Annotated in this window: 50 protein-coding genes and 1 tRNA gene (1 of these 51 running past the window's edge); 19 read left to right on the top strand and 32 right to left on the bottom strand. The window is 45.0% G+C overall.

Going from position 1 to position 57,671, the window contains the following annotated elements; translation table 11 throughout:
• The 9 genes from HY960_07230 to HY960_07190 form a co-directional block, all read right to left on the bottom strand.
• Positions 1-200, bottom strand: partial view of a DUF2283 domain-containing protein gene (locus tag HY960_07230; GenBank protein MBI5215530.1) — the 5' portion only. The gene continues 10 nt to the left of window position 1, outside the view; 200 of the gene's 210 nt are visible here — the first part of the coding sequence; it begins with the start codon at positions 198-200; its stop codon lies off the left edge, out of view.
• Between the two features lie 3 nt (positions 201-203).
• A complete protein-coding gene (locus HY960_07225; GenBank protein MBI5215529.1) occupies positions 204-467 on the bottom strand; it encodes a DUF4258 domain-containing protein in 264 nt (87 codons plus the stop codon).
• 1 nt (position 468) lies between these two features.
• Positions 469-1,824 carry an NAD(P)-dependent oxidoreductase gene (locus HY960_07220; protein ID MBI5215528.1) on the bottom strand — a complete coding sequence of 452 codons (1,356 nt, stop codon included), beginning with the start codon at positions 1,822-1,824 and terminating at the stop codon, positions 469-471.
• Positions 1,825-1,830: 6 nt separating this feature from the next.
• Complete coding sequence (locus HY960_07215; GenBank protein MBI5215527.1) at positions 1,831-2,316, bottom strand: four helix bundle protein; 486 nt, start codon at positions 2,314-2,316, stop codon at positions 1,831-1,833.
• Between the two features lie 52 nt (positions 2,317-2,368).
• Positions 2,369-3,847, bottom strand: a complete 1,479-nt coding sequence (locus HY960_07210; protein ID MBI5215526.1) for an aldehyde dehydrogenase family protein — start codon at positions 3,845-3,847, stop codon at positions 2,369-2,371.
• Positions 3,848-3,935: 88 nt separating this feature from the next.
• The gene (locus HY960_07205; protein ID MBI5215525.1) at positions 3,936-5,486 is read right to left on the bottom strand and encodes a T9SS type A sorting domain-containing protein; all 1,551 of its coding nucleotides are present in this window, start codon (positions 5,484-5,486) and stop codon (positions 3,936-3,938) included.
• 133 nt (positions 5,487-5,619) lie between these two features.
• Entirely contained in the window at positions 5,620-6,963 is a 1,344-nt protein-coding gene (locus tag HY960_07200; protein ID MBI5215524.1) for an aspartate aminotransferase family protein, read from the bottom strand.
• Positions 6,964-6,998: 35 nt separating this feature from the next.
• The gene (locus HY960_07195; GenBank protein MBI5215523.1) at positions 6,999-7,394 is read right to left on the bottom strand and encodes a four helix bundle protein; all 396 of its coding nucleotides are present in this window, start codon (positions 7,392-7,394) and stop codon (positions 6,999-7,001) included.
• Positions 7,395-7,453: 59 nt separating this feature from the next.
• Positions 7,454-8,329, bottom strand: coding sequence for an acyltransferase (locus HY960_07190; GenBank protein ID MBI5215522.1), 876 nt, complete (start codon positions 8,327-8,329; stop codon positions 7,454-7,456).
• A gap of 158 nt (positions 8,330-8,487) precedes the next feature.
• Between HY960_07190 and HY960_07185 the strand changes: the two genes are divergently transcribed.
• The 8 genes from HY960_07185 (at position 8,488) to HY960_07150 (ending at position 15,756) form a co-directional block, all read left to right on the top strand.
• Positions 8,488-8,793, top strand: coding sequence for a hypothetical protein (locus tag HY960_07185; GenBank protein ID MBI5215521.1), 306 nt, complete (start codon positions 8,488-8,490; stop codon positions 8,791-8,793).
• Between the two features lie 26 nt (positions 8,794-8,819).
• Positions 8,820-9,035: a DUF2283 domain-containing protein gene (locus HY960_07180; protein MBI5215520.1), complete on the top strand. Its 216-nt coding sequence runs from the start codon at positions 8,820-8,822 to the stop codon at positions 9,033-9,035.
• A 50-nt stretch (positions 9,036-9,085) separates the two neighbouring features.
• Entirely contained in the window at positions 9,086-10,348 is a 1,263-nt protein-coding gene (gene murA / locus HY960_07175) for a UDP-N-acetylglucosamine 1-carboxyvinyltransferase (GenBank protein MBI5215519.1), read from the top strand.
• Between the two features lie 76 nt (positions 10,349-10,424).
• Positions 10,425-12,713: a hypothetical protein gene (locus HY960_07170; GenBank protein ID MBI5215518.1), complete on the top strand. Its 2,289-nt coding sequence runs from the start codon at positions 10,425-10,427 to the stop codon at positions 12,711-12,713.
• A gap of 65 nt (positions 12,714-12,778) precedes the next feature.
• The gene (locus HY960_07165) at positions 12,779-13,090 is read left to right on the top strand and encodes a DUF433 domain-containing protein (GenBank protein ID MBI5215517.1); all 312 of its coding nucleotides are present in this window, start codon (positions 12,779-12,781) and stop codon (positions 13,088-13,090) included.
• The gene (locus HY960_07160; protein MBI5215516.1) at positions 13,074-13,406 is read left to right on the top strand and encodes a DUF5615 family PIN-like protein; all 333 of its coding nucleotides are present in this window, start codon (positions 13,074-13,076) and stop codon (positions 13,404-13,406) included. The genes HY960_07165 and HY960_07160 overlap by 17 nt, the downstream gene beginning before the upstream one ends.
• A gap of 490 nt (positions 13,407-13,896) precedes the next feature.
• The gene (locus tag HY960_07155; protein ID MBI5215515.1) at positions 13,897-14,955 is read left to right on the top strand and encodes a VOC family protein; all 1,059 of its coding nucleotides are present in this window, start codon (positions 13,897-13,899) and stop codon (positions 14,953-14,955) included.
• 132 nt (positions 14,956-15,087) lie between these two features.
• Positions 15,088-15,756, top strand: a complete 669-nt coding sequence (locus HY960_07150) for a dienelactone hydrolase family protein (GenBank protein ID MBI5215514.1) — start codon at positions 15,088-15,090, stop codon at positions 15,754-15,756.
• A gap of 82 nt (positions 15,757-15,838) precedes the next feature.
• On the opposite strand, the gene HY960_07145 is transcribed toward HY960_07150, so the two are convergent.
• Genes HY960_07145 through HY960_07135 form a run of 3 tightly spaced genes read right to left on the bottom strand, consistent with a single transcriptional unit; the run spans position 15,839 to position 20,189 of the window.
• The gene (locus HY960_07145) at positions 15,839-19,252 is read right to left on the bottom strand and encodes a DUF4175 family protein (GenBank protein MBI5215513.1); all 3,414 of its coding nucleotides are present in this window, start codon (positions 19,250-19,252) and stop codon (positions 15,839-15,841) included.
• A gap of 8 nt (positions 19,253-19,260) precedes the next feature.
• A complete protein-coding gene (locus tag HY960_07140; GenBank protein MBI5215512.1) occupies positions 19,261-19,473 on the bottom strand; it encodes a YgiT-type zinc finger protein in 213 nt (70 codons plus the stop codon).
• 44 nt (positions 19,474-19,517) lie between these two features.
• Entirely contained in the window at positions 19,518-20,189 is a 672-nt protein-coding gene (locus HY960_07135; protein MBI5215511.1) for a DUF4159 domain-containing protein, read from the bottom strand.
• Between the two features lie 152 nt (positions 20,190-20,341).
• On the opposite strand from HY960_07135, the gene arfB reads away from it, so the two are divergent.
• Positions 20,342-20,773: an aminoacyl-tRNA hydrolase gene (gene arfB, locus HY960_07130; protein ID MBI5215510.1), complete on the top strand. Its 432-nt coding sequence runs from the start codon at positions 20,342-20,344 to the stop codon at positions 20,771-20,773.
• A 23-nt stretch (positions 20,774-20,796) separates the two neighbouring features.
• Here arfB and HY960_07125 read toward each other — a convergent pair whose 3' ends face one another.
• The gene (locus tag HY960_07125) at positions 20,797-21,111 is read right to left on the bottom strand and encodes a type II toxin-antitoxin system RelE/ParE family toxin (GenBank protein MBI5215509.1); all 315 of its coding nucleotides are present in this window, start codon (positions 21,109-21,111) and stop codon (positions 20,797-20,799) included.
• Positions 21,078-21,260 carry a hypothetical protein gene (locus HY960_07120; protein MBI5215508.1) on the bottom strand — a complete coding sequence of 61 codons (183 nt, stop codon included), beginning with the start codon at positions 21,258-21,260 and terminating at the stop codon, positions 21,078-21,080. Before HY960_07120 ends, HY960_07125 begins: the two co-directional genes overlap by 34 nt.
• A 222-nt stretch (positions 21,261-21,482) precedes the next feature.
• On the opposite strand from HY960_07120, the gene mfd reads away from it, so the two are divergent.
• The 8 genes from mfd (at position 21,483) to HY960_07080 (ending at position 30,775) form a co-directional block, all read left to right on the top strand.
• Entirely contained in the window at positions 21,483-25,031 is a 3,549-nt protein-coding gene (gene mfd, locus HY960_07115) for a transcription-repair coupling factor (protein ID MBI5215507.1), read from the top strand.
• 46 nt (positions 25,032-25,077) lie between these two features.
• A complete protein-coding gene (locus HY960_07110) occupies positions 25,078-25,611 on the top strand; it encodes a hypothetical protein (GenBank protein MBI5215506.1) in 534 nt (177 codons plus the stop codon).
• A gap of 6 nt (positions 25,612-25,617) precedes the next feature.
• Entirely contained in the window at positions 25,618-26,508 is an 891-nt protein-coding gene (locus HY960_07105) for an EamA family transporter (GenBank protein MBI5215505.1), read from the top strand.
• Positions 26,501-27,079, top strand: a complete 579-nt coding sequence (locus HY960_07100) for an RNA methyltransferase (protein ID MBI5215504.1) — start codon at positions 26,501-26,503, stop codon at positions 27,077-27,079. The genes HY960_07105 and HY960_07100 overlap by 8 nt, the downstream gene beginning before the upstream one ends.
• Positions 27,064-27,891, top strand: a complete 828-nt coding sequence (locus HY960_07095) for an alpha/beta hydrolase (GenBank protein MBI5215503.1) — start codon at positions 27,064-27,066, stop codon at positions 27,889-27,891. The genes HY960_07100 and HY960_07095 overlap by 16 nt, the downstream gene beginning before the upstream one ends.
• Positions 27,892-28,023: 132 nt before the next feature.
• Positions 28,024-28,704 carry a uracil-DNA glycosylase gene (locus HY960_07090; protein ID MBI5215502.1) on the top strand — a complete coding sequence of 227 codons (681 nt, stop codon included), beginning with the start codon at positions 28,024-28,026 and terminating at the stop codon, positions 28,702-28,704.
• A gap of 53 nt (positions 28,705-28,757) precedes the next feature.
• The gene (locus HY960_07085) at positions 28,758-29,528 is read left to right on the top strand and encodes a glucose 1-dehydrogenase (GenBank protein MBI5215501.1); all 771 of its coding nucleotides are present in this window, start codon (positions 28,758-28,760) and stop codon (positions 29,526-29,528) included.
• Positions 29,529-29,575: 47 nt separating this feature from the next.
• Positions 29,576-30,775, top strand: a complete 1,200-nt coding sequence (locus HY960_07080) for an aminotransferase class I/II-fold pyridoxal phosphate-dependent enzyme (GenBank protein MBI5215500.1) — start codon at positions 29,576-29,578, stop codon at positions 30,773-30,775.
• Between the two features lie 48 nt (positions 30,776-30,823).
• Here the strand turns inward: HY960_07080 and ilvA are convergent, their stop codons facing one another.
• Positions 30,824-31,774, bottom strand: coding sequence for a threonine ammonia-lyase (ilvA, locus tag HY960_07075; protein ID MBI5215499.1), 951 nt, complete (start codon positions 31,772-31,774; stop codon positions 30,824-30,826).
• A 273-nt stretch (positions 31,775-32,047) separates the two neighbouring features.
• Between ilvA and HY960_07070 the strand changes: the two genes are divergently transcribed.
• Positions 32,048-32,121 (top strand) — tRNA-Arg (locus HY960_07070).
• A gap of 206 nt (positions 32,122-32,327) precedes the next feature.
• On the opposite strand, the gene HY960_07065 is transcribed toward HY960_07070, so the two are convergent.
• The 13 genes from HY960_07065 to HY960_07005 form a co-directional block, all read right to left on the bottom strand.
• On the bottom strand, positions 32,328-32,870 hold the full coding sequence (locus tag HY960_07065; GenBank protein ID MBI5215498.1) for an archaemetzincin family Zn-dependent metalloprotease: 543 nt from the start codon (positions 32,868-32,870) through the stop codon (positions 32,328-32,330).
• Positions 32,870-34,213, bottom strand: a complete 1,344-nt coding sequence (locus HY960_07060) for a sigma-54-dependent Fis family transcriptional regulator (GenBank protein MBI5215497.1) — start codon at positions 34,211-34,213, stop codon at positions 32,870-32,872. Before HY960_07060 ends, HY960_07065 begins: the two co-directional genes overlap by 1 nt.
• Positions 34,214-34,291: 78 nt before the next feature.
• Positions 34,292-35,878 carry a HAMP domain-containing protein gene (locus HY960_07055; GenBank protein MBI5215496.1) on the bottom strand — a complete coding sequence of 529 codons (1,587 nt, stop codon included), beginning with the start codon at positions 35,876-35,878 and terminating at the stop codon, positions 34,292-34,294.
• Positions 35,879-36,036: 158 nt separating this feature from the next.
• The gene (locus HY960_07050) at positions 36,037-36,771 is read right to left on the bottom strand and encodes a hypothetical protein (protein MBI5215495.1); all 735 of its coding nucleotides are present in this window, start codon (positions 36,769-36,771) and stop codon (positions 36,037-36,039) included.
• Positions 36,772-36,785: 14 nt separating this feature from the next.
• Positions 36,786-37,973 (bottom strand): Ni/Fe-hydrogenase cytochrome b subunit, encoded by a 1,188-nt coding sequence (gene hybB / locus HY960_07045; GenBank protein MBI5215494.1) that lies wholly within the window; start codon positions 37,971-37,973, stop codon positions 36,786-36,788.
• Between the two features lie 9 nt (positions 37,974-37,982).
• Positions 37,983-38,759 (bottom strand): 4Fe-4S dicluster domain-containing protein, encoded by a 777-nt coding sequence (locus HY960_07040; protein ID MBI5215493.1) that lies wholly within the window; start codon positions 38,757-38,759, stop codon positions 37,983-37,985.
• Positions 38,759-39,436, bottom strand: coding sequence for a hypothetical protein (locus HY960_07035; GenBank protein ID MBI5215492.1), 678 nt, complete (start codon positions 39,434-39,436; stop codon positions 38,759-38,761). The genes HY960_07040 and HY960_07035 overlap by 1 nt, the downstream gene beginning before the upstream one ends.
• Positions 39,437-39,842: 406 nt before the next feature.
• The gene (locus HY960_07030; protein ID MBI5215491.1) at positions 39,843-41,285 is read right to left on the bottom strand and encodes a hypothetical protein; all 1,443 of its coding nucleotides are present in this window, start codon (positions 41,283-41,285) and stop codon (positions 39,843-39,845) included.
• A 135-nt stretch (positions 41,286-41,420) separates the two neighbouring features.
• On the bottom strand, positions 41,421-43,274 hold the full coding sequence (locus tag HY960_07025; protein ID MBI5215490.1) for an ABC transporter ATP-binding protein: 1,854 nt from the start codon (positions 43,272-43,274) through the stop codon (positions 41,421-41,423).
• Positions 43,275-43,407: 133 nt separating this feature from the next.
• Positions 43,408-45,168, bottom strand: a complete 1,761-nt coding sequence (locus tag HY960_07020) for an ABC transporter ATP-binding protein (protein ID MBI5215489.1) — start codon at positions 45,166-45,168, stop codon at positions 43,408-43,410.
• A gap of 118 nt (positions 45,169-45,286) precedes the next feature.
• Positions 45,287-48,364, bottom strand: a complete 3,078-nt coding sequence (locus HY960_07015) for an efflux RND transporter permease subunit (GenBank protein MBI5215488.1) — start codon at positions 48,362-48,364, stop codon at positions 45,287-45,289.
• An 18-nt stretch (positions 48,365-48,382) separates the two neighbouring features.
• Positions 48,383-49,921: an efflux RND transporter periplasmic adaptor subunit gene (locus HY960_07010; protein ID MBI5215487.1), complete on the bottom strand. Its 1,539-nt coding sequence runs from the start codon at positions 49,919-49,921 to the stop codon at positions 48,383-48,385.
• Positions 49,922-50,024: 103 nt separating this feature from the next.
• On the bottom strand, positions 50,025-50,456 hold the full coding sequence (locus HY960_07005) for a hypothetical protein (protein ID MBI5215486.1): 432 nt from the start codon (positions 50,454-50,456) through the stop codon (positions 50,025-50,027).
• 174 nt (positions 50,457-50,630) lie between these two features.
• On the opposite strand from HY960_07005, the gene HY960_07000 reads away from it, so the two are divergent.
• Entirely contained in the window at positions 50,631-52,550 is a 1,920-nt protein-coding gene (locus HY960_07000; protein ID MBI5215485.1) for a redoxin domain-containing protein, read from the top strand.
• Positions 52,551-52,594: 44 nt separating this feature from the next.
• Here the strand turns inward: HY960_07000 and HY960_06995 are convergent, their stop codons facing one another.
• The 4 genes from HY960_06995 to HY960_06980 all read right to left on the bottom strand — a co-directional run bounded on the left by HY960_06995 (position 52,595) and on the right by HY960_06980 (position 57,575).
• Positions 52,595-53,209 carry a PEGA domain-containing protein gene (locus HY960_06995; GenBank protein MBI5215484.1) on the bottom strand — a complete coding sequence of 205 codons (615 nt, stop codon included), beginning with the start codon at positions 53,207-53,209 and terminating at the stop codon, positions 52,595-52,597.
• Positions 53,206-54,438 (bottom strand): PQQ-binding-like beta-propeller repeat protein, encoded by a 1,233-nt coding sequence (locus tag HY960_06990; protein ID MBI5215483.1) that lies wholly within the window; start codon positions 54,436-54,438, stop codon positions 53,206-53,208. The genes HY960_06995 and HY960_06990 overlap by 4 nt, the downstream gene beginning before the upstream one ends.
• 96 nt (positions 54,439-54,534) lie before the next feature.
• Positions 54,535-57,375, bottom strand: a complete 2,841-nt coding sequence (locus HY960_06985) for a PD40 domain-containing protein (GenBank protein ID MBI5215482.1) — start codon at positions 57,373-57,375, stop codon at positions 54,535-54,537.
• Entirely contained in the window at positions 57,372-57,575 is a 204-nt protein-coding gene (locus HY960_06980; GenBank protein MBI5215481.1) for a hypothetical protein, read from the bottom strand. Before HY960_06980 ends, HY960_06985 begins: the two co-directional genes overlap by 4 nt.
• Positions 57,576-57,671 lie beyond the last annotated feature (96 nt).

Below are 57,671 nucleotides of genomic sequence, written 5' to 3'. Positions count from 1 at the left end.
TGTTTTTCCCGAAGTTCATAACTAAACATTTTGGGTTGAGATATATGGCGTTTCGCATCAAGAATTTCAAAACCGACGATTGTACCATCGAATCCATAATCAATGATAACTCCCTCTTTTACTTCGTCACTCTCTTTGATTTTATCATCTTTGAAGATAACATTCATAATATCTGTATCGGGGTCATAAATTATTTTCATTGTTTAGTTCCTTGATAAATATTTTTTCATTTGAGACGTCTTATAGACGGTTACAATGTAAGGTATTCCAGCCTTATCTTCAATCACGACTCTACAAAGCATTGGTTTATCGAACAAAGGATCGTGATATACCTTTTGATAAATTTCCCGGCTTCCCTTTCCCTTTACTTTGGAATCCGGGTTTTCGTATGTTTCTAAAACAACTTTTCTATCAATATCTCGTGCGCCTAATTCGTACTCTGCATGAGGAGAGAATTTCGGGCTCATGCTACTTTGCAGATTTTTTCAAGAGCATTGTATCAATTCCATGTGCCGCCTTCTTTCCATCAGCGGCCGCATTCACAACTTCTTTCCCGCCATTGATGCAATCGCCGCCAGCAAAATATTTCGGATTCGATGTCTGCATGTTCTTCGGGTTGACCCAGACATTTCCATCTTGCGTCTTCAAATCGGCTATTTTAAATAGGTGACTGATATTCACACTCTGTCCGACGGCTTTAATCACCATGTCCGCTTTCAACTGAAACTCAGAACCGCCGATTTGTTGAACTTTTCTCTTTCCGCCTTTTTCGCGTTTGCCGAGTTTCATTCTCAAACATTCTACTGACTCAACGGAAGCGTTGCCAAGTATTCGTTTCGGCGCCGCCAAAAAATGAAAGATAACATCATCAAGTTTTGCAAGTTCCTGCTCGAATTTGTACGCAGGCATATCTTCGACTCCGCGACGATAGAGAATTGTTACCCGTTTCGCGCCGAGACGCTTTGCTTCCGTCGCCGCATCAATTGCTGTGTTCCCGCCGCCGATGACAACCACTTTTTTCCCGACATCAACTGCATGCCATTCCCGGCGAGTTACTTTTTCGATAAACTCATTCGCATCAACAACGCCGTTCAAGTCTTCTCCCGGAATATTTAGTTTGGTTGCCAGCCCAAGTCCCATTCCAAGGAACAACGCGTCATGTTTCTGCTCAAGTTCACCAAACGTCATATCTTTTCCTATCCAAACTCCTGTTTGAATTTTCACGCCGAAACTTTCAATCAGTTTGATTTCATTCAGGCTGTCCTGAAACTTCATCTTGTACGGAGCGATTCCAAAATTACTCAGTCCGCCTGCCTGCTCTTTTCCTTCATAGATAGTTACATCGTAACCAAGCAATGCAAGTTCTGCCGCACATGCAAGTCCGGCAGGTCCCGCGCCAATCACGCCGACAGATTTTCCATTCTTCTGCTTGGGTCTGAACAACGATGGCATTCCCATTTCAAAATATTTATCCATTGCATAGCGTTGCAAACGACCGATTTCAATCGGCTTCTCTCCACGTTCGTTATAAACGCACGCACCTTCACACAACTCCGAAACAGGACACGCTTTCGCGCAGGTCAAGGCAAGCCAGTTCGATTCAAGAATTGTCTTTGCCGAACCTTTGACATTTCCTGTTGCAATCTTTTTGATGAATGTTGAAATGTCAATGTGTGTGGGACATGCTTTCATGCACGGCGAGTCATAGCAATACAAACATCGGTTCGCTTCCGCCACTGCCTGATTCTGCGTGAACGCGGGATGAAGTTCTGAGAAATTCTCTTCGTATTGTTTCGGAGATAGTTTAGGTACTGTGTTATTCATCGTTGATCAAGAATTGAAAGTATGTGATGAAGTGTTTTGGGTTTCGTGTTTTGAGTTTTGTTCTACATGATTTTCAGACGCGCTAACGTAATATTCAACCAACGGCTCTTTCAAAAATTGTGGTGTGTCAAATTCTTTTTCAACTATTTGAATAAATCTAAGAATCTTTCCACAAAGATTATTGTACTCAAGATGAAGTCCCTTAAATACTTGTTCGTCTTTCAACGACTTGGTATCAAAAAGAAGTTCAAGATGTTCTATCGTTTCTTCGCACGAACCATACGCTCGAAAAAGATAATGAAGAAATTCGTTCTTATACTTTCTCAGGGCATGTCCCTCTACAATATTTGATGAAACAGATTTGGAGGAGCGACGCACTTGACTTCCTTCCTCATATCGTTCAAAAGAAGGTAGCGATAGACTCATAGTGTGAACCCTCACAGCAAGTTGATGAGCCATTTGATAAATCTGCAATTTCTTATATCCCTGCATTTCCATAGTATATTTCACAAAACTCAAAACCCAAAACTCGAAACTCCATTCATCAGTAAATATTCGACTCTCTCTTCTTCCCCGTAAAATCATTATACACGGTTTTCACTTCTGTGTAGAAGTTGAAGACTTCCGTTCCGCACTCGCGGGGACCGATGCCGGTGGCTTTCGTTCCGCCGAACGGCGCTTGCGCTTCGCCGCCGATGGTTGAGGAATTGATGTGTACTTTTCCGACTTCAGAGTGTTCGACAAAACGCATGATTTTGGAATTATCATTTGAATAGAGAGAGGCGGAAAGTCCGAACTTCACGTTGTTAGCAATGTGAAGCGCTTCATCAAAATCTTTTGCTTTGATGATGGAAAGTACGGGACCGAAAATTTCTTCTTGTGCGATTCTCATATCGGGAGTAACATTACTAAAAATTGTCGGCTCAACAAAAAATCCCTTGCCGAACGCTCCGTCGGTTAATCGCTTACCTCCTTTGAGCATTTTCGCGCCTTCCGATTTACCGATTTCGATGTAACTGAGAACCGTATTCATTTGTCCTTCATCAACCGATGGACCCATATCAACTGTCGAATCCATTCCATCTCCGACTTTGAATTTTTCTAACCGTGCCAGCAGCATTTCCGTAAACTTTTCAACAATTGATTCTTCCACAATCACGCGGCTTGCCGCTGTACATCGTTGTCCCGTTGAACCAAACGCGCCAAGTACAGCGCCTTCTACAGCGAGCGGCAAATCTGCATCGCTCATAATGACAAGCGGATTCTTTCCACCCATTTCACATTGCACACGAACGCCGCGACGAGATGCCTGTGAGTATAAAGCACAACCGACATCATTCGAGCCGGTGAACGAAATTCCATGCACATCGGGATGATTGACAATTTCATCTCCGACCGTTCCGCCGCCGCCGATGACCATGTTGAGAACTCCAGGAGGAAATCCGGTTTTTTCAAATATCTCACAAATCTTCACGGCAGTAAGTGGGGTGAGTGTTGCAGGTTTGAAAACGACGGTGTTTCCTGCAACTAACGCAGGCGCGATTTTCCAGATCGGAATGGCGACAGGAAAATTCCACGGCGTGACAAGTCCAACGACACCAATCGGCTGACGAATTGTATAGATAAACGTGTTGGGTAACTCTGATGGAATCGTCTCTCCATTCAATCGTCTTCCATGTCCGGCTGTAAACTCCATAATATTGAGCGCGCGTTGAATTTCTCCTTTTGCTTCGCGGAGAATTTTTCCTTCTTCTTTCGTCAATGCTGTAGCAACATCATCGAGTTGTTCCTGCATTAGATTCATTGCTTTGAACATTAACTTTCCTCGCACCGGCGCGGGAGTCGCTTTCCATTTCGGGAATGCTTCCTTCGCCGCCGCTATAGCCGCCTTCGCTTCTTCGCGAGTAGAAAGAGGAGTATTACAAAGTATTTCGTTCGTGTTTGCCGGATTGACATTCGGAACGGTTTTACCGCTTGTTGATTCAATCCATTTGCCGTTAATGTAGTTTTTTACAGTTTGCATTTCGTTTTCTTCTTTTCGTTTTAAAAAATAAAAGGTTCGGGATTCGCCTTTATTCTACGATTCCCGAACCTAATATTGGAAATTAAATTTATCTTATCAAAATCAATTTCTTGATGTTTGAAAATTGTCCTGCCTGAAGTTTGTAAAAATACATCCCGCTTGCAAGCGATGACGCATCAACGGTTGCTCTATATTTTCCAGCAGATTGTTCCTGATTGACAACGTTCAACACCTCTTCTCCTAACACATTATAGAGAGATAATTGAACGTGACTTGCGTACTTCAGGTCGTAATCAATTACTGTTGTAGGATTGAACGGATTGGGATAATTCTGTCCAAGAGAATATGAAGATGGTATTCCGGATTCACGCTCTGATACTCCGTTAACAGTAATATTAATTATCACTCCTGTTTCGCCGGGGTGAGCAGTTACACCGCTAACAAAATAATTGTTCGGTAAATTATTTGCATAAAGATTATAATTGTACAGTTTATTAGAAACTTCAAGCGAGAAGTTTCCCGTCGTTGAATCTGCCCATGTTGAAGTCCATGCTGAATCTTGAATACTACCGGAAATTTCAATCGGGAACCCCGGAGGATTTCCGTTAACAAGAACCTGTCCCTGAATGGAAGAATTAACTTTATAAACAATAAGAGTATAGTAAAGACTATCGTTGCTTTGAATTCCATTGATTGTTACACTTGCGGCTAAGTGCGTATGTGTAGGTTCGTTACTATTGAAGTTTGTTCCAAGTGTAAAATCATCGTTGGACAGATCACCTGAAGATAATCCAAATTCGAAATACCCTGATCCGTCGGTATTTACATTGGCATTAAAACTAGAATTATTTCTGTTCATCCATACATTATAATTTGTCAAAAAATTACCGTCATCATCCTTGACATATCCCACAATTTTTGCTGCGGCAGAACTAAATGAAAACGTATAGCCGTTAGGATTTCCAATCATATCGAATGAATATTCACTCGGAGAAATAACTGACCCGGGAAATGGATTATAGTTATCGGCTAATCTTAGCCGCCATGGATTTCCTGCAGTATCACCCTCCATTTCGATGGAAAAATTTCCGCTTGCATCTGAAATAGCTTCCCAGAATGGTTTATCATCGCCTTCGGTGCTTGGTTGGATTTGCATAAAGATATTCGCTGCGCTTTTGCCGGAAGGTGGAGTAACAGTTCCCGAGACTGTATGGGCAGGAGAGGACAAATGTGTTATTGTACCTTTAACACTTAATGAAGATCCACCTTGTGTTACTTGAAAGACATACTTTCCGGGAGCAATTCCGATACCGCTCGCTTGAGAAAAAGCAATAACGCCTTGTGTCGTATCGTTGTCGCCAGGACCATTATTTCCATTACTCACCCCGTCGGTTTGTGTAAAAGTAAAGCGATTTTTATCAATAGCGGTATCAATGCTATTGTTATCATTAACATCTAACCACAATTCAACTGTAGCAGTGGCGCCGTTTGGTGAAACATTATAGTGCCAACCTATTTCACTGCCAGTTACAAATGTAAAATTTGTGTCGGAGCCGCTGACAAAGAGATTTGTGACTTGTGCCTGCAGTGTGAATGCAAAGCAAAAACATAAGAACAATACCAGTAAGTATTTTTTCATACTACCGAACCTTTTAATAATGATTGATGAGTTATTTAGCTTATCACTTCCGGTTTTCGCTTGGAGTGATGATGTTACTACGTCAGTATCATAAATTTGACGTTTGATTACAAATATTATTTTTTTCCATACTTCAACAGAGAGCGTCAGCGAGACTTAACGCATCATCCAACGCCTTTACCCCCAAATCAATTTCTTCTTTACTGACAATCAAAGGCGGCGCAATCACGAAGTGACTCACCCATGCTTGTATAAACACACCGTTCTTCATCATCTCAGCAGCGACTTTATCAACAAGCAACGGAGTTCCGCTTACTTTATCTTTGTAAGTATTGAATGGCTCTTTCGTTGTTTGATTTTTGACAAGTTCTACCGCCCAGAACAGACCAATCCCGCGAACATCACCAACGGATTTATGTTTGGCTTTAAGTTCTTCCAATTTCATTTTCATGTACGCGCCCATTTCGTTCGCACGCTCAATGAGATTGAGTCGTTTGTATTCATGGATGGCGGCTACAGCGGGCGCTAATGTAAGTGGATGCGCTTCGTACGTATGACCGTGTGAAAAGTAATGGTCGTCGAAAAAGTCGGCAATCTTTTTTGTCGTTGCACAAAGTCCGAGTGGAATGTACGCGGCGGTGATTCCTTTTGCTGTCGTGAGAATATCCGGCTTCACGTTCCAATGGTCGAGAGCGAACCACGCTCCGGTTCTTCCCCACCCGGTCATCACTTCATCGGCGATGAGCAGTACATTATGTTTGTCGCAAATCTGTCGAAGCCGAGGCATGTACTCTTTCGGCGGAATGAGAATTCCGTTCGTCCCGACAATCGGTTCAATAAGAACTGCCGCAACGTCGCTTTCGTTTTCAATCATGTGTTCAATGTATTCAACACAAGCAATTTCACATTCGGGATAATGATGTTTGAGCGGACAACGGTAGCAATTCACCTCGGGGGCAAAAATCACCCCGGGAATTTTCCCTGCCGGTTCCATCGCCCAACGGCGCGGGTCGCTTGTTGCCGCAATCGAACCCATCGTCGAACCGTGATACGAACGGTAGCGGGCAATGATTTTTGTTTTGCCTGTGTACATTCTCGCAATCTTAAATGCCGCTTCGTTCGCCTCGGTTCCCGATGTTGCGAAGAAAAATTTCTCCAATCCTTCAGGAAGAACTTCCAGCAAGAGTTTCGTCAACTCAACGCGAACATCTGTTGCAAACCCGGGACCGATGAACGAAAGTTTCCTTGCTTGTTCTTCAATCGAGCGAATCATTGCCTGATTTTTGTAACCGAGATGCAAACACATTAACTGTCCGGAAAAATCGAGATAGCGTTTTCCGTTCGCATCAATAAAATAGCATCCTTCACCATCAACAACATGAAGCGGCTTCCATCCTTTCTGGAAACGCCATGTGCCGTAGGTGTATTTTGCAGTGAGTTCGGAAATTGAAAGATTTTGAAATTTATCGTTATCCATAAATCTGTGATGTTTTTAGTTCGTAGTTTGTGGTTTCAGTCTTTGGTTGTTGGAGTCTGACGTTTGCCGATATTATTTAGCTCAAGAAAACGGATGTACGAAGTAGTTCCTTTCATTAAGACAGTGTACTGTTCAACTAATTCCAAGGCAAGTTTATCGGATAGGAATTTCTTGCGAGCAGATTTTATTATCCCTCTTCGAGTCTCTTCCATCTCACCTTTGGCAATATTCAGAAATCGTACCTTTTCTTTCACTGTAGTTTTGTGATAATGTTCAGCAAGATTATCCGATACCGATGAGGACGAACGCCTGAGTTGGTCAACCGAGCGATAGAATTCATCTCTTGGAAATACTTTGGTTACTTCATAGACTTTCACTTCGAGGTCTTCCGCAAGTTTATAAATCCAAAGATTTTCTAACCCTGTTGCCATCTGAACATAACTATCAACAAGTAACTACAACTAATAACCAAAAACTAAAAACTTCGTCATTATCTTTCAACTGCGCTTATCGCCCCATATTCTTCCGGTCTTCTGTCGCGGAAGAATTGCCACGTCTCTCTCACTTCCTGAATCTCGTCAAGATTCAAATCGGCGACGACGAGAAAATCTTTATCACGCGGCGCTTCGGCGATGATTTTTCCTCGCGGCGTACAGAAATAACTTTGCCCGTAAAACTCGCCGATGTTCCACGGCGCTTCAAATCCGACGCGGTTAATTGCACCGACAAAATATCCGTTGGCGACTGCGTGCGCGGGTTGTTCAAGTTTCCATAAATATTCTGAGAGTCCGGCAACGGTTGCAGAAGGATTGAACACAATCTCCGCTCCGTTCAAACCGAGGATGCGTGCGCCTTCGGGAAAATGCCGGTCATAGCAAATATACACACCGATATCAGCGTACGCAGTCTTGAACACGGGGAATCCTAAATTGCCCGGCTTGAAATAAAACTTCTCCCAAAATCCCGGCTCAACTTGCGGGATGTGATGCTTTCGGTATTTTCCCAGATACTTTCCATCAGCATCAATCACCGCAGCGGTATTATAATAGACACCGGGGATTTCTTCCTCGTACATCGGGACGACAATTACCATGGAATATTTTTTTGCAACGTCTTGAAATAGTTTCACCGTTGGACCATCCGGCACTTTCTCGACGAGTGCGTACCATTTCTTTTTCTGCTCGGCGCAAAAGTAGGGACCGTAAAACAATTCCTGCATACACAACATTTGCACACCTTGTTTTGCCGCATCATCAATCATCTTGAGATGCTTCTCTATCATTGCTTGTTTGATGGTTTCAATCGGCTGCTCGGATGAGCCGGCTAACGTTACTTGAATCAATCCGCCGCGAACGGTTCTGGGCATAAATATTTCCTTTTATATTTTCTTTTTGAAATTTAATTGCAGGGTGAAATTACTGTATTTCCAGACAAGAATCAAATAAAATAATTTTTCCATTAAAGGTTTTTGACTATCTTTTGACGTAAATTCAATGCAAGCGATAAAATCGAAAAACTATGGACATTGTCAACTCGAAGAATAAAATACCAATTCGACTCACTGAAGAAAGATGGTTCCATATAATTGAGAACCATGATGACATCGCGGGCTACTATGATACCGTTCTAGAAACAATCGAAGACCCCGATTTTATTATCGAGGGATATCGCGATGCACTTATCGCACTAAAGACTATCAACAAAAAGAAAATGTTAGCTGCAGTTTATAAAGAATTATCATCGAAAGATGGTTTTGTTATCACTGCATATTTTACCAACAAACTACAACTGAACAAGGTAAATATATTATGGGCAAAGAAACAAAATTAATGAATGGAAATTTTTTCCATAAAAGAATGTTGCAAGAAGTTTTTGAGGTTACTCCACATCTGCTTCGATTACCACACGGAAGAATGTCGTTTGATTATGATAAAGAAGCCGATGTCTTGTACATCAGTTTCAAGCGACCACAGAAAGCAACAACTTCGGAGATGCTCAAAGAGGGTATCCTCATTCGTTACCGCGGAAAAGAAGTTGTAGGACTTACAGTTTTGGATGCATCAAAGAGGTAATATTAATAATATGATTCTCAAATAACTCGCATTACTATTGAAAACAAGGCATGGACAAATTCATAATTCACGGCGGAAACAAACTTCAAGGAACTGTCACTATCGGCGGGGCGAAGAATGCCGCGCTTGCGCTTATTCCCGCAACACTTCTTGCAAGCGGGAAATATTCGTTTACCAACGTGCCGGAACTTCGTGATATTTCCACGATGGCGAGACTTCTTCAAACAATGGGAGTGGAACTGAAAAAGAAAGGAACGACACTCAGCATCAACACATTTCGTGTGAATACCTTCGAAGCGCCGTATGAACATGTGAAGAAGATGCGTGCATCCATCTATGTTCTCGGGCCGCTCCTTGCACGATACGGATACGCAAAAGTTTCTCTTCCCGGCGGTTGCGCGTGGGGACCTCGTCCGGTCAATCTCCACATTGAAGGAATGAAAAAACTTGGTGCCGATGTTCAGCTCGACCAAGGATATATCATCGCAAAAGCAAAACGATTGAAAGCCACGAAGATTGTGTTCGATGTATCGAGTGTCGGCGCAACCGGCAATGTGATGATGGCGGCGGTGCTTGCAAAAGGAACAACCATCATTGAAAACGCGGCAATGGAACCGGAGATAATCGCGCTTGCAGACTTTCTTGTAAAAACCGGAGCGAAGATTCATGGCATCGGGACAACACGATTAGAAATCGAAGGTGTTGACGCTCTGCATCCGTGTGATGAAGCGATGATTCCCGACCGCATCGAAGCGGGAACGTTTCTCGTCGCGTGCGCGCTCACCGGCGGCAACATTAAACTTGAGCAATGCAGTCCGTTGCATCTCGAATCGGTCGTTGCAAAACTTCAGGAGGCGGGTTCACAAATTCAAACCGGAACCGACTGGATAAAAATCAAATCACCGAAAATAATCAAAGCAATTGATGTAACAACGGCTGTTTATCCCGGCTTCCCGACCGATATGCAGGCACAATGGATCTCGCTCATGGCTCTCGCGAAGGGTACTTCAGTCATCACCGATACAATTTATTTCGACCGGTTCAAGCACGTTCCTGAATTAATCCGTCTCGGTGCGAACATTGAAATCAGCAAAAACGCTGCAATAGTAAAAGGTGTGAAGCAACTGACCGGAGCGAAAGTCATGTCCACTGATTTGCGCGCTTCTGCAAGTTTGGTGCTGGCAGGATTAGCCGCACAAGGAACAACTGAAGTTCTCCGCGTTTATCATCTCGACCGCGGCTACGAATCGCTCGAAAAGAAACTCCGTGTTTTGGGCGCAAACATCAAACGCGCAACCGGTTCTGAATACTGATTCATTGAACTCTTCGCGAACTTTGCGCCTCCTCCGCGAACTCTGCGGTTAAAAAAATCCGACCAATAGTATGCTAATGAAATTCAAACAAAACCTCTCTCTCATCTTCATGGTTTTGTTTTCTGTCGGGTTGATTCAACTCCCACTCTTCAACTATCTCGGCTACGAATTCTCCGCCGCAGTTGCGTTCGTCATCCCTTTTCTTGCCGGACCGATGACGATAAACATATTCCGTCAATACAATGCCGGTCAAGAATTTTCAGCAACCGACATTTTCCGTAACACACTCAAAGAATCACTAAATAAAACTTCCGTTCTACTTGCAATTCCATTCGTCGTTGCAACGCTGAACATAGTTCTTGTAAAAAACTGTTCGTACTCAGAAGGCATCATCTTCTATCTGTTGATTCCGGTCATTACAGCGTTCTGGTCAATTTCACTTGCATTATTGTGCGCCGTTCTCTTCCATCGGGCAATTCTTTTTTACTTTTGCATTGTGACTTTTGCATTGTTGCATCCCCTGTATCTCGGTTACTTCACTCCCGCAATTTATTCTTACAATTTCATTTACGGCTACTTCCCCGGCTTCTCGTACGATGAAGTGCTGACGATAACGCCAACGCTTGTTCTTTTTCGTCTCGTCACAGTTTTTAGTTTGTTGGTTTTCGGTTTTGGTTCGTGGTTGATAGTTTCGTCATCAACGCTCGGTTCAACATTCAAAGAAAAAATACAAAATGCAGCCCGTGCTTTTCGATGGGATTTCAAGTACATCCCATTCCTCCTTTTGTTACTCGTTCTTTTCATCGCTTGGATTTTCCGCTTCGCAATAGGATTTGAGTCAAGCGTATTTTCCATCCAACGAACATTGACAGAAACATATCAAACAGAACACTTCATCATTCACTACGCGCCGGGAATGTTTACTCGGCAGGAACGGGAATTTGTCGGACTTGAGCACGAATTCCGATTGTATCAGGATAAAGAAGCATTGAACATGAAGTTTAACGGAATCATTACTTCATACATTTATCCCGATGCAGAAACAAAACGTAAGTTTATCGGAACAGGAACAACAAACATCTCCAAACCATGGCGGAAGGAAATTCATCTCAACAAAGATTCATGGCAAGAAGTGTTGAAGCACGAACTCGTTCACGTCCTCGCTGGAGAGTTCGGATTGCCAATCATCAAAGCACACTATAATATTGGATTGACGGAAGGACTTGCCACCGCGATTGACGACGATTGGGGAAACAGAACATTGCACGAGTACGCGGCGGCAATCAAGAAGTTTGAAATTGCTTCTCACCCGGAAAAATTAATTTCGCCTGAAGGTTTCATGTCTCAGGCATCGAGTCTCAGTTACGTGCTGATGGGTTCGTTCTGCAAATTTGTAATTGATGAATACGGGATTGAAAATTTCAAACAACTCTATGGCGGCAGTTCGGTTCAATCGGTGTACAAGAAGGAATACGCTGAGTTAATTCAGGAATGGCAATTAACGATTGACCGCGTCGCCGTTCCCGATGCGTGGAAAAATCATGTCGAATATTTCTTTCGCCGACAATCAATCTTCGCAAAAGAGTGTGCAAGAGTAATTGCTCGAATCAATGAAGAAGGCTTCCGTTCTCTCATCAACAGACAACATGTTCAAGCAAAGGAGTTTTTTCAATTATCGCTCGAGCAGAGTTGGAATACGCAGGCATTCATGGGACTTATCTCCACTGAATACGCCACATCGAACCATGCCAAAGTAATTCAATTGATGAAAGAACTAATTCAAGATTCATCACGCAAATCTCCTGTGGCGGGAGTTCTTTCGACGTACGGAAATTCTCTCTGGCAAACAGGCGATACTGCGACTGCAAGAATCGTCTTCACCAAGATTCTCGAATACGATTTGTCTGACCGGACGAACGAGTCGGCACTTCTCCGGATTGAAGCATTGAACGATACCTCCTTAGCAAACTACCTTCGACCATATTTTACAAGTCCCGCTTCTGGGGAATTGTCAATGGTGTTTATTGATTCTGCGCTTTTAAAATTTTCAAGTCCTTTGTTGAAATACCTGAAAGCAAAAATTTCTTTCCGCTTACAAAAGTACGATGAAGTTATTCAACTACTAATTCATCCGCTTACGGCGGACATGCCTATCACCTACAACCTATCACCTGATTTAGCATCACCGAGACTTCGGTTACTCGGCGAATCATATTTCCGGTTAAAAGATTATCAACAAGCAAAAAAATATTTTGCCGATGAATTGTTGCTTGTTCAAAACGAAGCGGGAAGAAAACGAGTTGAAGATTGGATGAAACGGTGCGAGTGGTTTAGTCATCACTTAGAGTCATTGTTGTTTAGATAGACAATTGCATCTTTCTTTCCTATTCATTACTTTATTCACAGTAAAACATTCTCAAGGAAAATTGTATGGATAACGTAACCGTCAACAATCATATCGAAACAACTCCTGGAATTTGTGGTGGAAAACCGCGTATTGCCGGACATCGCATTACAGTTGAAAACATTGTTATTTGGCATGACCGGCTTAGGATGACAGCCGATGAAATCGCTGACGACTATAACATTTCTCTTTCAGATATTTATGCGGCGATGGCGTACTATTATGACCATAAGCCTGAAATTGATGCAAGTATGGCGCGGGGTGAGGCATTGTTGCGAGAGATGAAAAGAACAAATCCATCAAAACTTGCTCAGATTGTTCATGAGCTTGAAGATTAAATTTTATCTGGATGAAAATCTCGCTACCGCAATTGCAAAAGGTTTGCGGAGAAGGAACATTGAAGTTCTTACTGCAGGTGATGCCGGAATGTTGCAACGAACCGATGATGAACAATTAGCGTACGCTACGCAAATTGGAAGTACGCTTGTAACCCAAGACCAAGATTTTATGGTTCTCCATAAAAGTGCTCCACGCCATGAAGGCATTGTTTATATCACACGCCCTCACACTATCGGAGAAATAATAGAAGGACTCCATTTAATTGCTGAGGCGTTAAGTCCGGACGATATGAAAAACCACATTGAGTTTTTGTAATTTTACTCTTGTTCCCACGTTTACTAACTCTACGAGTTATAAACAGATGTCATGACACCGACATCATTCTTAAACTATCCTTTGCTATCATTTATTCTGTTTATCTCATTGATTGTCAGTTACTCAAGGTATTACAAACGCTGTGCGTCGGACTGTACATTTCCATGCTTGATAATTTTTCAGAGATTGGGAACAAGATGATAGTTGCTCGGTGAATCATATTTCCGGTTGAAGGATTATCAGCACTCTGACAATATTTTTCTGATACACTTGCATTGACTACTAATGAAGTGGGAAGGCTGTGGGTTAGGAATTGGATAAAACGGAGTGTTTGGTTTGGCATTCACAATGAGTGAAGTATCACCCTTGAAACAGGAATCTTTATGACGGTTGTTCTTAATTCTACAAATGTTGAAACGTTGAATCTGGTTAGAGAATATATTTTTATTAGATTAGAGCGAATATCATTACAAACAACATTCACTATTCAATGTCCATCTTAGGTATCCATCATATCACCGCCATCTGCTCGAATGCGCAAAGAACTGTAAATTTTTACACGAACGTTCTTGGTCTGCGGTTCGTGAAGCGGACTGTTAATTTCGATGACCCGGGTTCGTATCATTTGTATTTCGGCGATGATGACGCTTTGCCCGGAACATTGCTCACATTTTTCGAGTGGTCGCATCTGCCGAAAGGGAATTGGGGAATCGGGACGACACATCATCTCGCGTTATGTGTCGGGTCGCGAGAAGCACAATTGAAATGGAAACGATGGTTGATTGAACATGGAGTTGCGGTCTCGGGTCCGTACGACCGAACATATTTTCAATCTATTTACTTCAACGACCCGGACGGATTAATTTTGGAAATTGCAACTCGCTCTCCGGGGTTTACGGTTGATGAATCTGCCGGTGAATTGGGAACGCATCAAATCACTCCGCCTGTGGAGCGAACGAGAGCCGGACGAAATGAAGAGAAGATTTTCCAGACGACATGGGACGAACCCGTCCATGAACTCACGAACGATATGAAACTTGCAGGCATTCACCACATTACCGCCATCGCATCGAACATTGAAACAACGACACAATTTTATACCGAAACACTCGGAATGCGTTTGGTGAAACGAACGGTAAACTACGACGACACGACCGCGCCTCATTTTTATTACGGAGTAGGTGACGGGGCGCCGGGAACAATCATCACGTATTTCGGATATGCGCCGGAGAAAATGCGTTATGGAAAACTTGGAACGGGAATGACGCATCACTTCGCGTTCGCCGTCGAGAATGAAGAAGAACAACTTCTCTGGCGAATCAGATTACTGAAAGCAGGGCTACATGTTTCGCCCGTTATGAATCGTGTCTATTTCAAATCTATTTATTTTTCCGACCCGGACGGGCATATTCTTGAAATCGCAACACTGAAACCGGGATTCCTGGTTGATGAAAGCAAAGAAGAACTCGGTAAAAATCTAAAACTTCCTCCGTGGTTTGAACCGCGCCGGAAGGAGATTGAAGAAAATATCACTCCTCTTGTTGTATGAACCGTAATCCGCTCTTTATTACTTGTTATTCAAAAGTCATTTTTTTGACTCAAGACCAATTTTGAATCCCTGCGCACCGTCCCGTAAGCGTGACTTCGGCAGGCGGGCGAAATCACAAAAACGAAATCCGAAATGAAAGCACTTCAATCATCACTTGTTCACATCATTCAAGAACCGCGCAAACCGGTCGATACTAAATTTCCAACACTTATCATGCTTCATGGCAGAGGAGCGGATGAATATGATTTGTTCGGACTCGCAGACTATCTTGATGAACGGTTTTTGGTCATCAGCGCACGAGCGCCGTATCCGTTTCAATACGGAGGAGGATTTACGTGGTACGATATTCTCGAAGTAGGACGACCGGAACCGAAGATGTTTGTAGAAAGTTACAAGCGGCTCACTCAATTCGTTGCTGATTGTAAAAAGCATTATCCTGTTGATGAATCAAACTTGTTCCTTCTCGGTTTCAGCATGGGAACGATGATGTCCTACTCGCTTGCGTTGACTCGTCCGCACGAAATTGCCGGAGTGATTGCCAACAGCGGTTACATCCCGGAAGAAACCGAACTGACTTTTCAGTGGAACAACCTGAGCGGAACTTCTTTCTTCGTTGCACATGGAACACACGACCCGATTATTCCCGTTTCGATGGGACAACGTGCAAGATTATTATTCGAACAAGCAAACGCGGATTTGACATACAAAGAATATCCAATGATGCATCAAATCAGCGAGGAGAGTTTAAACGACATGGCGCGCTGGCTTACTTCAAAGGTAAAGAGTCCAACACATGGTTGAACACCCTTATCATTTCAGTGGAAGTACATACTACCTCTTGTCTGAGAAACTGACATCGGGATATTGTACCCCGACAACACTCTTAGTGTATCTCTTCCTTTTCTAATTCTTCAAAATACTTCCGAATCAAATTCTCGTAGTCCTTCGAGTATTTTCCTTCCAGCACTTTCAGAAGTTCTTCGCGCAGTTTATTTTTTCCTTCCTGCGTGGTGAAGTCAATGTCAGTCGGGCTTTGCCGTTGTTGATTTTTTCCCGCTTCCGAGCGGCGACGTTTCTCAAAATCTTTTTCCCGCATTGAACGTTGTGAATCAAGCAAACGGGAGAGAATGCGTTCTTGCTTTTGCAGTGTTGCCGGATTGACATCCCCCTGTTCAAGGTCGGTTTGCACTTCCTGCATCTCCTGTGCAACGCGGTCTAAATCACCAAGCAGTTTGCTGAACTCACCCGCGTTCTTCGCTTCCTGTGCAAGTTGTTCCAGCGATTTTCTCAGCGCGGCTTGTTGTCCGCCGAGTCGCTGATACTCTGCCGCCTGTTCGCCCGATATTCCACCCTGTCCCTGCGAACCGGCTGCCTGCTGTGTCTCCTGATTGAGTCCGCTTTGTCCTCCCGCCATTTGTCCGAGTTGACTCATCAATCCCGCCATTCCCATGCCGCCTCCGCCCTTACCCCCCTTCATCATTCCGTTAAGTGTATTTTGCATCATCATTGCGGCGCGGTTGAGTGCGCCCATTCCTTCGCCCTGCTTTTGTCCTGCGCCTCCGGGATTTCGGTTTTCCATTTGCCCCATCGCATCATTCATTTGTTTCATTGCGTTGCCAAGTTCTTTTCCCATCTCCGGGCTGACTGCGAATGTTTTCTTCCCCAACTCACCCATAGCGTTGGCAACGTTGTTAAGGTCTTGCATGATGTCGCTTTGCTGTTGCGTGTTCTCGCGGAACCGTTGTGAATTCGGGTCGAGTCCCTGCGTCTGATTCTTTAATTCCTCCTGACGCTTCGAAAGTTCGACGACATTATCCAACTGCTTTTTCAACTCGTTCACGATTTGTTGTTGTTGTTTACTCTGAAGCGAGTTCTGCACCTGCTTCATCTGCTCATGAAATTCCTTCATGTCCTCCTCTGCCTGTTCCTGACTTTCCTGTGAGCCCTCCATATCGCCCGACTGCATTTGTTGAGAAGACTTCTGCATTTTCGAGGGTGTGTTCTTCTGTTGCATGTTCTGCTCTGCTTTTTTCATTTCGTTGAGCGGCATCTCTTTCGGAAACTCTTCCATCTTCTTCGTCAGGTCGGAGGCTTCTTTCTGCAAATCCTCCGCTTGCTTTTTCATGTCCTGCTGTTTCTGTGCAAGTTCGTTTTGCTTTTGCTTGTCACCCTGTTTTGTTTGTGATGTTTGCTGTTGCAGTTGTTCCTGTTGTTTCAGCATTTCCTGAGTGCGCTTCACAAGTTCATCAATCTTTTGTTCGATGTGGACTCGCTTCAGCAGTTCAATCATTCGCTCCAATGCTTTCCGGAACGCGTCTTCATTTGCTTTGAGTTGGTCCATTGCCTGCTTCTGTTGCTCCTCGTTCAACTGCTGACCCTTCATCTTCTCCTGAAGTTTCTTCAACGCTTCCATCAGTTCGGGTGAGCGAAGTTGGTCTAACAATTTCTGCATCTCGGAATATTTTTCAAGCGTCTTCTCCGAAAGCAATTTGTTCTCTTCCATCTTGTTCACCATCTCATTCATTTTTTGAGATGTCTCTTCCATCTTCTGCTTCATCGCCTCATACCGCTTCACCATCTCGTCTGCTTTTTTCTGCATCTGCCAATCGTTCTTGTTCGGCTTTTTCATTTCGCGTTGCAGTTGTTCGATATCTTTCGATAACTGCTCGGTTTCCTTCGCGACGCTCTGCATGGATTCAAACGACTGCTGATGACTTTCTGAAACATCGCTGAAGACTTCTTCGAGTGACGGGAAGCGAATCAAATACAATTCACTCCTTCCCGATTTCGGTCCGCTGATGTTATCATTATCAAACACTTCGACATAGTACGCGACGACATCTTCCGGCACGAGATTGAGTTGCGAGAGATTCCATTGATACGGAACTTCCGATGCGGTTTGATGCGGGCGCGTCAACGGCAAATCAATAAAAGAAAATTCTTCCGGCGGTTGTTCGTATTTCGAGTGCGCCAATTTGTGTGCAAGCCGGAGCCGTGAAAATCCGAAATCATCTTTGATGTTGATGAAAAGATTGAGCGACATACTTTCGTTCAGGTCAGTATTTTTTCCCGGTTGAATGATTTCGACTGTCGGATATTCATCGGGGATGGTCCGAATCGTGTATTCAATCGGGTCACTGTTGTGCAAGCCGCTGTTATCGGTCAGCAGAATATGGTACGAGCGATTTTGCTTGACGATGAAATGCCCGGTTGCTTCTTTTTCCTGAACCGAAAGTGCAAGCGTTGTCGAATCATGAAACATGAGTGTTGCCGATTCAACTTCTTTGCTTGTGAGAAGTTTGAGGTCAACATTTGTTCCGGGATAGACGCTGAGGTCGCCCGTGTTTTCATCAAGCACGTTGGGTGGAATGCGCGTGTAGGCAGGCGGCGTTACGGTGAACTGAAACGTGCGAATGAGCGGACGGTCAAGCACGGAAATTTTAAATTTCTCACTTGCCACTTCATCCGCACTTGCAAAATACTCGGTCGAGGTTTTGATGCTCTTCAATTCTGTTTGAAATGTTCCATCACTTCCGATGTTCAGCGTTTGCTTATCGAAGTCGGTTTGCCCTTCCCCTTTTGTGAGGAGTTCGATTGATTTCACCGGTTTTCCGCTCGTGCGAATCGTAACGGGAACATTCTCGCCCCGCACGACTTCAAGATTTCCCGGCTCAATAATAAATTGAATCGGGAGCGACGCGGCGAATGAAGTATTGAAATGCGAAAGCCGGTAGAACGAATCAAGAAACCCCGAAGGCGAAACAACGAACACGAGCATGAAAAGCGCAACGCCATAGATGGCAACCTTCCTGATTTTCCGGACGCGTGCATCGCTCACCGCCTCGCGAAAATCGAGCGATTGAATTGCCGTGTATAAATCGTTGAACGAAGCATCAATCAAACTGAGAGAATAATACTGCTCAAGACCGCTTCTGCGTTCATACATTTGAAGCGCATCAATCAACCGGTCGTGGATGTGCGGAAAATGTTTTCCAACTTTAATTGCCGTCGCATGATTCTCTTCCGATTTCAACACGCCAAGCAGCCGGAGAATGGAAGGCGCGACAAACAACCCGACTGCGCCGAGAACAAGCAACGAGAAAATAGAAACAAGAATAGTTCTGCCTGTTGTCTCGAATGAAAACAGTTGTTCAAGAACAACGACGGAGAGAAATGACGACAGAAATATCAACAGTGTAACAAGCGTTCCGTAAAACAACGCGAGCCGATGTTCCTTCATCCGCACGCCGGAAAGACGTTGAAGTATTTCGTTGTAGAAATTTGATTGATGGTTCATATGATTTCTTATGCAGACTTTGCAAACTTTGACAAACGACTATCTAATGTTCGTACTGCTTCCTGAATTGAGTCCACTTCTTTTTCTTCAAAAAAATGTTCGCCGCATTGACTACACACCCATGCAGGAAGAGTATCCAAAATCAGGTGATACCCGTTTCGGTCAACATGATAAGGCGCCGTTTTCTTTTTCAATGTTCCATTGCAGTGAATACATTTCATAAATAATTAATCCGAAATTGGCAATTCGCAATCCGAAATCAAAGTCAATGTGTCAACGCCCAAACGACAATATTTGTTCCGAACCGAAGCGCTTCTTCCCGTTTCTCCGGAGTTGTACCGTGAACTTCCGGTGGATTCCAGCCGTCGCTTGGATTTGATTCATACGTATAATAGAGGACGAGCCGTTCGTTATGGAACAGCCCGAATCCCTGTGGCGGTTTGCCATCATGCTCGTGTGTCTTCGGCGGACCGTTGGGGAAATCGAACTGCGCATGATACAACCCGAAGGAAAACGGTAACTCGGTTAACTCTTGTTCGGGAAAGACTTTTTTGATTTCCCGGCGGAACGCTTTGTCTAATTCATAGTCATCGTCCACGTACATGAAGCCGCCCCGCTCGAGATATGTTCGCACGCGTTGCGCTTCAATATCGGAGAACGTGATGTTTCCATGCCCGGTAACGAAGATAAACGGGTACGTAAAAAACTTATCGCTCATAATTTCGACGAACTCATATTTCGGGTCAACATCAATGTTTGTGTGTGTGCGGACGTAGTTGAGGAGTTCCACTTCCTCCTGCGGGTCGTTGTACCAATCGCCGCCGCCATTGAACTTGAGTCGTGCGATTTTGAACGAACTGTTGACCACACCCTGTGCAAGCGCATCAACCGAGCATATTAGGGAAATCAGAAGAATGAGAAGCGTTTTGTGTTTCATAACTCTCCTAAAGTATGAAATGGAGGACGAAGAAACAAACGAGATAATCTCGGTTTTCAGTTCGCTTTTGATTGACTGTTCTTTTCGAGTTTTTGTGTGTTTCGGGATTGGTCATCGTTCATTTGTTCAAAATTTTGTATGTTTGAATCGTCATGACTGAACCACTTACCATCACACACACCGTTTCCATTCCGTCTTCGGAGTTGACGTTTCGTTTTGCACGAAGTGGCGGACGAGGCGGGCAGAACGTCAACAAAGTCGAAACGAAAGTGGAGTTGCTGTTTGATGTTCTCCAATCGCCAAATCTCTCTGATGAAGAACGGCAGAGAGTTCTTCATCGTCTCGAATCCCGAATTGATTCTGAAGGAGTGCTTCACGTCGTCTCACAGGAACATCGAACGCAAAACAAAAACAGGGAAGAAGCGACGAAGAAGTTTGTTCAACTGATGAAACACGCACTCGCGAAAAGAAAGAAGCGTATCAAAACAAAACCCTCGGCAGAAGCGAAAGAGAAACGGCTTGAGGAAAAAAAGAAGAGAAGTACTATTAAAAAACTAAGAAAGGGGAAGCGTGAAGATGATTAATTACGACAATTATTTTTACAGAACTATTGTAATACCCAATCATCGGGATTAACATGGAGTAGTAAGTTCCTGCTTCCGTGAATAACTGCAACAATACAACATACATCTTCTCTAGTCTGATAGATGATTCGGTATGCGCCGTAAATAATTTCTCTGATATTGTTGTCAGAAAATTCAGGGACAATGCGACCGGATAATGGAAATTGTTTTAGTCTCCGTGGTGCCTGTACTATTCGAGTCCCGACCCGTTCTGCATAGAATTGAGAATCATTGGAAATGTACTCAATAATCTGTTGAACATCGGCTAACGCCGGGGTTGTCCAAACGACCCGAGCCATTCACTGACTTTTTTCTCTGCTTCTTCCTGTGTGAAGAGAGGTTCATTATCAATTGCCTTGATACCTGCTTCAACTTTTTCCCGGACATAGAGATGATATTGAATATCTTCCATCGAACAATCATCAGGAAGCGAGCGAATAATATTCATCGCTTGATTTTTAGGTGTTGTTTGAGTATCCATATCAGTTTTTCTAAACCATTATATCTAATCCTGTAAAAAAATCAAAATTGTTTTTCTGAAAATCGGATTCATTGTGCAAAATCCGTATTTTCAACCCGACCTTTGCTGCCCTGAAATTTCTTGGCGGCAAGGGATTACTGTTTTTATTTACGATTGAATCATTGACGATTTGAACTTGTAGATGATTCAATGTTTCAATCGTACATCGTCAATCCGATTATTATGAAAGATTTGAAAACCATTAGACAGCAGGTTCTTTCCTCCGAGCCGTTTGTCAAACTGAAGCACGAGTTGCAATCGTTTTCCGCGGGGACACAATTACAATTGAGAAATGTTTCCGGCTCTCTCCTTGCGTTTGTGGCGGCGACGGTTTTCGAACAATGCAAAGCGCAAGTAGTTCTCATCGCATCGGACGAGGAGAAAGCAGAGAAGTTGCGCGATGATTGTGCGACGTTGCTTGGTGAAACACAAGTCAGTCTCTTCGGATTTCATCCTGCCCACGCGGCGACTCTTCTCGATATGAGTTCGCCCATCGCACAAATTGAAACGCTCAAAAAACTTTCCGCCGGAAACACACTCATCGTTGTTGCCTCGCCGCACTCGATTGTTCAGCCTGTTCCGCCGCCGGAAAAATTCCAACAACAAACTATCGAACTAAGTGTCGGGCAGGAATACAATTTTCAACAACTCATCGAACAACTGTTGCAACTTGGTTTCGAGAAAAAAGATTTTGTCGAACACTATGGCGACATTGCCGTGCGTGGCGGAATCCTCGATGTCTTCTCGTTCGTCGGTGAAAATCCTGTTCGCTTCGAGTTTTGGGGAAACACGATTGAATCTATCCGCGAGTTTGATGTTCTTTCTCAACGCTCCATCCGCAAGTTAGATTCGGCAAGCGTTGTTCCATCGTTCATCTCGCAAAACAGCGATTCTGATGAACAATCTCAACAAATTTCCTCCGCTTCCCTGTTCGATTATCTTGAAGAAAACGCTGTCATCATTCTCGACGAACCGGCGTTCATCGAAAAAGAAATCGAAGAACTGTTCAAAGAAGGCGCAGTAAATCTTTTTTCATATACAGATGTTCTTTCATTCGCACAACAATTCTCAAAAATTGAAAGTACCACTTTTCAATCATCAATCCTGAATCCGAAATCCGAAATCGAATTTCATTCGACATCTCAGCCCTCTCTCAACGGCAGCATCAATCTCCTCGTTGATTCCATCAACCGACTAACAAACGATGGCTACAACGTCTATCTTACATGCGACACAAAGAACGAAGCAGAACGACTCAGTGAACTTTTAGAGGAAGAGATTACAAAACCTGAAGAGGTTACGGGTCACGGGTTACAGGTACCACGCGCACGGCTTGAAACAGAAAACAGGAAACAGGAAACTGTAAACAGTAAACCCGAAACCCCAAACCCCAAACCCGTAACCTATCACATAGTAGCAGAGACTCTTCACTCCGGCTTCATCTTCCCTCCGGCGAAGATTGCGGTGTTCACAGAGCATGAAATTTTCGGACGATTGAAACGTCGCGGAGCGGGTAAACGAAAACGCTTCAAAGGATTTTCTCAGAAAGAATTACAGCAACTGCGGCGCGGCGACTATGTTACTCATGTTGACCGCGGCATCGGGCAATTTATCGGCTTGAACAAAATCAAAGTTGCGGGAGTTGAGCAGGAAGTGATGAAATTGATGTACGATGAAGGCGGAGTCATGTACGTCAATCTTGCTTCGCTGATGCGTGTTCAGAAGTATGCATCGAAGGAAGGATTCGTTCCGAAACTTAACAAACTCGGTTCGGGCGATTGGGAACGCGTGACCGGCAGAGCGAAGAAACGCATCAAGGATATTGCGCGTGATTTAATCAAACTCTACGCAAAGAGAAAACTCGAACAGGGATATTCGTTCGCTTCCGACTCGCATTGGCAGAAGGAACTCGAAGCATCGTTCATGTATGAAGACACACCCGACCAAGCGCGCACAACACTCGAAGTGAAACGCGACATGGAAGACACTGCGCCGATGGACCGGCTTGTTTGCGGCGATGTCGGCTTCGGGAAAACGGAAGTTGCTGTGCGTGCCGCATTCAAAGCTGTGAGCGACGGGAAGCAAGTTGCCGTTCTTGTTCCCACAACCATTCTCGCCATGCAACATTACAACACATTCATGGACCGGCTTTCAAAATACACCGTGCGTGTCGAGCATCTGAACAGATTCCGAACGACGAGAGAACAAAAGGCAATCGTTGAAGGAATGAAAAGCGGAACGGTTGATGTCATCATCGGAACGCATCGGTTGCTCTCGAAAGATATCGGCTTCAAAGATTTGGGCTTGCTTATTATTGATGAAGAGCATCGCTTCGGTGTTTCGGCGAAGGAACGGTTGCGGCAATTTCGCGCCGCGGTGGATACGCTTTCAATGACTGCAACGCCGATTCCCCGCACGTTGCAGTTTTCCCTTCTCGGTGCGCGTGACCTTTCAATCATTGCAACGCCGCCGCGTAATCGTCTTCCGATTCAAACGGAAATGGTCCCGTTCGGAGCGGATGGAAAACAAACGCATTGGAATGTTGCGCGTGAAGCAATCATACATGAATTGTATCGCGGCGGGCAGGTTTATTTTGTTCACGACCGCGTAGAAAATATTGATGCGATTGCCGACCAACTCCGGTCGAAAATTCCTGAGGCGAAAGTTCATGTCGCGCACGGACAGATGGAAGGACATGAACTCGAGAAAACAATGCTCGATTTTCTTGAGAAAAAATATGACGTGCTGGTCTGTACAAAAATCATCGAGTCGGGATTGGATATTCCGAGCGTGAACACGATTATCATCAATCGTGCAGATAGATTTGGCATGGCGGAGTTGCATCAATTGCGCGGGCGTGTTGGTCGCTCGAATGTGCAGGCGTACGCGTATCTCTTCACGCCGCCGTTGAGCGTTGTACCGAAATCCACCTTGCGGAGATTACAGGCAATTGAGGAATTTAATGAACTCGGTTCCGGCTTCAATCTTTCGATGCGTGATTTGGAAATCCGCGGCGCGGGCAATCTGCTCGGCGCGGAACAATCCGGTTTTGTCGCCGATATGGGTTTCGAGATGTACGAACAAATTCTCCGCGAAGCGGTTGAAGAACTCAAGCAGGAAGAATTCAAAGAATTATTCAAAGACCAAACACCCACATCTCAAATCACATATCCCACATCTATCGAATCAGTTGTGGACATTGACGTTGACGCCTTCATCCCCGATTTCTACATTGAATCCGACACTGAGCGGCTTGATATCTATCGCCGTCTCTCCAAGATGTTGAATGAACAGGAGTTAAACGAAATGCGAAATGAACTTCAGGACAGATTCGGAGAATATCCCGAAGAGGTCGAACATTTGCTTCTCACCGTACTCTTACGATTGCTTGCAACGCAGGCACGATTTCAAAAACTCGAAGTGAAAGGAAATATTCTTTCGCTCACACTTCCTCCTGAAACTGACACAGAGTTTTATGGAAACCTGAACGAGACCGTTTCTCCGTTTCAAAAATTGATTGCATACATTTCACAGCAGCCGAAAGGGGCGGCAACATTGGAACAACAAGCGAAAGAACTGAAAGTCGTTGTACGATTGAAAGAACAGGCAACGCAACAGGCGCGGGTTGAGGCGGCGGTGGAGAAGACAAGGGAAATCGTTGTAAACCTATCTCTTGCTACAGATGTGCTTGGCAAGTAAACCAATTTTTTGACTTTCATCAAATGCTTTGCTATTTTGACTCCGCATGGCAAAGTTCTCAGTAGAAGAAATTCAGCATCAGTTCGAGTTTGCAAGCGAGTTCAACGACATCTTTGATGCGTTTGAACAAGCATTGGAATTGCGGCTCGACGACCTCGAACTATACAAAAAACTGTTCTGGAACAAATCGCTCTCGGCAGATGAAGTGGCGTTGTTCGGTGAACAGTTGGTGAAGCAATTTCCCGCACTCGGATTCGATGCGTTCATGTGGCTTGCGGAAATGTGTGCGCTCACTCGTGCATCGGAAGATAATTTTGAAAGCGCAATGAACTATTTTCAAAAAGCCGCAACGGTTCGTCCGGATGCGCTTGAGCCATACGTCAAAGCCGTGCTCTGCTACGACCCCGATGTAAAAATCCCTCCGGCAAAAAATCTTATCGAGTTTGTCAAAACCGGAATTCCGCACGTCTCTGACCCGCGAATGTTATATCAACGTCTTGCATATTTGTATGACCAACTCGGCAACGACGAGATGACGCAATATTACCGGCGGCTTGGCGGGGAAAGTTCCGGGCAGTAACTCTGCATGAAATCATATAAAGGCTATGTGTATGTTCTGAGCGCGACGCTCTTCTGGGGAGTCTCCGCGACTGTTGCGAAGTTTTTGTTCAACCAACAAACAAGCGCGCTCGTGCTGGTGCAACTCCGCATGACGATATCCTGTCTTCTTCTCGTTTCGTTTTTCGTGATGTTCAAGCGGGAGTATCTTCGTCTCAAACGTGCGGACGTTTGGAAGTTTATTATGCTCGGAGTGTTCGGAAGCGCGGCATGTAACTTCACTTACTATTATACTATCAAAGAAACCAATGTGGCGACTGCAATTCTCTTGCAATATCTCGCGCCGTTGCTTGTGCTTGCGTACGCGGCATTTTCAAAAGAGGAAAAACTGAGTGTCGGGAAGGTTATTGCCGGAATTATCTCTCTTGCAGGATGCTTTCTCGCTGTCGGCGGAGAAAACTTTTCACTTTCCTCCATTAGTAACATCGGTTTATTCACCGGATTTCTTTCCGCCGGAACGTGGGCATTTTCCAATCTTGCGATGCGACGGTTAATGCATTCGTACAACGCGTGGACAGTTCTTATTTACTCGTTTGTGTTTGCTTCGCTCTTCTGGTTCTTCGTCAATTCTCCGCTCGAACTCATCGAAGCAAATTACTCTGCCGACACATGGTTGATGTTTTCCGGCTTTGCCATCATTTCGATTCTGATTCCGCATTCGTTTTATTATAACGGCATCAAGCACCTGACAGCGGCGAGAGCAATCATTACGGCATCGTTCGAACCGATTGTTGCCATCGGTTCCGCCTTTATTTTCTTGCAGGAGCAGTTGACCCTTGTGCAAGTTATCGGAGCGATCCTTGTCATCATTGCCATTATCATTTTGCAATGGAAGAGAGATGAGTTAATTCATGACTGAGAAACGAAAAGAAAAGATGCTCTCGGTGATTCGCCGACGACAGCCGGGATTGACAGTTGTGATGGAAGATATTCATGACCCGCATAACGTGAGCGCGATGCTTCGTTCTTCCGATGCAGTGGGAATTACGGAAGTGCAACTTCTTTACGTCGGTGAAAAATTTCCGAAGTTGGGAAGGAAAAGTTCTGCAAGCGCAAACAAATGGATTTCCCGCCGTCAATTTAAAACCGTCGAAGAATGTTTTGCAAAATTGCATGATGAGGGCTTCGTTATTTACGCAACACATCTCGGAAAGAAATCAAAAATGCTGTACGAACTTGATTTGACGAAGAAGGTTGCGTTCGTCTTCGGGAACGAACACCGCGGCGTTTCGGATGAAGCGGCAAAACTCTCTGATGAAAATTTTCTTATTCCTCAGGTTGGAATGATTGAAAGTCTCAATGTTTCTGTTGCTTGCGCGGTAACATTGTATGAAGCATTTCGTCAGAGATTGAAGGCGGAAATGTATGACTCGTCGCAATTCAGTGAAGAAGAACTTCAGCACATGTTTGATGCGTGGTCAAGAAAGTGAACGGTCGGCATTATTACATTTCAATTGATAACTGTAAGATTCATGTAGAAGAAGCCGGTGAAGGGAAACCGTTGGTTCTCGTTCACGGCTTGGGCGGCTCGCTGATGTGGCAGAGGGTTGTCGAACCGCTATCAGAACATTTCCGTCTGTTTGTTCTTGATTTACCCGGTTTTGGAGAATCGGAATCATCAAACAAAACCTATTCTACGAAAGAACACGCGGAACTCCTTGTTAAAATCTTACAACATTTTACTCTTGAAAACATTTCTCTCGCCGGTGTTTCATACGGCGGGCAAGTTGCCGCGACCTTTGCGGCAATGTATCCTGAACGAGTTGAAAAATTAGTGCTCACCTGCAGTACGGGATTGGCGCCAACTCCGTTCATCATTTCAAATACGGTTCTCCGGGAACTGTTTTCTTTTGTTGTGAAAGTAGTTATCCTCACAAACCAAGCATTGCTTTGTTTGATGGGACGCCGTTCGTTTTATGATGTTGCTTCCCGACCCGAAGATTTATGCCGGAAGTTCTTCGAGCAACTTTCCAAACCGGGACATCAAGATGCGTGGCTGAATTGTCTTTATAATGTGTTCACCGGAGGAAGGGAATTCAAACAGAAATTAACAGAGATACAAACACCAACACTAATTCTTTGGGGTGAGAATGATGTAACTGTTGTACCTAAGCACGGGAGAGAATTTCAGAACCTCATTCCAAATTCCACACTTCAGTTGTTTTCGGAATGTGCACACTCGGTACCTTTAGAAATACCAAAAGAGTTAACCGGTGCGTTACGAAGTTTTTGTATGGGCTGATGGCTAACATTCATCATGGCACTGCCTCAGAACCATTCTGAAGAGTAACGGTACATTTTCTTATCATCTGATACAATTCGTTTTTCTTTTTGGCTCTCATATTTTTTCCGTACTTTCGTCCGGTAATTTCGAATGAAACATCTCCAACAATTACAACGCTCCATTGTTCAATGCCACAAGTGTCCGCGACTTGTTGAATGGCGCGAAACCATAGCACAGGAAAAAGTTGCCCGCTTTTGCGAACAGGAATATTGGGGAAAACCTGTTCCGAGTTTCGGCGATGCAAATGCAAAACTCCTCATTGTAGGATTGGCTCCGGCGGCGCATGGTGCAAATAGAACAGGACGAATGTTTACCGGCGACCAGAGTGGATTGTGGCTTTACCGGGCTCTGCACAAGTTCGGGTTTGCTTCTCATGCGAATTCAGTTTCCAGAGATGATGAGATGAAATTAAACGATTGTTACATTACCGCAACTGTACGATGCGCTCCACCTCAGAACAAACCGACAAAAGAAGAGTCTCTAAACTGTCGCCCGTATTTACTTGAAGAGTTGAAAACGATGAAGAACATCAATGTCATCATTGCACTTGGAAAAATTGCGCATGATGCTGTGTTCGACTCGATAGTGTCGTTAGGCAAAACTTCGTTGACGAAACGACCTGTGTTCAAACACAATTCTTCCGTGCAACTGAACGAGGACATTATCCTTCTCGCATCGTATCATCCGAGTCAACAAAATACATTTACAAAAAGACTGACACAGCCGATGTTTGACAGTGTTTTCCGAAAAGCAAAAGAGTATTCGAAATAATCACCAATAACTAACGACAAGCACACAATACAACAAACAAAGAGCAAAGAACCATGAACAAACAGGAATTCAAAGATAAAGTATTTATTGTCACCGGCGCATCAAGCGGAATCGGAAAAGCAACGGCACGGTTGGCGCTTGAACGGGGTGCGAACGTTTCTCTTGTTGCGCGGCGTGAAGAGAAATTACGAGAAGTTGCCCTTCAACTAAATCCTGAGAACATCGAAATCATCGCGGCTGATATTACAAAAGACGACGACCGCACTTTCATTGTCGAACAAACAATCAAACGCTTCGGTGGAATTGACGTACTCGTCAACGCCGCCGGAATCATCGGGAACGGAACAATCGAAAATACAACGCTCGAACAATGGGATTCGATGCTCGACATCAACCTCCGCTCGTTGTTCAGATTAACACAACTTGCGCTTCCGTCTATCATCGAACGAAAGGGAAACATCGTGAATGTTTCCAGCGTAACGGGAATCCGTTCGTTTCCGAATGTGCTTGCTTATTGTGTCAGCAAAGCAGGTGTTGACCAACTGACTCACTGTGCGGCTCTTGAACTCGGACCGAAAGGAGTTCGTATCAACGCGATCGACCCGGGCGTTGTCATCACGAATCTCCATCGCACAAGCGGAATGCCTGAAGAAACATATCAGAAATTTCTTGAGCATGGAAAAAGCACACATCCTATCGGGAGAGTCGGTTCGCCGGAAGAAGTTGCCGAGTTAATACTGTTCCTCGCCTCCGACCGTGCCGGATGGATTACCGGCGGAAGTTTTAGTATTGATGGAGGTAGAGCGCAAACGTGCGCCAGATAGTCAATTCAGAATCCAAATTGCAGTTACAAAGAACCATTACCAAAATTATGAAGAAGAAAACAAAACATTCTCTCGCAACCAGAGCAATCCATGGTAAACATACGCATGCGTACAAAGGTCCGGTCTCGTTTCCCATTTACCAGACAAGCACATATCGTTTCGAAAACTCGAACGATGCTATTCGTTACGCGCAGGGGGACCAAAGCGTGTTGGTATATACACGTTACCACAATCCGACCGTGAATGAAGTTGAAGAAAAAATTGCATTGATGGAAGGAGGAGAATCAGCCGCGTTATTTTCTTCCGGCATGGCGGCAATTACCACGGCAATTCTTTCCGCGTGTACCTCCGGTGATGAAATTGTCAGTACGCCGGCGTTGTACGGAGGAACGTATCGTTTCTTCCGCGATACTCTTCCGAATTATGGAATAACTGTAAACTATGTTGATGCAAATTCTTTGAACGACCTGCTGTATATCATCACGCCAAAAACAAAACTTGTTTACTTCGAAACGCCGACAAATCCCACGTTAGGTTTGGTAGATATTCAAAAACTTGTTCGTCTCACAAGACAAGTCCAGAAAGAGCATCGGACATTGATTACCATCATAATAGACAATACATTCGCTACGATTCTGAACCAAAATCCGTTTGAACTTGGCGTTGATGTCATTGTTGAGAGCAGTACGAAGTATCTCGGCGGTCATACTGATTTGATGGGCGGAGTGGTTCTCGGTTCGAGCAAGTTTATCAAGCGAACAAAAAATCTTGCCAAGCATCTCGGCGGTTGTGCGGACCCGTTTGCCGCGTTCCTGCTTGAGAGAAGTCTGAAAACATTTGAATTACGTGTTCATCGGCAAAACGAAAATGCACTTTTACTCGCCACGGCATTAGAGAAGCATCCCAAAGTCAATCGCGTTATTTACCCGGGGCTTCCTTCACATCCTCAACATCAACTTGCAAAAAAACAGATGCAAGGATTTGGCGGAATGGTCACAATCGAAGTGGCTGGTGGCGCAAAAGCGGCGGCAAAGGTATGTGACTCGCTGAAGGTGGCTGTTAATGCGATGTCGCTGGGAGGAGTAGAAACCCTCGTGAGTATTCCGGTCTATTCTTCACACGTAAACATGAGTGAAGCGGAATTGAAACAGCATGGAGTGACTCCGGGAATGATTCGGATTTCCGTCGGTGTAGAAGGTATCAACGATTTGATTGAGGATTTCAATCAGGCGTTGAGGAAAAAATAAATTCCCCCGGAATTATTGAGATATTCACGTACAGCATGTGTCATACGCTCAGCGAAGAATTCTCTGAAGCACTTCCGCATCCACATTTCCCCCGCTAATGACGGCACATACTTTTTTGCCGGAAAGTGCAAGATTATTTTTCAAAATTGCCGCAGAAGCGACTGCCCCGGTCGGCTCGACGAGAATTTTCATCCGCTCAAGAAAGAATCTCATCATCGGGTAAATTTCTTCATCGTTAATGGTGATAACATCATCAACATGCTTCATAATAATTTCAAAGTTGAGTTGCCCGACAGAGAGCGTTCGCATACCGTCGGCAATGGTGGTTGCTTTCTCAATTTTTACTATTCTTTGTTCGCGGAATGATTGGTAGCAATCGTTCGCTCCCTCTGTTTCCACGCCAATCACTTTAATGTTCGGGAACATGTGTTTCGCCGCTACCGCACATCCGGAAATCAATCCGCCGCCGCCAACCGGAATAAATAAATAATCGAGTTCTTTCCTTTTCTGTGCGATTTCAAGAACGAGAGTTCCCTGCCCAGCAATCAGTTGTTCATCGTTGTACGGATGAATGAGAGTGTATCCGTGGTTCTGCATCAGTTCATTCGTCGTACGTTCCCGGTCATCTGTAGATGTTCCGCAAAAGACAACTTCCGCTCCGTATCCCTTGGTTGCTTCTACTTTGCTTTTTACCGAATCATGCGGCATCACAATAACCGCTTTGATTCCGAAAATCTTTGACGCAAGAGCAACTCCCTGTGCATGGTTGCCGGAGGAATGTGCAATCACACCTCGCTTCCGTTCTTCATCACGTAACGAAGAAATTTTATTGTACGCGCCTCGAAATTTGAATGCGCCGATGCGTTGAAAATTTTCCGCTTTGAACCAAACATGGTTCCCGGTTATTTCATTAAATGTTTGTGAGGAAAGCAACGGTGTAGTGTTGATGACGGTATGTATTCGCTCGTATGCGAGTTGAATGTCGGAGAATTGAAGCATCGAAGATGGAGAAGTATTCTGAAATAGTGGAAGGAATATACAATTACAGATGGAAAAAACAAGGACTCGATGACAAAGCAAATACATTACCCTCTACACGAAGCCGAACGATAATAATTTCAATCGAACAATTTTCATTTATTGATTTCTGATACGTACTTCGTTCGTTCAAGAATAGTAAAGAACTTTGTTTGTGTTGTAAAAACTACCCATTGGTTTTCCATTTGAAGTTTTGTATATTTGTACCGCATTTCAAAGAAATTCCCACAAAAAGCGCCAGTAGCTCAACTGGATAGAGCATCAGCCTACGGAGCTGAGGGTTAGGGGTTCGACTCCCTTCTGGCGCACAAAAAAAGGGGAAGTTTTCAACTCCCCCTTCATCAAATCTAAAAGTCCTACAAAGTCTTACCTTAATATTTACAACTATCTACTAACACTACACTATTTATCCAACTTCTTCACGGCATCTTGTAAGTTGTCAATATTATAGCAGGATGAAAAAGTATTTCAAATTCCCTCTGAAGAAGCAAAAGGTAGGAAAAGGTATTCCTTCTCAGTTATGGATTTTTTCAAATAACCTTCTTGCACATTCCTCACACAATGTCATCTTCTTCAAATCAATCTCCTCCACATAGGTTGATGCGCGCATGACGCACTCGAACTGCTTGCAGTGAAATAATCCGAATGTATGTCCCAGTTCGTGAACAAGTTCTTTCGTTAACCGCTCTAACAGGAGCGAGCGGTTTTCTTCAACACCATAAAACTCGTTGGCAAGTCTGTGGGTAGAAACAACTGCAGCTGTTCCATCGAGTTGCGCTTCACCATACACGAATGTCAGGACAGGAATGTACAGGTCAACATCAACGATGGTGATAAGTTTTTGTTTCTCTGAGGAAGTGATAGTTGAAAGTATATGCGCAATCAACACGGAAGAATTGTACTGTACCCGCGAACTATCAAACGCGCGCTCGAGTTCGAGACGATACTGTGCAACACTTACAGAAAGTCCGAGAAGTTGTCGGATAGTTTCTGCAACGGATTCAAGTTCGGCAAGCGGGAGCGAAGAAGCATTGAGAATGTGAACCGGAAACGGCACTACGGTTTCCGGAAACCGTACTTGGCAATTTTATTATACAGCGTGACGCGGTCAATCTGCAACACTTCCGCCGAGTGGGTAATGTTCCACCGCTGTTCTTCCAGCACACGGGCGATATGTCGTTTCTCCATGTCCGCCAGCGAGCCGGATTGCGGTTCGTTGTTTCGTTCGGAAAGTTGGAAGGGTAAATCAGCCGGGGTGATTGCACAGGATTTCCCGACCACCATCGCACGTTCCATCGCGTTTTCCAGTTCGCGCACGTTTCCGGGCCAATCGTACTGGACGAGAATATCCATCGCTTCAGGAGAAACGGAGGAGATGTCTTTTCCCATCGCCCGCTTGTGTTTGTTCACAAAATAATTGACGAGCAACGGAATATCGCTTTTCCGTTCACGCAACGGCGGGATGCTGACCGTGAAAACATTCAAGCGATAATAAAAATCTTCGCGGAATGTTCCTTCTTTCACTGCAAGTTCGAGGTCTTTGTTCGTCGCACAGATGATTCTGAAGTCCACTTTGATAGTCTCATTCCCGCCCACGCGGGTAAACTGTTTCGTTTCAATCACGCGAAGCAAATCCATCTGCGTTTTCATATCAATGTTCCCGACTTCATCGAGGAACAGCGTTCCGCCATCGGCAAGTTCGAGTTTTCCTTTCCGGCGGTATTGCGCTCCGGTGAACGCTCCTCGTTCATGACCGAATAATTCACTCTCCAACACTCCTTCCGGCAACGCGCCGCAATTGATAGTAACAATCGGGAAATATCTTCGTTGACTGTTTGCATGAATCGCCCGCGCAATTAATTCTTTTCCCGTTCCGCTTTCTCCCCGAATCATCACTGTCGTATCCGTCCCTGCCACGGTCTTAATCATCTCGAACACTTTTTTTATTTGTGATGAATCACCGATGATTTCATCCGGTTTTGAGAACTCGACAACTTGTTCTTTCAGTTTCAGGTTTTCCATTGCAAGTGCGCGTTGCTTGATGGCATTGCTGACAAGATGCGAAAGATGGTCGGGGTCAATCGGTTTCGTGATGTAATCGAACGCGCCGCACTTGAGCGCCTGCACCGCCGTATCAACCGAAGCATGAGCGGTGATGAAGATGATGATTGCGTGCGCATCAATATCGCGGATGCGTTGTTGCAATTCCATTCCGTCCATGCCGGGCATTTTAATATCGAGCAAAATAATGTGCCATCGTTGTTCCTGCATCAGTCTCAACGCTTCTGCCGCGTTCGCCGCCGCGCCGACAATGTACCCGTCTTCGCGAAACCATTTTGTCAGTGAATCCCGGACGATTTGTTCATCATCTACTATTAATAAGGCAATGTGTTCGTTCATAATTCTTTCCTTTATGTTTTTGTAGGACAAATTTTAATTCGTCCACCATGATGGTCGAATTGAAATTCGACCCTACAATTATTTCTTATGTGGAAACACCAATGTAAATGTTGTTCCTTTTTCATGCTCGGAACGGACGGAGATATCGCCGCCGTGCCGCTCGACAATTCCATACACGACCGAAAGTCCCAAGCCGACACCTTTGCCATCTTTCTTCGTCGTGAAGAACGGCTCGAAAATATGCGGCACATCTTCTTCGGCAATTCCTACACCCGTATCGGAAACTTCGATGAGTACGGAATCGTTTTGCAGCTCCTTCCGAACTTGTACATGAATTTTTCCTCCTCCGTGCATCGCTTCAACGGCATTGACAAACAATGCAATCAACGCTTGTTGAATCTGATTCTCATCGCACAGCAATACAACTTCCTCAGGTGGATATTCCGCCGTAAACTCGACATTCGAAATCTGAAAATGATGTTGAACAAGTTGCGCAGCTTTTTCTACGATGTGCCGGACAGAGGCAAGCGTCAGTTCGCCGACTTGTTTCCGCGAGAACAGAAGCAGATTTTTCACGATGTTTCCGCACCGTTGTGTTTCCCGCGACACTACTTCCAATTCTTCCAGCATTTGTTGTGCGGCTTCTGTAAGTGGCTCCGCTTTCCGCAAGCGTTTTGCTATCAACTTCGAGTAGGTTAGAATTCCTTCGAGCGGGTTGTTTAACTCATGCGCTACGGTCGCAGAAAGTTTTCCGAGCGAAGCCATTTTTTCGATTTGAAGCATTTGTTCGTGCAGGCGTTTCAACTCGGCGGTTTTTTCTTTCACCCGGATTTCCAGTTCGTTCGACCAGCGTTCATTTTCCTCCATCACCGTTCTCAGTGATTCCGTCATCACATTAAATGACTGTGCCAACATTCCAAGTTCGTCTTTTGAATCGGAAGGAATGTGATACGTAAGATTCCCTGATGAAATTTCTTTCGTTCCCGTGATAAGTTTTTTCACGGGACGATGAACGGTGTTGTACACAAACAGTAACGAAAACACGGCGAGCGCCATCACCGCAAGCACGGCAAAAATTCCCATACGTACCTGCGCTTCAAAAATATCTTTGTCCACCTGGTCGAGCGACATGCGCACATCAAGCACACCCAACACCGTTCGTTCTGCCGGATGCGCATGACACTCTGCGTTCGAGCAAGCATGTTCATTCCGAATCGGGTTGATTAGTCCCAACACCCTGTGTCCGTTTTGCGATTGATAAATTCTCATCCGGTTATCCATCGGGAGCGACTGCAACGGTTGTTGCTGTTCATGACATGCTACGCACGCTTCCGCGTTCATGTCTACCGCCGTTTGTTCTTCCGCTTTGTTCGTGGAGAACATAATTTCTCCCCGCTTGTTGTAAATGCGGATTCCTTCCACGCCCGGTTCTGTTCCGATCGTGTTGATGATTTGATACACATCTTCTCGGCGGTTCAGCAACATGCTGTAGTGGGTTGATTTTTTTATGACGTCGCTCGAACGGCTTGCGTTTTGCAAAACATATTCCATCATTTGTTCGCTGTGAAACTGAATCGCGAAATACGAATAGAATCCAAACAGGATAAGAAGGAGGACAAACGACCCGCCCAGAACGCGGAACGTCAGGGAGTGAAAAAATTTCATAGGCACACTGTTGAGTGATGAATTTTCAAACAGTGTGCCATCTGAAATGGTGAAATAGCTAAGGAATTAGAGAACTATTTCATTGAGATAGGAAATGTTTCTCAGCCGTGAGAAGTTCATACCGTCATCTCACTCACCAAGAGTGAAACAAGAGGACGTCATCCGAAAACCGCCCTGAGAATTTTGATATATTTTTTTTGACCTAACATGTCGGCAACATGCTGAAGCATCACTCCGCCGTCGGCGAGCGTCGGTCCGATTTCGGAAGTTGGCTTCAGCGAGTTGAGGACAAGTTCATTGAACTGTTTGATATCATGCTCGTATTGTTCTTTCGCTTCGAGATGATTCATCAACCCGTTCGCATCATCAGCCGTGCAAGAGAGTTCGTACAACCATCCATCATCAAACGGATGCGAAAGCGCTTCGGACGGATTTTCTGTCGCGAAGGGATTCCGTTCCGTAATCATTCCATCGAGCGGCGCAACGAGTGGAAATGTTCCTTGTTCTAAAATAATCCACACAGATGCTTGCTTTTTCTTCTGCGCTTGTCCTTTCGACGGAAGTACGATAGATTTCGGGATGAGTAAAACACGCGCAAATTGTGGTTCGATTCCGACCCGAAATGTGTTTGCATCCCGTTTCTCAATCCAACAATGTCCATGACTATAGACGCGGTCTGCACGCAACGGTTCTGCCGGTGTTGCGTGGGTCGCCTGCGCAGTCTGTTGGTGTTGCATTGATTCATGAAAGAAATGTTCCCGCAACGCATGGTCAATCGGGCAGTCGTAACAATCGTACTCACGGTTGCAGAGTTGGTACGAAAGAATTCCCGCCGTTGTCCAGACGCACGGAACATCGTCAGTCAAATTGAAGAAACGGGATTGCTCTTGCACGGTGATGACTTTCTTTATGCGCGTTGTTGCTGAGAAACTGAGAGTAAATCTTCGACCAGCGGATGCAATGCAACTTCATGCAACTTCGGTTGTTCATGCTTGAAAATTGGCAGATACTTTGCCGCAAGTGAAAACACGATAAAGCCGAGAACAACAATGCTTAACGTGACAGAAATTTCCATCCAGTTCGGGAAGTATGAAACCCCAGCCCATGCTTCCATACCTGTGATGCCAATGTTCATTCTGTTAAAGATGAACCCGATGATAATCATCGCCGCGCTTGCAAATAATCCGCCATGACTTTCACGAACCTTCCGGATTGCCAGCATCGCCATCGGAATCAGGATTCCGATTGAGACTTCCGCCCAGTATAAGTATGTTTCCATGCGCGGAATAAAGAGCAACGAAATTGCATGCCGGTCAAGCAAGTCAACGACCTTCATCGTTGTTAACACCGCAAGCATGACGACGCTGATGCGCCCGATTTCCGTAAGTAAATCCATTTCCAAGCCGCGTTTGAATGCACGACTGCTGAGGAACGATTCAAATATCACCATCGCACAACCGACAGAAATTGCCGAAACGAAAAAGAAGACAGGCAAGTATGGCGAGTACCATAAACCGTACAACTTCTCCGGCACAATAAGATAGAGCGAGCCGAGCGATGATTGATGAAGCGTTGAAAGTATCACGCCGAGAATGATGAGCGGAACACTGACTTTGTGTAAAATGTTCAGCGTTTTTGTCATCTTGAATTTTTCGAGGACAACCGGGGCGAACTCAAGCGAAAGCACTGTCGTGTAGAGCATCACGCACCAGGCAACTTCAAACATCACCGAGCGCGGGTTCCACATAATGAGTGCGTGCCAGATTTGCAACGGTCGCCCCAAATCAAACATGAGCGCAACGATAACGAGCAGGTAACCAAGAAACGCTGTGAGAATTGTCGGTCGCACAATCGGTTCAAACCGTTTGATGTTGAAGATGTACACGATTGCCGCGATAGTAAAACCACCCGCCGCAAGTCCAACGCCGCACAGAATATCAAAGCCAATCCACAAACCCCACGGAAATTCATCGCTGAGATTTGTTGACTCGCCCAATCCTTGTGTGAACCGGATATATGTTGCTACAACGCCGCTTGCGAGAATCATAAACGCAATTGCGCGCCATACTGTAATTTTTGATAAAAGATTTTTCATATTCTCTCCTTAATTCATTGATGAGTGATTGCCGTTGCCGCGTTTTTCCAGAAGTTCTTTCTCGACCTTCTGAACGTCTTTTCTTCGATTCGTAATCCACCAGATGCCGTAGAGCATCACGCCGCCAACACTGACAATGTTCGGAATCTTCGAGAGAACATTCCACGTCAGCATCGGTAACGCGGTAGATTGCAAATTCGTCTTGAAGCCGAGTTGCTCGAACGGAACGCTTGAGATGTAGAGAATGGATGTCCCACCGACTTCATCAACGCCATAAACTTTGTTGACATATTTTTCCGGCTCGGCTTTGATTCTGTCGTACGCTTCACGAACCAAATCGTCGCGGTTGCCGAACTTTGTCGCGCCGCTCGGACAAGCTTCTGTACATGCAGGTTGCAATCCTTTTGCCTGTCTGTCTGCACAGAACTTGCATTTCATCACTTTTGGATAGGTACTGCTCCACTGATAGCGCGGAACCTGGAACGGACACGCCTGCATACAGTAGCGGCATCCGATGCACTTCGATTCATCATACAACACCGGACCGGAAGCCAATTTATCGAACGCTCCGACCGGGCAAACGGATGCGCACGTTGGGTCAACGCAGTGCTGACACATCCGTCTCACGTACGTCCCGTCATATTCATTCAACGCGGTGTAAGCGGTTGCGGAAAGAGAATGTTCTTCTCCTTCAGGCAATTTATTTTCCGTTTTGCACGCTTCCTGACATGCGTTACATCCGACGCACAATGTCAGGTCAATGAGCATTGCTTTTTTCGTAGTCATTACATCTCCCTTTCAGTGACAGAGAGGAATTCATGTTCAAATTGCCGACAGAGTTCTTTGCTCATCGTCTTCATCGCGCCGGCAACGGGAAGTCCGCCATCCTGCAATAATGCGGGGACCGGTTCGCTTCCGCCAATGCCTGCAACGAAATCTCTCAGCCGTGCAAACTCACGGTTCATCCACGAGCGCGTATCGGGACCGAGCATGAGCGAGCGTAAATCTGCAAACCGTGTTGGTTTAATTGTGTATGCCCAGCCATCGCTGAAGAGATTTGTTTGCATCAGGTCAGGATGTTGTAGCAAATCTTCATTCGTATTGAGGATTTCACATTCGATGGGAGAACGAACGGTCATCGAGTGTTCATTTTCCTGAAGTAATAAAATTGGTTCACCTTTTCCGACTTTCTCGCCTGCCTTTTTCAGCATCGTGACACGTGGTTTATCCAACATACGGCTGACAAAATCGTCAATTCCGATTCTGACTTTGCCGGACGGGAAGAGATTCATCCATGTGTGGGAAGGCGCGAAGTAAATTCCTTCCGGCGTACGGACGGAAAAAGATTGCATGACAGGTTTCTGTGCGAGAACGGGAGCGGCTTTCCGTTCCTTCGCTCTTCGCACGAACCAATCAATAGTTAAAAAGACAATGATAGTTGCAATGACAAATAGTACAGTCATTTTTGTAATTCCTTAGGTAGTTAATGTTCAAATAGTTTTCACTTGTGAGCCGAATGAAACAGCAGGCTCATTTGCTCATTACTAAGGAAAGAATTGTGCCACGAAGACGTACCCGAACAACTCCGATAAATCAGCTAAAAAGAAATTGAAAAGAAGGAAAATTTCGATTGTGTAGAAAACTTCAACTTGGTAAGCGTTGCATCCTTCAACACAAACCGAATCGAATCAAGAAATATTCTGCTAAATAATTATACAGCAACAAGTAAGCGTAGTGATGAATTATTCAATTGTACGTGTTGAACAATACAACAAAAAAGCGTTACAGAAATTACTTTCTCTAACGCTTTCTACCTTGATGAGGACAAACTACGAACTGTCAACCGTCAACAATGAATCAAACTAATCATCACCACGAATATCTAATCGTGTACGTCACCACTTTCTCCCCATCCTTTGCAATCTTCACAGGAAACTTGAGTGTGGATTGGTCAACCTTCTGCCACTCGGTGTTGCTCTTGGTGATTTCCCATTCGCTCCATCGCCAAGGGTGTTCATACACAAGAACTTCCGCTTGTTCAGATTTATGATTGCGAACTTTGATTTCGATAGTTTCCTCGACAACCCGCCCGTTCGAAAACGATTTGAAATCTTTCTGTACACGCTCGCCAACAATATCAAACGCATTGCCTAAGTAGAGACGAAGTTCCTCATCTTTCGGAGTGTGGTCAATCTCGTCCTCGCCGATGAATTGTTCTTTTCCTTCGTCATCCCGTTTATAGACACGTACTTTTCCTTTTGGCAATGCAATTCCAAGTCCCGCATCCTTTTCATTTTTGAATGTCACGAATACACCGACTTTGGGATTTGACTGTTGACCGAAATTTCCCTCCGAACGATACGAGTAGTTATTCCGGTACCACCGCCACTCGTTCGACATCCCGTCGTAGATGAACACTTTTTTACTTGCTACATTCTTCCCGGACGTTAATTCGATTTGCTTTGTCTCATTATCTTTCAAATCGGTTTTCCGTTGAAGCGAATAAAGTTTATACTCAAATAAATCTGTCTGTTTGAATTGCGGTTCGGCGGCATCCATTGTTTTCATCGCCATCACTCCACGCGCCTCATAATCAAATTGTTGCCGGACAATATTCACATCGCCTGCAACTAATTTCAATCCTGCATCCTTGAATGTTGTCCCCGAATTATTTATCAGCGTCACCCAACCCGTCATATCAAGTTTTGTGTCTTCTTTATTCAACAACACAACGTAATTGCATGACCACGAAAGTTGCCCCGCCAAGTAACTGATTTCCGTTTTGTGTTCTCCTTCTTTCGAGTTCGAAACAAGCCACTCAAGTTGCGGTCGAAGAATCAATCCTTCAGGGAGCGATGGAAGAACTAATCGCCCGGCGGGATTGATTTCGATTTTCTCTTTCACTTCCGCCACAAGCGGGTTGATGGAAAGGATTTTTCCTTCAACAGTAAATTCCTTCTTCGTTGATTCATCAAGCCGGACGAACTCTACCTGCTTGCCGATATATTTTTCCATCAATTTATTTTGATTCACCAAATCGTATTGATAATTTTGTTCGAGCACTTTCACCGCATCGGGCGCAGTCAGGCTGAGGAAATGGACGGAAGTGCCGTCAATTGTCTCAGGGATGTCCGGGACAACAACCCTACTTGTTCCTTTGGGCAATTTCAATACACGCTCTTCCCGAATCAAGGAAAGATTCTGATTATAAATAGTGAGGTCAACAGAAGTTCGTTCCGCTTGTTTTGTTTGTGCTAAACCAAACGAAGTCGTGAGAGTTAGAAGAATTGAGAAAATCAATAAGTATTTCATAAGTCACCTTGTTTTTTGTTTTTAACTTGAGATTGTACCAACGGAAGTTACAAAATGTTCCATAATAATTCATCACGGATTACACGGATGTAACGGATTTACACAGACATAATCCGCGTTTTATCTGTGGCTTTTTCAGTGAATATCCGTGGTTAATTTTTCCTGCTCTTTATACTGTAGTTGATACAACTTGTAGTAAATTCCGCCAAGCACAAGCAATTCCTGATGCGTTCCCATCTCACGGATTTCACCTTTGTGCATGACGATAATCTTGTTCGCCCGCTGAATGGTTGAGAGACGATGCGCAACGACAATGGAAGTTCTTCCTTGCAACAACTTTCTTATTGCTTGTTGGATTAAAATTTCGGTTTCGGTATCCACACTTGATGTCGCTTCATCGAGAATCAGTATCTTGGGATGAACGGCAAGCGCACGCGCGAAGGAAATCAACTGCTTTTGTCCGACGGAAAGCGTTGAGCCGCGCTCTTTCACTTCCGCATCGTACTGATTCGGCAACGCCTCGATGAACCGATGAGCGCCAACAACTCTCGCCGCCGCCTTCATTCTATCAGACGAAATTTCTTCGTTCCCCAGAGTGATGTTTGTTTTGATGTCGCCCGAAAAGAGAAACACATCCTGCAACACAATGGCGATATGTTTTCTCAAATCTTCTTTGTTGAACAATCTGATATCAATTCCATCAACAAGAATTTCACCGCGCTGGAATTCGTAAAAACGGCAGAGCAAATTCGTAATGGTCGTTTTCCCCGCGCCCGTATGTCCGACAATCGCCACTGTTTCCCCCGGCTCAATCTTCAGTGTAACGTTCTTTAGCACCCAGTCTTCTTTATCGTAGGCGAACCAGACATTCTTGAATTCGATTCTTCCCTTAAATGGTGAGTCGTGAGTTGTGTCCGCCAAAGGCGGATGCGCCTGTGGCGCAAGTTGTGAATTGTGAACCTTCAATCGTGAATCATCAATCGGAACCGTGTACTCAACTTTTGTATTGTCGTCAAGCAATTTGAAGACGCGCTCTGATGATGCCATCGCTGTTTGCATGATATTGTATTTCTCAGACAAATCGCGAATGGGACGCCAGAACATTTCGTTGAATTGCAAAAACGCCATCACGGTTCCGACTGTTATGTTACCGCCAAGTGAATCGAGTCCTGCGTACCAAAGCAACAAACCGATTGCAACAGCACCGACCAAATCAATTCCGGGATAAAAGAGTGCGTAATAAAAGATTGAGCGTACATGAGCGTCGCGTAAATCGGCATTGATGCCGGAAAATTTGTGATACGATTTCTTCTCGCGGTTGAAAATTTGGTCAACCATCATGCCGGTGATATGTTCCTGCATGAATGTGTTGATGCGGGCAAGATGAAGCCGGACATCCCGGTACGTCTCCCGCGCTTTCTTTCTGAACAGAAATGTTCCATAAAATAAAATCGGGACAACACTGAGGGAAATAAGCGCAAGTTCCCAGTTCATGGAAAACATGAACCACACAATTCCTGCAATCGTAAAGACATCGCTGAAGACCATGACGATTCCCGACGCAAACATTTCATTCAGCACTTCGATGTCGTTTGTAACGCGGGTAACCAATCGCCCAATCGGATTCCGGTCGAAGAATTTCAGCCCTAACCCCTGCAGATGCTTGAAGACTTCCATCCGCAAATCGAAGATAGCTTTTTGTCCGACCCACTGTGTCAGGTACGTATTCGCATACTGAATCAACCCGCGCAAAATCAATACAAGAAAGAAAACGACAGCGGTAATCAGCAATCCGGTTTTGTCTCCTTGCTTGATGTTGACATCAACCGCATGTTGTGTAAACCACGGGCGCACCGCTTCCATCCCGGCAACAATCACGCTGAGTCCGATACCAATCACCACATGCCAGCGATACGGCTTCAAGTATCTGAGAAGCCGTTTCATTAAACGGGTGTCGTAGGCTTTACCGAGGATTTCTTCTTCGTTCATTGATCAAATCAAAAAGTCAAATCGTATGCATTGTCATTCCTGCGAAAGCAGGAATCCATTTCGCTCTCGATGATTTTGGATTCCCGTTGGCACGGGAATGACACAGTGAGTAAGTAGGTTTCGTTTACCTGTGTCATAGCATTTCTAATTCTTGTTCAAGAAGTTGCTTCTCATACAATTCAGCATAAATTCCACCAAGCTCCAACAATTCACTGTGTGAACCTTGTTCTTTAATTTGCCCCTTATCTAAGACAACTATCAAATCAGCATCCTTAACTGTGGAAATTCGGTGACTGATGATAATGCTCGTTCGGTTCTTCATGACAGTGCGAAGTCGCTTCAGAATTTCTTCTTCGGTATAAGTATCAACTGCAGAGAGGGAATCATCAAGAATTAAAATTTTGGGATTGCGCATAATGGCGCGGGCGATGCTTGTTCGTTGCTTCTGTCCGCCGGAGAGTGTGATGCCTCGTTCGCCAATCATCGTTTCAAATCCTTTCGGAAACTCCTGAATGTCTTTGGCGATTTGGGAAATCTCGGCAACTTCTCTGACATGTTCTTCCGTTCCGTTATCAGTGCCGTAAGAAATGTTGTCGGCAATCGAATCGGAAAAAAGAAATGTCTCCTGTGGAACATAGCCGATGTGTTGTCGCAGAACCTCCAGCGGAATTTTTTTTACATCAATCCCGTCAATAAGCAACTCACCATCCGTAACATCATACAAACGGGGAATGAGATTAATGAGCGACGATTTTCCCGAACCGGTGTAACCGACAATCGCAAGTGTTACTCCCTGCTCAATCTTCAGGTTGAGTTTTTCGAGCGTTTGCTTACTCGCTCCTTTGTGTGTGAACGAAACATTTCTAAACTCAATCGTTCCTTGAATTTCCTTGATGGAAAAATCTGTCTCGTTTGAATTTTGAATCTCAGGAACCGTATCGAATATTTTCCCGAGTCGTTCCATTGAAGCGGCGCCCTGCTGTAAAATGTTTGTCACCCAACCGAATGCAATCATGGGCCAGATAAGCAAAATCAAATAACCAAAAAATGCTGTGAGCGTACCGATGGACATTTCTCCGTCAATCACTTTCAGTCCGCCGACATACACCGTGATGACGAGCGAACAACCGACAAGCAGAAACATCAGGGGCCACATAATGGATTGAACTTTTGCCAGAACCAAATTACGTTTCAGGTAATCGAAGCTGAGTTTCTCAAAGAGTTCAATCTCGTAGTTCTCCCGCACGTACGCCTGCACGATGCGAATGCCGGAAAGATTTTCCTGCGCCCGCATCGTGATTTCGGAGAATTGCTGTTGCCGCTCTTCAAATTTCTTGTGGACAATTTTGCCAAGTTTATAAACCGCAAACGAAACGAACGGAAGCGGAAGAAGCGCGTACAATGTCAACTGCCAATCGGCGGCAAACATCATCGCGAGCGTCATGCTGAAGGTCATGAGCGTATCGGTCGGGTACATAACGCCGGGACCGAGAACGTTTCGCACCGCGCCGATATCGTTGGTAGAGTGCGCCATCAAATCGCCGGTGGGAGTATTTTGAAAATACGAAAGAGGGAGTTTCTGGATGTGCGCCAGAAAATCGTTCCGGATATCAAACTCGATGTGCCGCGAAATGACGATGATTGTTTGCCGCGTCAGGAACGTAAACACGCCGGCAACCAATGTCAATCCGACTATGATTGCCGCATATTGTGCCAGCGTCCATTCATCAATCTGTCTGATTTCCAATCCTCGTTTTAATTCATCAACCGCACGACCGATTAATTTCGGTTGAACCACAGTAAACAAATTACTTGCAATAACTGTGATGAAACCAAAGAGAAGCGTTTTCTTGTATTTCCAGAGATATGGTTTGAGGCGAAGGAGCGATTTCATTGAGGAGAAAGATACGAAATGTTTGGAGAAAATAATTCATTCCAACGTATTATCGAATAATTCTCCCGACATTCTTACCATAAACTTCAGAATCAACCACGTTGAATTATCTTTTCATTTACTTCCTGTTTCCAAACTTCACATACAGCGCGGGTATCACAATCATATTCAAAGCAGTTGAACTGAGTAAGCCGCCAAGAATAACAATTGCCATCGGTGATTGAATCTCGTTTCCCGGTTCACTGCCGGCAATCGCAAGCGGAATAAGCGCAAGACCGGCTGACAACGCCGTCATGAGAATCGGACTGAGTCGCTCTAACGAACCGCGAACGATTGCTTCACGAAACTTCACTCCTTCTTCGATGAGATGGTTGTAGTGCGATACCATCAGGATTCCGTTGCGTGTTGCAATACCGAACAACGTGATGAATCCAACCAACGATGCGATACTGATAATACCATTGGAAAAGAAAACTGCAATCACGCCGCCAATGAGCGCGAGAGGAAGATTTACCATCACTAATAACGCCGTTTTGAATGAACGGAATTCAAGATACAATATCAGGTAGATTGCGAGAATTGCGGCAAGACTGAGGAGAGCGATGATGCGCGTCGCCCGTTGTTCGCTCTCGAACTGACCACCGTACTCGACATAATATCCTTCAGGAAACGAGACATTCGCTCCGACAAGTTTTTGTATATCCTCGATGACACTTCTCAAATCCCGTCCCGCAACGTTTGCCTGCACAACAATTTTACGCTGAACATTTTCCCTGCTGATGCTGTTCGCTCCTTTTTCCGAAGTGATGGTTGCAAGTTCCTGAATAGGAATCTTTTTCCCGGACGGTGTATCAAAGAGAGCTTGTTTAATTTTTTCAATACTTCCCCGATGGTTGTCATTGTAACGTACAAGCAAATCGAATGATTTCTGTCCTTCAAGCACTTGCGATACTACCTCGCCATTGAACGCAACATCAATTGCTTCGGAAAAATCGGCAACCGTCATTCCGTATTTTGCCATTGCAAGCCTGTTCGCTTTGATACGAATCTGCGGAACATCCATTTGCTGTTCGACTGCAAGGTCAGCAACGCCTTCCACTGTCTCCATCTGCTTTCTCACCGTTTCAGCAAGCAAACGAAGTCGTTGCAAATCTGAACCGAAAATCTTCACTGCAATATTTGCTCGTGTCCCGCTTAACATGTGGTCAATGCGATGTCCGAGCGGTTGACCAATCGTAATATTTGTTCCGGGGACAACCGTTAAACTTTTCCGAAGTTCATTGAGCATTTGTTCTTTCGAGCGGTCATCAAGCTCGAACCGTGCATCCAGCTCGGCGGAGTTGACACCCTGAGCGTGTTCATCAAGTTCTGCGCGTCCCGTTCTCCGCGCTGTTGATTTGATACAAGGATGTTCAAGCAGAATTTGTTCCACCAGATTTCCCAATTTGTTTGATTCATCCAACGATGTTCCGGGCATCGTTACAACGCTGATGGTAAGCGAGCCCTCGTTAAACTCAGGCAGAAATGCCCGACCGAGAAACGGCAGAATCGCAAGTGCAACAACTAATGCTATTGCCGCGCCAATAAGGATTGCCGTTGGTTTTGCCAGAACCCGATTGAGCGTTTTCAGATACATTCGTTTCAACACGCTTACAACAGTACTATCTCCATCTTTCGCCATGAACTTCGCACGCGGTAATAAGTAGAAACAGAGTGCGGGAGTAATTGTTAACGCGACAATCAGCGATGCACCGATGGAGGCGATGTAGGCAATCCCAAGCGGCGCGAGCAACCGTCCTTCAACTCCGCTCAGGAAAAAGAGCGGCAAAAAAACAACGATGATGATGAGTGTGGCATTCACGATGGATGAACGTATCTCACGCGAAGCATCGAAGATAACGTCAAACGTGGGGTGGCGTTCACTCTCCTCTTTCTTCGAATTCTCTTTCAATCGCCTGAACACATTTTCGACATCAATGATTGCATCATCCACAATCGCGCCAATCGCAATCGCCATTCCACCGAGTGTCATCGTATTGATAGTAATATCAAAGAACTTCATCACAAAAATTGCAAAGATGAGAGAGAGCGGCATTGCTGTTAGCGAGATGAAGGTTGTCCGAACATTGCCAAGAAACAGGATAAGAATAATGATGACGAGAATCGCTCCATCGCGGAGTGCGGCAAGAATATTGTTGATGGCAATCTGAATGAAATCCGACTGACGGAAGATGTGTGAGTTGATATTCATTCCTTCGGGAAGTGTTTTTTGAATATCCGCCAGAGTTACTTCGATACGTTCCGTAAGTTCAAGTGTATTTGCCCCGGGCTGTTTCTGAATGGAAATAACAACAGCAGGTTTTGCATTCACCGAGCCATCACCGATTTTCGTTGCGGCATCAATCTTTATTTCTGCAACATCGCTGACGAGGATGGGAACATTGTTTCTCACTGTAACGACCGATATGCCAATGTCATCCACTGAATAGACGCGCCCTAATCCGCGAATCAAATACTCTTGCCCCTTCTCCATGAATACACCGCCTGAGGAATTTGCATTTGATTCTTCAACTGCATGTAACACATCCTCCACCGACACATTGTATGAGAGAAGCTTATCAGGATCAACGAGAACCTGATATTGTTTTCTCCCGCCGCCGATCGGAACGACTTGCGACACACCCGGAACTGCAAGCAACCGTTTCCGAATCGTCCAATCGGCAACCGTACGTACATCGAGTTGTGAATGGTTATCGCTTGCAACACTGACGAGCATAATCTCTCCCATAATTGAAGAAATCGGAGCGAGAACAGGAGCAGAGACTCCTGTCGGTAATTGAGCGCTGATAAGCTGAAGTTTTTCATTGACGATTTGACGCGCAATAAAAATATCCGTTCCCCAATCAAACTCTACCCAGATAATCGAAATTCCCATCGCCGAGGAGGAACGAACACGACGCACTCCCGTAGCACCGTTCGCCGCAGTTTCGATGGGAAACGTTACCATGGTTTCTACTTCTTCCGTTGCCATTCCATGCGCCTCGGTGAGGATGACGACCGTTGGGGCAGTGAGGTCGGGAAAAACGTCAACGGGAATTTGTGTAACGGTAAACGCACCGACAACAAGAAGCGCAACTCCCGCGATGATGACGAGGAGTCTGTTTTTCAATGATGCTTTTATGATTCTATCGAGCATATTCTTCTTCCCTCTTTTTTAATGCGCGTGTCCGTGTGCCGGAAGTTGTGACGAAAGCGATGCCAGTCGTACCTGATATGCACCGATCGTTACAACACGTTCGCCCTCCAGAATTCCACTGATAATTTCCACCCGGTCCGCTTCCTTCGCTCCAAGTTGAACTTCCCGCCTTGCAAACGCTTCGCCTTCCACATGAACATAAACGCTGTATCGTCCTTCTTCCTCAATGAGAGCAGATTCAGGCACGACAAGCGCATCACGTTCGTTCCCGGTTGAAATGTGTACCTCGCCAATCATCCCGATGCGAAGTGTGTTCAGGAAGTTGTTCACCTGGAAAATCACCGGAACGGTTCGCGTCATTTCTTCAACAACATTTCCGACAGAAATTAATTTTCCATTCTGTTCATCTATTGAAAGCGGTTCCTCTACACCAGAAATCTGCATCCACGCTTTTTGGGGATGCGACACTTTTCCAATATCGGTGACAGGAACGTTGACTCGTATCCACACTTCTTTTGTATCAATGATGCGGAACAGCGGTTCGCCGGCGTTCACTTGTTTTCCAGGCACGATAGATAACTCAGAAATCGTTCCTGAAATCGGAGCAATCAACTGAAATCCATTTGCAAGTGAAAACGAGAATGTATCATTTTTCGTTTGAATGTAACTGCTCAGAGTTTTGTACGTGGCAACCGCGCGACGAAATTCAGACTCGGCTTCCTGCAACTCCTTTTCAGAAATACCTTGGATGGCATATAATTTCTTAGCGCGCTCCAACTCACGCTTTGCAAGATCCCGTTCTGTTTCTGCATCGGTAAAGCGCGAGGCGAAATCCTCGTTTCCTCCCTGAGTTTCTGCCGAAGGCATCATGAGTGCGAGAATTGTTCCTCGCTCGACCAGCGAACCCGGGACAGGCAATCGGAGATTCTTTTCCGCAGGAATGTATCCGGTAAACGGCGCGGCGACAATTGCTTCCGCATTGAGTTTCGGAACAATTTCACCGGCGGCATGAATTGTATTGCTGATTCGTTCCTGCCGAACAGGCTCAGTACGGAAATCGGTTTTCCATTGCTGTTCTTTCAAATAGGTGATGAGTTCTTCGCCCGATGAACTTTCTGCTTCCTCCGGAATGTCGGCTTCAGAAGGTTGTACCAGTAAATCTTCAATCTGAAGTGTATCCGTTTCCACGCCGTTCACAATCATGGTCAGATGAAATGTTCCTGCTTGATTGAATGTTACTGTTGGACGAAATATTCCTGGCGATGTCGGACTATCTGTCGAAGCGGTAAAATGAACCCCATCCGACGATGTAAACTCAAGAGTGAGTTGCCCTTCGGTAACCGCTTTGAAATTGGAAATCCATGTGAGATGGACGGCGAACCGCACCTCTTTCCCAATAACGAGCGCAGGATATTCCATAAATAATTCTGTCTTGTTTGTCCAGAGTGTAACCGAGCCGCCGCCTTTGGCAACAGGCTTTGATGACTCTTCTTGTTGTGCGCATCCTGAAACAAAAAGAATAACCGCGATGATGAAAATGAAAACGTGATGTTTCATACTATTATCTTCATAATGATAAAATTGTAGTGAAATAAAAATACATCTCTTCCTTGTTGATTGTTTATCAACAGGAAAATATGCACGGAAAGAAAAAGGGGGCTTAGACTGTCGGGGGAGCGCGACCTGCGCGGTCGGGAGTGATTCCTTGGAGAATCGGAGGATCGGAGTCATGCAAATACAGTTGTTTGCAAGTTTCCATCGAAGAGGAAATCGAAATATCTGAACAAGACTCCATCTCAATCTGTTTTGAATAGGAAACAATTGAGTGCTGTGTTCGTGTCAGCGAAGCAAGAAGATGAACCGTAGCAACGGAATGATTATGCGTCTGCTCATTCTGAGTCAGAGTCGCATCGTTAACGTGTGTTTGAAAAGTTTCAATACTATCATGAGCATGAAGAACCAATTCATCCTCATGAACAGAACCATCATCTTCGTGAAGATGAAGACCGCTTCCGAAAACAAGAGAAATCAAATACATCGAGAAAACGATACATCTGATTGCGTTGTGCAAAATATTGGATACTTGAAACATTTGCGTGCTTAATATACAAATTGAGGTTCCAATTCCAAATTGAAAAAATCCGTTGGAACTACTCTGAATATTTCTAAAAAATTGAACTTCTTTGATTTGATTCCCAATCATCATTTTCGTACTTTGCATCCGCATTAATCATCATCTCTAATCACCTCAGACCGAAAGATAGCAATGAAACTGTTATTTGTTGTTTCGTTATTCATCATATTCACGTTCTTTTCTTTTGCACAATCTTCTCACGTTTCCATCACTCCCGAACAGCCAAAAGTCGGAGATAAAATTACCGTTACATACAGAGCGGAAAATCCCGATGTTCTTCTTGCCAAAGCGGAATCCATCACAGCGTTGTGTCTCGTCTATCGGGGCGAGGAAGACCCATTAGCGCTCGAATCACCGATGAAGAAAAACGGAACAACATGGACGGCGTCATTTTCACTGACAGAAAAAAATGCCCGACACCTTGCATTTCAGTTTGTCGCCGATGAAACGTACGACGATAACGAACGGGATTGCTGGACACTTTTTGTGTATGATAAAAATGATAAGCCGGTGCAAGGAGCGCATTCTTCGCTTGCAGAAGTGCTTCAAAATGGCGGACAATATTTCGGAGAAAATCAGGATGTCGAGCAGGCGAAAGCGGAAATTGCAAGGGAACTGGAACTCTACCCGGACAACTCCGATGCGCTTGTGCTCTATGTGAAGCAACACGCGGATGCGGAACGGAATCCCGAAACAACAGAGCGGCTTGTCACGACACTCAACACGCTGGCTGAGAAATTCAAAAACGATGAAGAAAAACTCCACCGCCTTGTATTTCTGTTTTCTATGATTGGAGAAAAAGAAAAATCGAAGGCGTTGGAGGAGAGCGTTATCGCTGACAATCCGAAAGGATATTTTGCACAACAGAAACTCCTCCGTCCATATTACAACGAACAGAACACGGATGCGGCGGCGGAAATTATCCGGACTGCGGTGGAAACATTTCCCGACCTTGAAACAGAGGTAAAACAATCACGGCTGGAAAATCTTGTCTATAGATACACGAATGAAAAGCAGTTCGAAAAAGCGGAAGAATGGTTGCTGAAATTGCCGAAGCCGAACGGCGTCTATTATAATTACCTTGCACGCACGATGGTGGACGACGGAACAAATCTTGAAAAAGCATCCTTGCTTGCACAGAAGGCGGTTGCATTGAACAAAGCAATTTCTTCCGATGAGAAAAAGTCATACATGCGTCAAAGCGATTTTGAAGCCGACACGAAAAATAAGTTGGGCGCATCGCTTGGAACGTATGGCAACGCGCTTCTGAAAATGGAAAAGTTCACTGAAGCGGAGCCTGTTCTCCATGAAGCATACGAAGCAAACGGCGGCGCAAGTCCTGACATCAATCAGCGATACGTGGTAGCATTGACAAAAAATAAACAGTTCGGGAAAGCAATAGAAGTTGGACTGGCGTGCATCAACAAACAAAAAGACAACGCAATGCTCTTGGATAATTTGAAAGAGGCATATATCGGTCGGGATGGTTCGGAGAAAAATTTTGCCGATGCCTTGACGCTAAAGAAAAAAGCATTCGAAGAAGCAATCACGAAAGCAGGAAAAGAACATGCGGCGAAAATCGAAAAGAAAATCAAAGAGGAACGAACGAACAAGGTAGCGACTGATTTCACGTTAAGCGATTGGGACGGAACGTCAGTCACTCTTTCTGCCCTGAAAGGAAAAGTTGTCATCGTAGATTTCTGGGCGACGTGGTGCGGTCCCTGCAAGCAATCATTTCCGTATTTGCAATACGTGTATGAGAAATATCAGTCGAACGAAAACGTGAAGATTCTCGCGCTCAATACATGGGAACGCATCAAGGGAGACTCGGCAATTATTGAAAACGCGAAAAAGTTTATGGGGACAAATAAATATTCTTTCCCCGTGCTGTTCGATAAAAATGAGGTTGTCAACCATTATGAAGTGGAAGGCATCCCGACAAAATTTATTATTGATAAGAAGGGAAACATCGCCTACACATCAATCGGGTTCGATGGTCCGCAGATGGTAGAAGAGATGGTTCAGGAAATTGAGATGTTGTTGAAAGAGTAATCTTTTAGGTGGACTCCATCTGCAGATGGAGTCCACCTTACCAACTACTTTGAGAGTAAAAAGTACGTCAGCAAGCCAAGATTTATTTCACACACACCGAGCGCGATTCCCGAAACCGTGTCATACGTTTTCACCTTATCAAGTGCGCTTTGGTCCCCCGTCCGTTCAAATTCATCGTAAAGATTGTCTGCCTTGATTTTAAAAAACGCCGCGACCGCGCCGGAAACTATTGCGGCAGATGAAGTAAGATACAGCGGCAAATTATTCGATGGTAATCCGTTCGCAAGCGCGTGTCTTGGTACAATCGAACCGGAATCGCTGTTAACGTTTTCAAGTGGATGAATCAACATCCTGCTCTGATATATCGGCGAAGGAGGTTGAACAACGGTTCGTTTCAGATGTTCACCGCCCGCGACGCTCACCGTTTCAACAACAGGAATCTGATACCAACTTCTTGTTCCGGGCTGAACAAATCTCAACACGTGCGTTCCTGAAATGAGCGAAACAGAATCAAGCGGCGTTTCACCAAGCAAAACAGAATCAACATACACATTGATTGTTCCTGTATCGTTTGTTACCGATAACCAACTTGTTTCTTGTGCTGATGTTTGAACCATCAACACGAAAAACAGCCAGCCAAAAACTACAAACTGCTTCATCGTTCCTCCGACTTCAATCCAACCACCATCCTGTTATCGAGCGGCAATATCAAATAGTCTCCAAAAATTACCGGCATGGATTTGATTCGTCCCTCAGCAACGTAATTCCACAACCGCGTACCGTTTGTTGCATCGAAAGCGTAGAGATTTTTATCGAGCGAACCGACATAGACAACTTTTCCCGAAACCAACGGTGCACAACTGATTGCGCTTTGAACTCGTTCCTTCCAAACAATCTTGCCCGATGTTTTCTCAAGGCAAAATATTTCTCCTCCGCTCGTACCAACATACATTCGCGTTTCATCAACCGCCTGTGAGGAAAATATTTTCGCGCCAAGATGTTGCTTCCATGCAACCGTTCCGTCGTTGATATTCAATGCGTAGAAGAATTCATCCTGAGAACCGAAAAACACTTTCCCATCGCTGACTGATGGCGAAGCGAAAATACTTTTCCCTGTTTCCGTCCGCCACAATAATTTTCCATCTTCGAGTGAAAGACAAAAGACTGAGCCGTCATCGCAACCGAACACAAGCACGTTCCCGTCGCTTGCAGGCGAGGAATGAATGAACGCCGACCGCTCGAACAACGGAAGGAGGAACTTCCACACAACCGCACCGGAGTTTTTCTCAATGCAATATGTGTAACCGTTTAATGTGGTCACATACAGTTTATTATTGATAAGCAATGGTGACGTTTCGATGCCACCGAGTTTTGCTTTCCACACAACTTTTCCTTTCACAAGGTCATACGCCTGAAGACTTTCTTCTGTGTTTGCAATCGCGATATACACCATCTCGCCATCAACAACAGGCGTTCCGATAAGCGCTTTGTCAAAATCCACCGAGCCGACCGACTTCCCCGTTCGCAGATGAATAACATGCAACTCCCCCTGAAGCGTACCGAGAAACACAAAACTATCGGCAACCGAAACCGGGTACTCACTGAATCCCGCGGCGGCATCATACATCCAAGCCACTTCAAGCGGCGGCGTAAGTGAAAACGAAGAAACATTCGTCCGCTCTTTCACCCCTCCGTACTGCGCCCAATTCCTCTCGCTTACTTTCTGTGTTTCGGGCAATCGGAGATAATTACAACCCTGAAAAAGTAAAAAGTAAAAAATAAAAAGTAAAAATATCAATCGTATCTTCTTCGATGAAACTATCCAGCGCGGGTGCAGGCGAGCGCGGGTACGCGAGAGTATTTTCATCTTATCAATTTGTGTAACCATTTCAGTATTCAATCACAATCAGCAATCATAAATCAGAAATCATAAATCTGCAATCATCAATATAAATCCGAAATTGGCAATCCGAAATCCGAAATTTCAAAAGTCCCATCCGAAGAAAAACTGTTGGAAGGTTTCGCTCTCGATGCGTTTGAAATCGTCAACGATTCGCTTGCCGACATCATACCGCAACACAAACGCGCCGCCGAAGTTCAGTCGAACGCCGCCGCCAACACTCCCGAGTGTTTGGTTGTAGTTTTCATCCCACGCATTGCCTGCATCAAAAAAGAGCGCGCCGCGCAACCCGACAAATGAGACTCCACCGAACGGAAACCGGAATGAAAGTTGGTCAACAAACGGAAAGCGTAACTCGTGCGACGTAAGCCAGAGTTTTTTGCCGCGGATACTCCATCGCGGGTAACCGCGCAAATCCCAACTTCCCCCCATGAAAAACCGCCGCGCTTCTTTTCCTTCATTGAAAAACAACCAGAACCGCACTGCATATGCCGAGCGTTGCGCCAGCCGGAAGTAATGACGGTAATCGAATATTGCCGAGTAGTAATTTGCATTTGAGTATTGAATGTCCGTCGTGTAGGCAAGTGTAACGTTGAAGCGACTGCCATCTAAAGGACCACTCGGTCCCCACAACGAGTTATCATGCACAAACGAAATCGAGTTCGAAAGAAACAACGCCCGCCGCTGTTCAACTCCGTAAATCACTTCCTTCTCCGAATTGCTCACGCTTGTCGTGGATTCGAGCCGGCGGAACTTCGAAAGCGGGTAACTCAACGCAAAGTACCCGCCGAACACACGCTCATAAAAATACAAATCCGGGTCACGCAAATCGTACCGCCTGCCGGAGAAACGATACACACCGTACGAGTAACTCGTCCGCTTCTGCAACGACATACGAGAGATGGCAATGTTAAAACTTTCTAAAATTTCATCCGTCGCTTGCGCAGTATTATAGAGCAGGAAATAATATTGCTCGTTCCCAAGCAAATCGCTGAGCGCCAGATACGCGCCGCCCGCCGTCCCGAATACCGGGTCGGTAGAAATCTGACTTCCGGCAATGTCCAGACTGTAATCACCGGTGTATTGCAATTCATCAATACTGTCAGCGGCGGCAATCGCTTTCGGCGACCACGGTTTTTCGAGCGGAACAATATCCAACTTCTTCACCGTCTTCGATGAATCAACCAACGCACGAACATTCTTCACATGACGAATCTGAAAACTGAAATTCTCAAACGCGGTAAACACCAATCCGCTATCTGTCCACGAAGGGTCAAACGCCGCCGTTGTAAAATGTGTCAACTTCTTCATCTCTCGTTCCCCACTCCTCCCAGGAGAGGGGCCAGGGGTGAGGTCTGTGAGGTCAACACACCAAACATTCCTCGCCCCTCCAAGTTCCGACGTAAACACCAACAACGTCCCATCCGGCGACCACGAGGGCGAGTAATAACTTTCATTCCCGTACGTCAGGTATTCAATATCGTTGTTCGACAAATTCAGGAGGAACAAATTATATTTTCCCTGTTTACCGAACGGAGTTCTGTCCGAACTGAACGCAATCCAATTTCCATCCGGCGACCATGCAGGGTCTTTATCGTCGTAGAAATCTTTCGTCAATCGCGTCAGCGTTTCTTGCTCGTTATCCCAGATGTACAAATCACTGCTTCCCGATTTATCAACCGAAGAAAATACAATCCGCTTCCCGTCCGGCGACCACGATGGCGAACCAAGCACGACAAGACTATCAAACTTCAACGTCTGCTCAATTGTTTTTTGTTCGATGTTGTAAACATGAAGCACATCGTTCTCTCCGCTCTTGGTAACAAACGCAAGTCGCCCGTCCGTTGAAATGCTTAACTTACTTTGGAACAGATGAAATGCTTCGAGTTCATCCGTCCGCTCCCCCTCAATCACAACTTCCGGCTTCGCCTTTGCGCTATCGAACGGAACGCGGTAAATGCTCGTGTACCCCGAATGATTCCCGATGAAATAAATTTCTTTCCTTTTTCCTTTTTGATAAAAGACCGGCTTCGCGTTGAATCCTTCAGTGACAAGCGCTTTGCTTGCCGCGCTCGGCGCATCCGAAAGAGCGAGCAACGGGTAATACGTTTTCTTCAACCAGTACGTCCAATCGTTGTCGAACTCTTCGTACGATTTGTTCAGCGTCATCTTGAACACTTCCTCGAACGAAGTCGCCTTCCACATGTTTTCCATAAGTAACAACACTTTTTCGTCGCCATATCGCTCGGCAATGAACTGTAAAATGTTCTGACCTTCCTTATACATCAGGAACGAGCCGAAAATTCTCGACATCTCATCGAGCGGAACGACATAATTATTCACCACCGCATCGCGCATCACCATCTCTGCCTGTGCATCCTCGCGGAAATTCGGAATTGACCAGAACTCCGCAAGCCCTTCCGTGAACCAGAGCGGAGGGAGTCTATCCTGCGGCAAGCGATGGTCGGCAAGCACACGTGTAACTTTACTGTGCATAAAGACATGCACCAACTCATGCCGGATGACATGACGAAAATCCCACAGCGAACCGTTGAACGGAATAACGACACGACCTTTCATAAATTCGAAAAATCCGCCGACGCCTTCCGGAAGAAATCCGGGCGTTGTGTTCGTCTGTTGGAAATGCAGATGTGAACTGTAAAAAATCAGTGGAATCCTGTTGCCGACATTGTGATTGAATTTTTGCTCCAGTGCCTTGTAACTCTCCTCCGCAAATGCCGCGCCCCGCTCGGCAAGTTCTTTCATCTCAGGATAATAATAGATATCGAAATGGTCGGTCTTCAGCACATGCCAGTTGAACTGCGTGTATTGAACTTTGTTTCTTCCGAAATAGAAAAACTGCGCTGTCGCCACTTCCGCAACGAGACAAATGAGAAGGAGCAATTTAATAAACGTGTGTCTCATCGTATGGAAGGTCTCAATTGAAAAAACAACCAATCGTCATTCCGACGCATGTCGGAATCTATTGCATCGTGATGTAGATTGATGCCGAAATATCCGCGAAATGCCGTCATGCCGAACTCCTGCCCGTCCGGTCTATAACTCGACTCGTTGAGCAGGCGGGTGTTTCGACACGTCATGCCGAATTTGTTTCGATACGTCATGCCGAACTTGTTTCGGCATCTAAATCCGTGTGAAGAAAACAGAAATCCCGTCATGCCGAACTTGTTTCGGCATCTAAATCCGTGTGAAGAAAACAG

Source organism: Ignavibacteriota bacterium (assembly GCA_016212665.1).
GTDB lineage: Bacteria > Bacteroidota > Ignavibacteria > UBA10030 > SZUA-254 > FW602-bin19.
Note: the sequence above shows the minus strand (reverse complement) of the source record. Positions and strands in the feature narration are given on the sequence as shown.

Excerpts from the sequence above, each read along its gene's own strand:
- HY960_07225 (MBI5215529.1), bottom strand. The coding sequence starts at position 467 with ATGAGCCCGAAATTCTCTCCTCATGCAGAGTACGAATTAGGCGCACGA.
- HY960_07220 (MBI5215528.1), bottom strand. The coding sequence starts at position 1,824 with ATGAATAACACAGTACCTAAACTATCTCCGAAACAATACGAAGAGAAT.
- HY960_07215 (MBI5215527.1), bottom strand. The coding sequence starts at position 2,316 with ATGCAGGGATATAAGAAATTGCAGATTTATCAAATGGCTCATCAACTT.
- HY960_07210 (MBI5215526.1), bottom strand. The coding sequence starts at position 3,847 with ATGCAAACTGTAAAAAACTACATTAACGGCAAATGGATTGAATCAACA.
- HY960_07205 (MBI5215525.1), bottom strand. The coding sequence starts at position 5,486 with ATGAAAAAATACTTACTGGTATTGTTCTTATGTTTTTGCTTTGCATTC.
- HY960_07200 (MBI5215524.1), bottom strand. The coding sequence starts at position 6,963 with ATGGATAACGATAAATTTCAAAATCTTTCAATTTCCGAACTCACTGCA.
- HY960_07195 (MBI5215523.1), bottom strand. The coding sequence starts at position 7,394 with ATGGCAACAGGGTTAGAAAATCTTTGGATTTATAAACTTGCGGAAGAC.
- HY960_07190 (MBI5215522.1), bottom strand. The coding sequence starts at position 8,329 with ATGCCCAGAACCGTTCGCGGCGGATTGATTCAAGTAACGTTAGCCGGC.
- HY960_07180 (MBI5215520.1), top strand. The coding sequence starts at position 8,820 with ATGTTGCAAGAAGTTTTTGAGGTTACTCCACATCTGCTTCGATTACCA.
- murA (MBI5215519.1), top strand. The coding sequence starts at position 9,086 with ATGGACAAATTCATAATTCACGGCGGAAACAAACTTCAAGGAACTGTC.
- HY960_07170 (MBI5215518.1), top strand. The coding sequence starts at position 10,425 with ATGAAATTCAAACAAAACCTCTCTCTCATCTTCATGGTTTTGTTTTCT.
- HY960_07165 (MBI5215517.1), top strand. The coding sequence starts at position 12,779 with ATGGATAACGTAACCGTCAACAATCATATCGAAACAACTCCTGGAATT.
- HY960_07160 (MBI5215516.1), top strand. The coding sequence starts at position 13,074 with ATGAGCTTGAAGATTAAATTTTATCTGGATGAAAATCTCGCTACCGCA.
- HY960_07155 (MBI5215515.1), top strand. The coding sequence starts at position 13,897 with ATGTCCATCTTAGGTATCCATCATATCACCGCCATCTGCTCGAATGCG.
- HY960_07150 (MBI5215514.1), top strand. The coding sequence starts at position 15,088 with ATGAAAGCACTTCAATCATCACTTGTTCACATCATTCAAGAACCGCGC.
- HY960_07145 (MBI5215513.1), bottom strand. The coding sequence starts at position 19,252 with ATGAACCATCAATCAAATTTCTACAACGAAATACTTCAACGTCTTTCC.
- HY960_07140 (MBI5215512.1), bottom strand. The coding sequence starts at position 19,473 with ATGAAATGTATTCACTGCAATGGAACATTGAAAAAGAAAACGGCGCCT.
- HY960_07135 (MBI5215511.1), bottom strand. The coding sequence starts at position 20,189 with ATGAAACACAAAACGCTTCTCATTCTTCTGATTTCCCTAATATGCTCG.
- arfB (MBI5215510.1), top strand. The coding sequence starts at position 20,342 with ATGACTGAACCACTTACCATCACACACACCGTTTCCATTCCGTCTTCG.
- HY960_07125 (MBI5215509.1), bottom strand. The coding sequence starts at position 21,111 with ATGGCTCGGGTCGTTTGGACAACCCCGGCGTTAGCCGATGTTCAACAG.
- HY960_07120 (MBI5215508.1), bottom strand. The coding sequence starts at position 21,260 with ATGAATATTATTCGCTCGCTTCCTGATGATTGTTCGATGGAAGATATT.
- mfd (MBI5215507.1), top strand. The coding sequence starts at position 21,483 with ATGTTTCAATCGTACATCGTCAATCCGATTATTATGAAAGATTTGAAA.
- HY960_07110 (MBI5215506.1), top strand. The coding sequence starts at position 25,078 with ATGGCAAAGTTCTCAGTAGAAGAAATTCAGCATCAGTTCGAGTTTGCA.
- HY960_07105 (MBI5215505.1), top strand. The coding sequence starts at position 25,618 with ATGAAATCATATAAAGGCTATGTGTATGTTCTGAGCGCGACGCTCTTC.
- HY960_07100 (MBI5215504.1), top strand. The coding sequence starts at position 26,501 with ATGACTGAGAAACGAAAAGAAAAGATGCTCTCGGTGATTCGCCGACGA.
- HY960_07090 (MBI5215502.1), top strand. The coding sequence starts at position 28,024 with ATGAAACATCTCCAACAATTACAACGCTCCATTGTTCAATGCCACAAG.
- HY960_07085 (MBI5215501.1), top strand. The coding sequence starts at position 28,758 with ATGAACAAACAGGAATTCAAAGATAAAGTATTTATTGTCACCGGCGCA.
- HY960_07080 (MBI5215500.1), top strand. The coding sequence starts at position 29,576 with ATGAAGAAGAAAACAAAACATTCTCTCGCAACCAGAGCAATCCATGGT.
- ilvA (MBI5215499.1), bottom strand. The coding sequence starts at position 31,774 with ATGCTTCAATTCTCCGACATTCAACTCGCATACGAGCGAATACATACC.
- HY960_07060 (MBI5215497.1), bottom strand. The coding sequence starts at position 34,213 with ATGAACGAACACATTGCCTTATTAATAGTAGATGATGAACAAATCGTC.
- HY960_07055 (MBI5215496.1), bottom strand. The coding sequence starts at position 35,878 with ATGAAATTTTTTCACTCCCTGACGTTCCGCGTTCTGGGCGGGTCGTTT.
- hybB (MBI5215494.1), bottom strand. The coding sequence starts at position 37,973 with ATGAAAAATCTTTTATCAAAAATTACAGTATGGCGCGCAATTGCGTTT.
- HY960_07040 (MBI5215493.1), bottom strand. The coding sequence starts at position 38,759 with ATGACTACGAAAAAAGCAATGCTCATTGACCTGACATTGTGCGTCGGA.
- HY960_07035 (MBI5215492.1), bottom strand. The coding sequence starts at position 39,436 with ATGACTGTACTATTTGTCATTGCAACTATCATTGTCTTTTTAACTATT.
- HY960_07030 (MBI5215491.1), bottom strand. The coding sequence starts at position 41,285 with ATGAAATACTTATTGATTTTCTCAATTCTTCTAACTCTCACGACTTCG.
- HY960_07025 (MBI5215490.1), bottom strand. The coding sequence starts at position 43,274 with ATGAACGAAGAAGAAATCCTCGGTAAAGCCTACGACACCCGTTTAATG.
- HY960_07020 (MBI5215489.1), bottom strand. The coding sequence starts at position 45,168 with ATGAAATCGCTCCTTCGCCTCAAACCATATCTCTGGAAATACAAGAAA.
- HY960_07015 (MBI5215488.1), bottom strand. The coding sequence starts at position 48,364 with ATGCTCGATAGAATCATAAAAGCATCATTGAAAAACAGACTCCTCGTC.
- HY960_07010 (MBI5215487.1), bottom strand. The coding sequence starts at position 49,921 with ATGAAACATCACGTTTTCATTTTCATCATCGCGGTTATTCTTTTTGTT.
- HY960_07005 (MBI5215486.1), bottom strand. The coding sequence starts at position 50,456 with ATGTTTCAAGTATCCAATATTTTGCACAACGCAATCAGATGTATCGTT.
- HY960_07000 (MBI5215485.1), top strand. The coding sequence starts at position 50,631 with ATGAAACTGTTATTTGTTGTTTCGTTATTCATCATATTCACGTTCTTT.
- HY960_06995 (MBI5215484.1), bottom strand. The coding sequence starts at position 53,209 with ATGAAGCAGTTTGTAGTTTTTGGCTGGCTGTTTTTCGTGTTGATGGTT.
- HY960_06990 (MBI5215483.1), bottom strand. The coding sequence starts at position 54,438 with ATGGTTACACAAATTGATAAGATGAAAATACTCTCGCGTACCCGCGCT.
- HY960_06985 (MBI5215482.1), bottom strand. The coding sequence starts at position 57,375 with ATGAGACACACGTTTATTAAATTGCTCCTTCTCATTTGTCTCGTTGCG.
- HY960_06980 (MBI5215481.1), bottom strand. The coding sequence starts at position 57,575 with ATGACGTATCGAAACAAATTCGGCATGACGTGTCGAAACACCCGCCTG.